At 36.0% G+C, this 57,671-nt stretch carries 49 protein-coding genes, 1 tRNA gene, 2 pseudogenes and 1 riboswitch (2 of these 53 cut by a window edge); of the genes and pseudogenes, 35 read left to right on the plus strand and 17 right to left on the minus strand.

Annotation, left to right across the window (positions count from 1 at the left end; genetic code table 11):
• Both malF and malG read left to right on the plus strand, forming a co-directional pair.
• On the plus strand, positions 1–711 hold the final stretch of the coding sequence (malF, locus tag JP36_RS03525) for a maltose ABC transporter permease MalF (protein ID WP_052119437.1). 846 nt of this gene lie to the left of the window's left edge; the window shows 711 of its 1,557 coding nt (coding positions 847–1,557); the start codon falls outside the window, past its left edge; its stop codon occupies positions 709–711.
• An 8-nt stretch (positions 712–719) separates the two neighbouring features.
• Positions 720–1,610, plus strand: a complete 891-nt coding sequence (gene malG / locus JP36_RS03530) for a maltose ABC transporter permease MalG (RefSeq protein WP_039142625.1) — start codon at positions 720–722, stop codon at positions 1,608–1,610.
• Between the two features lie 190 nt (positions 1,611–1,800).
• On the opposite strand, the gene JP36_RS03535 is transcribed toward malG, so the two are convergent.
• The 3 genes from JP36_RS03535 to malT form a co-directional block, all read right to left on the minus strand.
• Positions 1,801–2,166 carry a type III toxin-antitoxin system ToxN/AbiQ family toxin gene (locus tag JP36_RS03535; protein WP_267881915.1) on the minus strand — a complete coding sequence of 122 codons (366 nt, stop codon included), beginning with the start codon at positions 2,164–2,166 and terminating at the stop codon, positions 1,801–1,803.
• 12 nt (positions 2,167–2,178) lie between these two features.
• Positions 2,179–2,283 carry a type III toxin-antitoxin system ToxN/AbiQ family toxin gene (locus JP36_RS11725; protein ID WP_234702141.1) on the minus strand — a complete coding sequence of 35 codons (105 nt, stop codon included), beginning with the start codon at positions 2,281–2,283 and terminating at the stop codon, positions 2,179–2,181.
• 228 nt (positions 2,284–2,511) lie between these two features.
• Positions 2,512–5,190, minus strand: coding sequence for an HTH-type transcriptional regulator MalT (gene malT, locus JP36_RS03540; protein ID WP_039172001.1), 2,679 nt, complete (start codon positions 5,188–5,190; stop codon positions 2,512–2,514).
• A 175-nt stretch (positions 5,191–5,365) separates the two neighbouring features.
• Between malT and glgP the strand changes: the two genes are divergently transcribed.
• Positions 5,366–7,762, plus strand: coding sequence for a glycogen/starch/alpha-glucan family phosphorylase (gene glgP / locus JP36_RS03545; protein WP_039172004.1), 2,397 nt, complete (start codon positions 5,366–5,368; stop codon positions 7,760–7,762).
• A gap of 22 nt (positions 7,763–7,784) precedes the next feature.
• A complete protein-coding gene (malQ, locus tag JP36_RS03550; RefSeq protein ID WP_039172009.1) occupies positions 7,785–9,857 on the plus strand; it encodes a 4-alpha-glucanotransferase in 2,073 nt (690 codons plus the stop codon).
• 46 nt (positions 9,858–9,903) lie between these two features.
• Here the strand turns inward: malQ and JP36_RS11295 are convergent.
• A pseudogene (locus tag JP36_RS11295) lies at positions 9,904–10,197 on the minus strand (YtfJ family protein).
• Between the two features lie 510 nt (positions 10,198–10,707).
• Between JP36_RS11295 and JP36_RS03565 the strand changes: the two are divergent.
• The gene (locus JP36_RS03565) at positions 10,708–11,796 is read left to right on the plus strand and encodes an ROK family protein (RefSeq protein ID WP_039172018.1); all 1,089 of its coding nucleotides are present in this window, start codon (positions 10,708–10,710) and stop codon (positions 11,794–11,796) included.
• A gap of 139 nt (positions 11,797–11,935) precedes the next feature.
• On the opposite strand, the gene bioB is transcribed toward JP36_RS03565, so the two are convergent.
• Genes bioB through thiB form a run of 4 tightly spaced genes read right to left on the minus strand, consistent with a single transcriptional unit; the run spans position 11,936 to position 16,228 of the window.
• Complete coding sequence (bioB, locus tag JP36_RS03570; RefSeq protein ID WP_039172023.1) at positions 11,936–12,946, minus strand: biotin synthase BioB; 1,011 nt, start codon at positions 12,944–12,946, stop codon at positions 11,936–11,938.
• A gap of 39 nt (positions 12,947–12,985) precedes the next feature.
• Complete coding sequence (gene thiQ, locus JP36_RS03575) at positions 12,986–13,648, minus strand: thiamine ABC transporter ATP-binding protein (protein ID WP_039172026.1); 663 nt, start codon at positions 13,646–13,648, stop codon at positions 12,986–12,988.
• Positions 13,635–15,257, minus strand: a complete 1,623-nt coding sequence (thiP, locus tag JP36_RS03580) for a thiamine/thiamine pyrophosphate ABC transporter permease (protein WP_039172029.1) — start codon at positions 15,255–15,257, stop codon at positions 13,635–13,637. The genes thiQ and thiP overlap by 14 nt, the downstream gene beginning before the upstream one ends.
• Complete coding sequence (gene thiB, locus JP36_RS03585; protein ID WP_039172031.1) at positions 15,233–16,228, minus strand: thiamine ABC transporter substrate binding subunit; 996 nt, start codon at positions 16,226–16,228, stop codon at positions 15,233–15,235. The genes thiP and thiB overlap by 25 nt, the downstream gene beginning before the upstream one ends.
• A gap of 47 nt (positions 16,229–16,275) precedes the next feature.
• A riboswitch (TPP riboswitch) is annotated at positions 16,276–16,375 on the minus strand.
• Between the two features lie 145 nt (positions 16,376–16,520).
• On the opposite strand from thiB, the gene vapB reads away from it, so the two are divergent.
• Positions 16,521–16,760, plus strand: a complete 240-nt coding sequence (gene vapB / locus JP36_RS03590; protein WP_039172034.1) for a type II toxin-antitoxin system VapB family antitoxin — start codon at positions 16,521–16,523, stop codon at positions 16,758–16,760.
• Positions 16,760–17,167 carry a type II toxin-antitoxin system tRNA(fMet)-specific endonuclease VapC gene (vapC, locus tag JP36_RS03595; protein ID WP_039172037.1) on the plus strand — a complete coding sequence of 136 codons (408 nt, stop codon included), beginning with the start codon at positions 16,760–16,762 and terminating at the stop codon, positions 17,165–17,167. The genes vapB and vapC overlap by 1 nt, the downstream gene beginning before the upstream one ends.
• A 99-nt stretch (positions 17,168–17,266) precedes the next feature.
• Here the strand turns inward: vapC and rsmC are convergent, their stop codons facing one another.
• Both rsmC and metG read right to left on the minus strand, forming a co-directional pair.
• A complete protein-coding gene (rsmC, locus tag JP36_RS03600; protein WP_039172039.1) occupies positions 17,267–18,271 on the minus strand; it encodes a 16S rRNA (guanine(1207)-N(2))-methyltransferase RsmC in 1,005 nt (334 codons plus the stop codon).
• An 80-nt stretch (positions 18,272–18,351) separates the two neighbouring features.
• Positions 18,352–20,394, minus strand: coding sequence for a methionine--tRNA ligase (gene metG / locus JP36_RS03605; RefSeq protein ID WP_081964331.1), 2,043 nt, complete (start codon positions 20,392–20,394; stop codon positions 18,352–18,354).
• Positions 20,395–20,595: 201 nt separating this feature from the next.
• Between metG and apbC the strand changes: the two genes are divergently transcribed.
• Positions 20,596–21,714 (plus strand): iron-sulfur cluster carrier protein ApbC, encoded by a 1,119-nt coding sequence (apbC, locus tag JP36_RS03610; RefSeq protein WP_039172045.1) that lies wholly within the window; start codon positions 20,596–20,598, stop codon positions 21,712–21,714.
• A 198-nt stretch (positions 21,715–21,912) separates the two neighbouring features.
• Here apbC and JP36_RS03615 read toward each other — a convergent pair whose 3' ends face one another.
• The 4 genes and pseudogenes from JP36_RS03615 to infA form a co-directional block, all read right to left on the minus strand.
• Positions 21,913–22,728 (minus strand): DUF3037 domain-containing protein, encoded by an 816-nt coding sequence (locus tag JP36_RS03615; protein ID WP_039172047.1) that lies wholly within the window; start codon positions 22,726–22,728, stop codon positions 21,913–21,915.
• Positions 22,725–23,033 (minus strand): annotated as a pseudogene (locus JP36_RS03620) (HipA family kinase); the annotation flags it as partial. The pseudogene JP36_RS03620 and the gene JP36_RS03615, both read right to left, overlap by 4 nt.
• Positions 23,034–23,132: 99 nt before the next feature.
• Positions 23,133–24,419, minus strand: a complete 1,287-nt coding sequence (locus tag JP36_RS03625) for an O-antigen ligase family protein (protein WP_039172050.1) — start codon at positions 24,417–24,419, stop codon at positions 23,133–23,135.
• Positions 24,420–24,508: 89 nt separating this feature from the next.
• Positions 24,509–24,727, minus strand: coding sequence for a translation initiation factor IF-1 (gene infA, locus JP36_RS03630; RefSeq protein WP_013746899.1), 219 nt, complete (start codon positions 24,725–24,727; stop codon positions 24,509–24,511).
• A gap of 427 nt (positions 24,728–25,154) precedes the next feature.
• Between infA and JP36_RS03635 the strand changes: the two genes are divergently transcribed.
• From JP36_RS03635 to JP36_RS03695, 13 genes are read left to right on the plus strand one after another with little or no spacing between them, the layout of a single operon-like run.
• Positions 25,155–26,291, plus strand: a complete 1,137-nt coding sequence (locus tag JP36_RS03635; protein ID WP_039172054.1) for an LPS O-antigen chain length determinant protein WzzB — start codon at positions 25,155–25,157, stop codon at positions 26,289–26,291.
• An 18-nt stretch (positions 26,292–26,309) separates the two neighbouring features.
• Positions 26,310–28,193, plus strand: coding sequence for a polysaccharide biosynthesis protein (locus tag JP36_RS03640; RefSeq protein WP_081964332.1), 1,884 nt, complete (start codon positions 26,310–26,312; stop codon positions 28,191–28,193).
• Between the two features lie 27 nt (positions 28,194–28,220).
• The gene (locus JP36_RS03645; protein ID WP_039172059.1) at positions 28,221–29,417 is read left to right on the plus strand and encodes a DegT/DnrJ/EryC1/StrS family aminotransferase; all 1,197 of its coding nucleotides are present in this window, start codon (positions 28,221–28,223) and stop codon (positions 29,415–29,417) included.
• Between the two features lie 7 nt (positions 29,418–29,424).
• The gene (locus JP36_RS03650) at positions 29,425–30,105 is read left to right on the plus strand and encodes a sugar transferase (protein WP_418904660.1); all 681 of its coding nucleotides are present in this window, start codon (positions 29,425–29,427) and stop codon (positions 30,103–30,105) included.
• Entirely contained in the window at positions 30,102–30,932 is an 831-nt protein-coding gene (locus JP36_RS03655; RefSeq protein ID WP_052119439.1) for a glycosyltransferase, read from the plus strand. The genes JP36_RS03650 and JP36_RS03655 overlap by 4 nt, the downstream gene beginning before the upstream one ends.
• 5 nt (positions 30,933–30,937) lie before the next feature.
• Positions 30,938–31,402, plus strand: coding sequence for an acyltransferase (locus JP36_RS11900; RefSeq protein WP_018346546.1), 465 nt, complete (start codon positions 30,938–30,940; stop codon positions 31,400–31,402).
• Between the two features lie 3 nt (positions 31,403–31,405).
• Positions 31,406–32,491, plus strand: coding sequence for a glycosyltransferase (locus JP36_RS03665; protein WP_018346545.1), 1,086 nt, complete (start codon positions 31,406–31,408; stop codon positions 32,489–32,491).
• Positions 32,488–33,549, plus strand: coding sequence for an EpsG family protein (locus tag JP36_RS03670; RefSeq protein WP_018346544.1), 1,062 nt, complete (start codon positions 32,488–32,490; stop codon positions 33,547–33,549). The genes JP36_RS03665 and JP36_RS03670 overlap by 4 nt, the downstream gene beginning before the upstream one ends.
• Positions 33,550–33,581: 32 nt before the next feature.
• Positions 33,582–34,700 (plus strand): polysaccharide pyruvyl transferase family protein, encoded by a 1,119-nt coding sequence (locus JP36_RS03675; protein ID WP_081964333.1) that lies wholly within the window; start codon positions 33,582–33,584, stop codon positions 34,698–34,700.
• 21 nt (positions 34,701–34,721) lie between these two features.
• Positions 34,722–35,729: a nitroreductase family protein gene (locus JP36_RS03680; protein WP_039172069.1), complete on the plus strand. Its 1,008-nt coding sequence runs from the start codon at positions 34,722–34,724 to the stop codon at positions 35,727–35,729.
• A 2-nt stretch (positions 35,730–35,731) separates the two neighbouring features.
• Positions 35,732–37,174: a lipopolysaccharide biosynthesis protein gene (locus JP36_RS03685; protein WP_081964334.1), complete on the plus strand. Its 1,443-nt coding sequence runs from the start codon at positions 35,732–35,734 to the stop codon at positions 37,172–37,174.
• The gene (locus JP36_RS03690) at positions 37,171–38,337 is read left to right on the plus strand and encodes a nucleotide sugar dehydrogenase (protein ID WP_039172070.1); all 1,167 of its coding nucleotides are present in this window, start codon (positions 37,171–37,173) and stop codon (positions 38,335–38,337) included. Before JP36_RS03685 ends, JP36_RS03690 begins: the two co-directional genes overlap by 4 nt.
• 17 nt (positions 38,338–38,354) lie before the next feature.
• Entirely contained in the window at positions 38,355–39,350 is a 996-nt protein-coding gene (locus JP36_RS03695) for an NAD-dependent epimerase (protein ID WP_039172071.1), read from the plus strand.
• 337 nt (positions 39,351–39,687) lie between these two features.
• On the opposite strand, the gene JP36_RS03700 is transcribed toward JP36_RS03695, so the two are convergent.
• Together JP36_RS03700 and dacB are read right to left on the minus strand one after the other, a co-directional pair.
• Entirely contained in the window at positions 39,688–40,257 is a 570-nt protein-coding gene (locus JP36_RS03700) for a GTP pyrophosphokinase (protein ID WP_039172073.1), read from the minus strand.
• Between the two features lie 70 nt (positions 40,258–40,327).
• A complete protein-coding gene (gene dacB / locus JP36_RS03705) occupies positions 40,328–41,788 on the minus strand; it encodes a serine-type D-Ala-D-Ala carboxypeptidase (RefSeq protein WP_418904661.1) in 1,461 nt (486 codons plus the stop codon).
• Positions 41,789–41,956: 168 nt separating this feature from the next.
• Here dacB and greA point away from each other — a divergent pair, with 168 nt between their 5' ends.
• The 4 genes from greA (at position 41,957) to sstT (ending at position 47,040) form a co-directional block, all read left to right on the plus strand.
• Positions 41,957–42,433: a transcription elongation factor GreA gene (gene greA / locus JP36_RS03710; protein WP_039087163.1), complete on the plus strand. Its 477-nt coding sequence runs from the start codon at positions 41,957–41,959 to the stop codon at positions 42,431–42,433.
• Between the two features lie 212 nt (positions 42,434–42,645).
• Positions 42,646–44,343: a long-chain-fatty-acid--CoA ligase FadD gene (gene fadD, locus JP36_RS03715; protein ID WP_039137303.1), complete on the plus strand. Its 1,698-nt coding sequence runs from the start codon at positions 42,646–42,648 to the stop codon at positions 44,341–44,343.
• A gap of 141 nt (positions 44,344–44,484) precedes the next feature.
• Positions 44,485–45,618, plus strand: coding sequence for a ribonuclease D (gene rnd, locus JP36_RS03720; protein WP_039172074.1), 1,134 nt, complete (start codon positions 44,485–44,487; stop codon positions 45,616–45,618).
• 174 nt (positions 45,619–45,792) lie between these two features.
• On the plus strand, positions 45,793–47,040 hold the full coding sequence (sstT, locus tag JP36_RS03725) for a serine/threonine transporter SstT (protein WP_039136877.1): 1,248 nt from the start codon (positions 45,793–45,795) through the stop codon (positions 47,038–47,040).
• Positions 47,041–47,272: 232 nt separating this feature from the next.
• On the opposite strand, the gene JP36_RS03730 is transcribed toward sstT, so the two are convergent.
• Positions 47,273–47,563, minus strand: coding sequence for a YfcZ/YiiS family protein (locus JP36_RS03730; protein ID WP_039136876.1), 291 nt, complete (start codon positions 47,561–47,563; stop codon positions 47,273–47,275).
• Between the two features lie 234 nt (positions 47,564–47,797).
• On the opposite strand from JP36_RS03730, the gene JP36_RS03735 reads away from it, so the two are divergent.
• The 10 genes from JP36_RS03735 to truB form a co-directional block, all read left to right on the plus strand.
• Positions 47,798–49,144, plus strand: coding sequence for an outer membrane protein transport protein (locus JP36_RS03735; protein WP_039172075.1), 1,347 nt, complete (start codon positions 47,798–47,800; stop codon positions 49,142–49,144).
• Positions 49,145–49,227: 83 nt separating this feature from the next.
• Entirely contained in the window at positions 49,228–50,388 is a 1,161-nt protein-coding gene (locus JP36_RS03740) for an aminotransferase class I/II-fold pyridoxal phosphate-dependent enzyme (protein WP_039136874.1), read from the plus strand.
• Between the two features lie 9 nt (positions 50,389–50,397).
• Positions 50,398–51,042: a DUF452 family protein gene (locus tag JP36_RS03745; protein WP_039136872.1), complete on the plus strand. Its 645-nt coding sequence runs from the start codon at positions 50,398–50,400 to the stop codon at positions 51,040–51,042.
• Positions 51,033–51,809, plus strand: a complete 777-nt coding sequence (gene bioC / locus JP36_RS03750) for a malonyl-ACP O-methyltransferase BioC (RefSeq protein ID WP_039172077.1) — start codon at positions 51,033–51,035, stop codon at positions 51,807–51,809. The genes JP36_RS03745 and bioC overlap by 10 nt, the downstream gene beginning before the upstream one ends.
• Before the next feature lie 179 nt (positions 51,810–51,988).
• Positions 51,989–52,065 (plus strand) — tRNA-Met (locus tag JP36_RS03755).
• Between the two features lie 174 nt (positions 52,066–52,239).
• Positions 52,240–52,701 carry a ribosome maturation factor RimP gene (gene rimP / locus JP36_RS03760; RefSeq protein WP_039136868.1) on the plus strand — a complete coding sequence of 154 codons (462 nt, stop codon included), beginning with the start codon at positions 52,240–52,242 and terminating at the stop codon, positions 52,699–52,701.
• Between the two features lie 32 nt (positions 52,702–52,733).
• On the plus strand, positions 52,734–54,221 hold the full coding sequence (gene nusA, locus JP36_RS03765) for a transcription termination factor NusA (protein ID WP_039136866.1): 1,488 nt from the start codon (positions 52,734–52,736) through the stop codon (positions 54,219–54,221).
• Positions 54,222–54,236: 15 nt separating this feature from the next.
• A complete protein-coding gene (gene infB / locus JP36_RS03770; RefSeq protein ID WP_039172080.1) occupies positions 54,237–56,855 on the plus strand; it encodes a translation initiation factor IF-2 in 2,619 nt (872 codons plus the stop codon).
• Positions 56,856–56,994: 139 nt separating this feature from the next.
• A complete protein-coding gene (gene rbfA, locus JP36_RS03775; RefSeq protein WP_039136323.1) occupies positions 56,995–57,381 on the plus strand; it encodes a 30S ribosome-binding factor RbfA in 387 nt (128 codons plus the stop codon).
• Positions 57,381–57,671: the 5' end (the start) of a tRNA pseudouridine(55) synthase TruB gene (truB, locus tag JP36_RS03780; RefSeq protein ID WP_039172081.1), read on the plus strand. 633 nt of this gene lie beyond the right edge of the window; 291 of the gene's 924 nt are visible here — the first part of the coding sequence; the start codon lies at positions 57,381–57,383; its stop codon lies beyond the right edge, outside the window. The genes rbfA and truB overlap by 1 nt, the downstream gene beginning before the upstream one ends.

Below are 57,671 nucleotides of genomic sequence, written 5' to 3' on the forward strand. Positions count from 1 at the left end.
CAAATTTTTATTTGGACGATTGTATTTTCTGTGCTGACGGTAATTTTTACTGTGATCTTAGGAATGATTTTCGCCAGCCTCGTACAGTGGGAAGCCTTAAAAGGCAAGGCAATTTATCGTCTTTTATTAATTCTGCCTTATGCCGTTCCAGCATTTATTTCCATCTTAATTTTCAAAGGGTTATTTAATCAAAGTTTCGGTGAAATCAATATGATCTTGAACCAGCTTTTCGGCATTCGCCCTGAATGGTTTAATGATCCGTTCTTAGCTAAGGTAATGATTTTAATCGTAAATACTTGGCTGGGCTATCCTTATATGATGATCTTATGTATGGGTTTATTGAAAGCCATTCCGCAAGATTTGTATGAAGCCTCCGCAATGGACGGTGCGTCCACTTGGCAAAATTTTAGCAAAATTACCGTGCCTTTATTGTTGAAACCGCTCACTCCCTTAATGATCGCCTCGTTCGCCTTTAATTTTAACAACTTTGTGCTAATTCAATTATTAACCAATGGGCGACCAGATATGATCGGCACAACAACACCAGCAGGACATACTGATCTTTTAGTCAGCTATACTTACCGAATCGCATTTGAGGGTGGCGGAAGCCAAGATTTTGGGCTAGCCGCTGCCATTGCAACCCTGATTTTCCTATTAGTGGCGGGGCTTGCCTTGCTGAATATCAAAGCCACAAAAATGAAATTTGACTAGGAGGGATTATGGCTATTGTTCAAGCAAAATCATTACGCTATCGCCTATGGGCAACCCATTTATTTTTAATTGCCTTTATCGCCTTAATAATGTTCCCACTATTGATGGTGGTTGGCATTTCTTTACGTCCAGGGAATTTGGCACTTGGAGATATTATTCCACACGAAATCTCTTGGGAACACTGGAAACTCGCCCTCGGGTTTGATGTGGTACATTCCGATGGCACTATCATCCCACCGCCGTTTCCCGTATTACTTTGGCTTTGGAACTCAGTGAAAGTCGCAACGCTGACTTCAGTGGGAATTGTCGCACTTTCCACCACCTGTGCTTACGCTTTCGCCAGAATGAAATTCAAAGGCAAAAAAACGCTATTGCAAGGAATGCTCATTTTCCAAATGTTCCCTGCGGTGTTATCCCTTGTCGCCTTATATGCCTTGTTTGATCGCCTAGGGCAATATATCCCATTTCTGGGGTTAAACACTCACGCTGGCGTGATCTTCGCCTATCTTGGTGGTATTGCATTGCACGTTTGGACGATCAAGGGATATTTTGAAACCATCGATGGCTCATTAGAAGAAGCCGCCGAATTAGACGGTGCAACACCGTGGCAAGCGTTCCGCTTGATTTTGCTTCCGCTTTCTGTGCCGATTTTGGCGGTGGTGTTTATTTTATCTTTCATCGCAGCTATTACAGAAGTGCCAATCGCCTCACTGCTCTTGCGTGATGTGGAAAGCTACACTCTCGCCGTGGGTATGCAACAATATCTTTATCCTCAAAACTATTTATGGGGCGATTTTGCCGCCGCAGCCGTCCTTTCCGCTATCCCTATCACCGCCGTCTTCCTACTTGCCCAACGCTGGCTAGTTGGCGGATTAACCGCAGGCGGTGTAAAAGGTTAATTCCTGAGGGGAAGAAAAAGTAAAAAAATAGCGAAAAATCTGACCGCACTTTGAATGATAAATCACGCTCTCAACACTTGTAGGGCGTGATTTTTAAGCCGGTAAAATATGATTAAAGAGAGTTAAAACCATTTCTGACTTTGCTGATAGTGGTGGAGGGGAAGAAGATTATAATGCACTAAAGTAATTTTTACTGCGTTTCATAATCTCTGTGCTTTTCTTCTAATTTTGCAAAGTTGCAACAAAATTTCTCAAAGCCAAAACGTTTTGTAATTGCATTGGTATATGTTTTGGTTGCGATCTCGTAAATGCGGGCTTTATGTTGATTGATATATAAATCTTCTTTGATGAGTAACGCTGTATATTTTAAATCTATCTCAAATTCTTTGGTATAATCAATCTCAATTAAAGCACTATCAACAATAGGGAACATATAAGCAAAGCGAATACTTGCCTTTTGTTCACCACTGCTTTTTACCTTAAAATCACTTTGACTTTTACAAATTTTAGAAGATAAAGGGGCAATATATTTTATACCGTTAATGGAAAGGACTATACCGACAAAAGGTCACTTTTTTCCATTATCTTTATTGGCTGGAATTTTCGGTTCAATTTCTCTTAAAAAATCAAGATAGTGATCTGTTACACGATATAATTTTAATCTATCACTCATAACCATTTCCCCAATGAAAATACTGTGCAAAAAAAAAGATGCCGATTAGGCATCTTTTTTCAGCACTTGTGGTAGCTTGCACCTAATTAAGTAGCACTTATGGCAGCTTACGCCCGATTAAATAGCACTTATGGCAGCTTACGCCTCAGCACATAATATAGCCATTTTTGAGTGGTATTTCAAGGTTTGTCATTGATTTTCCTTTTCTAGTCGTTTTTCGTTTTTAATTTAACTGTACCCCATCAATTGCAAAAGTTCCCTTGTGTATTGAATGGCTTCGTTACGATTTGCTACGCCTAATTTTTGATATAAATTGCGGATATGGGTTTTAATTGTAGTGGTGGCAACTTGTAATTCATCTGAAATTTGGTCGTTGCTATATCCCGAATAAATTAAGCCTAGCACTTGCCATTCCCGTTGGGTAAGGGGGCTGATTTTTAATAAATCTGGCACTTGCGGATTTTTTAATAATTGTGCGACAAATTCTTCATCAAAATGAGCGAATTTATGTCGATAATATTGGTTGATGTGGCGTAAGATAAATTGAGCTTTATGAGCAACTAATTCATCGAGGCTGTTTTGGGCAAGTAATTGGCGGATTTGCTGTGCCATTATTTCCCCCTCCAACACGAAAACACTGATAAAGTTGGTTTGTTTGGTGAGGGCAAGAGCAAGCTGAAGATCTGCCATCGCCGCTGTTTTGTTATGTGTAAGAAAATGCAGCCGATTGCGTAAAATTAAGGCTCTATTTAAGTCGCTGATAAATTGTAACTTTTCCGCCGTTTGGATCAATTTATCCAAAATCGTTTTGGCAGCCTCATAATCGCCGATCAGCATTTTTGCCCGCGCAATATTACGCCATTGTACTTGGCTGAAATGATTGGTATCCGTGCTTGGTGGTTGGTTTTGAATTAGCCAATTTTGAGCAGCTTGGTTATCGTTCGTCATTTGCCATAACACAATTTTGACCTGATCAGCATTGGCATTCCAATCGTTGTGATAATGATGTGCATTTTGTAGTTGGGTAATTTTTTCTAGCAGTCGGGCGGCGTTGTCTAAATCCCCGCGTACAATGGAAATTTTGCATAAAATCGCCAAACATTGTAGCCTTGCTTCTTCGCTATCCAACACAGAAATACCGGCGGTTGCCATAGCTTCGGCTTTGTCCAAATCATACCAATCCCATAAAATTTGCCCTTTCAAACGGAGCAAAAACTCATACATTGGAATTTGTTGTAAGTGGTTTTCTTTCACAAATAGCGTCGCTTTATTGAGCATATCATACCCCGCTTGTAAAAAACCTTGGGCGATCAAGATTTCCGATTGTTGGAGTAATGTCCACAGCACATTGTGAGAGGTGTGATACTGACGAGCCATTTTTTCCGCTTTTTGCAGCATTGTAATCGCATCAGCGAAATTGCCCTTAACGTGCCAAGCCTCGCCAATAATGGAGGTGGCAACAATTTTAGCATAGTGGGCGTTGTCAGCAAGGCGATTTAATGCGTTGGAGGCAAGTGAAAGTGCGGTGTTTTCATCGCCTGAATTTATGGCGACTTGGGCGAGCAACACGTCAAATTCCGCTTGATTTTCAGGGCTGAGATCGATGTTCTGTTGCTCAAAATGGGCAAAAATGCCAGCCACTTCACTATGTCGATGTTGGCTTTGGGCAAGCCACGCTTTTAATAACACCAGATTAGGGTAGGCGACAAGCCCTGTATCATCAAGATGTTCTAGGCTTTGCTCTAATAATTTGAGTTCCCCTTGGTGGAATAATTGCCAGCCGTTTTGTGATAAAATTTGCAACAATAATTGTTTGTTTTCTAACAAGCTGGCGTGGTAGAGGGCTTCGGTAACATAGCCTTGTGCAAGCCAACCTCGTGCCGCTTGTTGGTGCAAGGCGGGCATTTCATTTGCCAACTCACGTTGGCTGCAATGGGCTAAGAAAGAGGCAAAAAGCGGGTGAAAACGCCACCAATTATCATCGCTTTCCATTCGCTGTAAAAATAGCCCTTGTTTTTCTAACCGTTCCAAAATAAATCGGCTCTCTGTTTCGCCCGTTACTTCAGCTACGAGAGTTTCGTTCATTGAACGCAGAATGGAGCAACGCAAAATAAATTGTCTGGTTGCTTTATCCACAGGGGCAAGTACTTCGTCATTTAAGTAATCATTGATGTGAAAACTATGGTGGGAAAGGCGTTTGGCAATATCTTGTAAAGTACTTTTCTGCTGTTTGGCAGAAAGGCTGATGAGTTGTAACGCCGTCGGCCAGCCCTCCACCTCATCACAAAGTGCGGTAATTTCTTGTTCCGTTAAGGGATTTTCTAAGCGAGATTGGAAAAACGCAATACTTTCTTGATGAGAAAAAGGCAGTTGATGGGCATTAATTTCTAATAATTGTTCTTGCACTCTTAAACTGGCTAAGCTCAATGGCGGCTGAGAACGTGAAATCAAAATGAGCGTCATTGCAGGCGGTTGGTGTTTGATCCAATATTTTAATGCGTCGTGAATTTCTTCGTTTTCAATTAAATGATAATCATCAATCACCAGATAAAATGGCTGTTCGTAGGAAGCAAGATTGACCAACAACTGATTAAACAGTGAAGACAAATTGGAATAGGGCGGATTGTCTTCATTGTGAATGTGGTTGTTGGTAGCTCTCGCTAATGCCGCACAAAAATAGCCTGCGAACCGCTCCGTTTGATTATCGCTTTCATCTAAAGAATACCAGCCTAGATGTGGTTTATCCTTTGCCCATTGGGAAATCAACGTAGTTTTGCCATAACCTGCGGGAGCGGTAATCAGCACTAAAGGATAATCTGAAGCCTGTTCTAGCAAGGATAATAAAGCGGTTCTGGTTACGCTATTTTGTAGGCGGTAAGAACAAATAAGTTTTGATGGAATTAACATTGTTAATAACCCTTTTGTTGATGAAAGATGTCTTTTGGAGTTCTCCTCCCCCAAATAAGAAATTACTTCCTACTCGTCATACTGACAAGATTATAGCAAGGAGGATTTATTTTTTCTCCTGCCGAGCATAATAAAACAAGAAGAATGTTTAATTTATGCCTTAAAAGGAGTTTTTATGTCTATTTCTCATACAAATGAAATGGCGTTATTTGATAATAATGTACAAAAATACTGCCGTTTTTTTGAACTTAGTTCGCCGCAACAATTTACCCTTGAGCAATGGTATCAGGTTATTGCCCATTCCGTTCTCGAGATTGCCTCGCAAAAACCACAAGGAAAAATTGAAGAAACGCGCCATATCAATTATCTTTCTATGGAATTTCTCATTGGCCGCCTCACGGGGAATAACCTGATGAATTTGGGCTATTATGAAGCGATCAAAACCTATTTAGCCCAGTATCAGATTGAGCTAGTCGATGTTCTGGAGCAAGAGCGTGATCCTGCTTTAGGCAATGGCGGACTTGGACGCTTAGCCGCCTGCTTTTTAGATTCAATGGCAACGCTAGGGCAAGCGGCGACAGGCTACGGGCTGCATTATCAATATGGGCTGTTTAAACAGGCTTTCCAAGATGGAAAACAAGTAGAAAGTGGCGATGAATGGGGAAGAAATCAATATCCTTGGCATCGCTATAATCCAAGCAAAACCCAACAAGTGCATTTTGGCGGAAAAGTGGTGGCAATCGAGGGAGATCGCTATGAATGGCAACCCAAATTAACCATTGAAGGCAAAGCTTTTGATCTGCCGATTGTGGGCTATCAAAATGACGTAATCCAACCGCTACGCCTCTGGCAAGCAGACAGCCCACAATCTTTTGATTTAAACCAGTTTAATGAGGGCAAATTTGTCGCAGCGGAAAAAACCTTAATAAAAAGCACCGCACTTACCCAAGTGCTATACCCGAACGATAATCATCGTGCAGGACAACAGTTACGCTTAATGCAGCAATATTTCCATTGTGCTTGCTCCGTGGCGGATATTCTTTCTCGCCACTTGGCACAAGGCTTCACCTTGGAAGAATTTCCGAAACGCCAAGTGATTCAGCTTAATGACACACACCCAACCCTCGCTATCCCTGAATTAATGCGGATTTTACTTGATGAGTATCAACTCACTTGGCAACAAGCGTGGTCTATTTGCCAACAAAGTTTCGCTTACACCAATCACACCTTGTTGCCAGAAGCACTAGAACAATGGGATCAACGCCTATTCAAACAATTATTGCCACGTCACTTTAAAATTGTGGAAAAAATTAATCACCTTTTCCATCAACAAGTGAAAGCACAATTTGGCGATGATGCCAAAGTATGGGAAAAACTGGCGATTTTGTTTGATTACCGAGTGAGAATGGCAAATCTTTGCGTAGTGAGTTGTTTTGCGGTGAATGGTGTTGCTCAAATTCATTCTGATTTGTTGGTTAGTCAGCTTTTCCCAGAATATCACCAACTTTTCCCAACAAAATTCTGCAATGTTACCAATGGTATTACCCCAAGACGTTGGATCCAACAAGCCAACCCTGCATTAAGCCAGTTGCTCGATCAAACCGTCAAAGGCGATTGGAAAAAAGATCTTGAGTTACTTCACCAAGTGGAAAATGTGGTTGATGATGTCAACTTCCGCGAGGCTTATTGGCATATAAAACAGCAAAACAAAGCGGCTCTTGCCAGAGAAATTGAGCAAACGCTTAGCTTATCAGTCAATCCAGATGCGATTTTTGATGTGCAAATTAAGCGTTTCCACGAATACAAACGCCAGCATTTGAATTTATTAAATATTATCGCCACCTATCAATGGTTAAAAGATAATCCGAATAAAGATTACACGCCAAGACTCTTTGTTTTTTCAGGCAAAGCGGCACCGGGCTATTATCTGGCGAAAAATATTATTCACGCCATTAACAATGTCGCAGAGATCATCAATAACGATAAACAGATGAAAGATAAGCTACAAGTGGCGTTTTTACCTGATTATCGTGTATCGCTAGCAGAAAAAATTATCCCAGCGGCGGATATTTCCGAACAAATATCAATGGCAGGGAAAGAAGCCTCAGGGACAGGAAATATGAAGCTCGCATTAAATGGCGCATTAACCTTAGGAACCCTTGATGGAGCCAATGTTGAAATTGCTGAAATGGTAGGACAAGAACACATTTTCCTCTTTGGACATACTGTTGAAAGTATTCAAACACTATTAGCAGAAGGCTATTCGCCGAAAACTTACTATCGCAATGATCCTGTCTTAAAAAATGCGGTGGATTTTTTGGCCAAAGGCAAAGCGAGCAAAGGGGATAAAACGGCGTTCAGCTTAATGTTAGATAGTTTGCTTGAGCGAGATCCATTCCTCGTTTTCGCTGATTTTGAGAGCTATCGAAAAGCTCAGGAACGTATTGGCCAGGCTTATTTAGATCGTGATGCGTGGTTAGAAAGTGCCATTTTAAACACCGCACGGCTTGGCAAATTCAGCTCGGATCGTTCAATCCGTGATTATCAATCACGCATTTGGCTAAAAAAATAGCGTAAAGACAGAGGTTAGCACAATGAACAGATCAACCAAGCGATTTCAGCAAGCAGGCATACTGCCTTATTTTTACGATGAACGAGGGCTAAAAAAAGTTGCCAGCCTGCAAACCCAGCAGCGTTTATTTAAGGCATTTGCGGGAAATACGGGGACATATTCAGCGATGTTGCCACCAGTAAAAATCCTTTATGAAAACACACCGCACTTTTTAAAGCTCCATCGCACGGATCTCAAGCACAATGTGCAGGGCGATTGGCGGCTTCAACTGGAAAATCAGCAAGGGGAAATCAAGGGGAAAGTAAAACGTAATACCCTGCGTTTTCCTCATCATCTGCCGTTGGGTTATCACAATTTAACCTTAAAGGTCGGGACGAAAAACTATGCTTGCCGCTTGATCGTTGCCCCAAAACGCTGTTATCAACCACCAGAAATGGAACAAGGTAAAAAGCTATGGGGATCATTTATTCAATTATATAGCTTGAAATCTGAGCATAATTGGGGCATTGGCGATTTTGGCGATCTCAAACAATTTCTACGCCACATTGCGGCGACAGGGGCGGATTTCGTTGGGTTAAATCCCATTCACGCTCTTTTTCCTGCTAATCCTGAAAGTGCTAGCCCTTACAGTCCTTCATCAAGAAAATGGCTCAATATCCTTTATATTGATCTCAATACATTACCTGAATTTCAGCAAAATCCTGAAGCACAGCAATGGTTTCAGCAGCCACAAATTCAGCAAACCTTAGAAAAATTACGCACGGCAAGCCATATTCATTACACAGAAGTGATGGCATTAAAACTCAAAGGGCTACGACTTGCTTTCTCTTTTTTCCAACAACAGGCAAATTCTACTCGCCAAGCTGATTTTGAGCAATTTCTCCAACAAAAAGGGGAAAGCCTTATTATTCAAGCCACTTTTGATGCACTTCATCAACATCTCAGTGAGCAATTCCCTGAACAATGGGGTTGGAATTATTGGGCTACGCAATATCAGGATTATCATAGCGAAACGGTCGCCCACTTCCAGCAAACCCACCAAGCGAACATTCATTTTTATGCGTGGTTACAATTTATTGCGGAAACTCAGCTCAAAGAATGTAATGAACTCTGCAAAACCTTAAAAATGCCGATTGGGCTTTATCGTGATCTTGCTGTTGGCGTTTCCGATCAAGGCGCAGAAACTTGGTGTGATAAGCAACTTTATTGCTTAAAAGCCAGCATTGGTGCACCGCCTGATATTTTAGCTCCACAAGGGCAAAACTGGGGCTTATCGCCGCTCAATCCACATATTTTGCAGCAACGAGCCTATCAACCCTTTATTGATCTTGTGCGAGCCAATTTGAACCACTGTGGTGCATTACGTATCGATCATATTATGTCACTGCTACGACTGTGGTGGATTCCTAAGAATGGCCAGGCACAAGATGGGGCATATATTCGTTATCCTGTTGATGATTTGATCGCCATTCTTGCCCTAGAAAGTCATCGCCACAAAGCGCTTATTATCGGGGAAGATCTGGGCACAGTTCCGAAAGCCATCGTGAGTAAACTCAAAAACGCGGGGATTTTATCTTATAAAGTGTTTTATTTTGAGTTTGACGAACAAGGAAAAAGCCGAGATTTAGCCGATTATCCTTATCAGGCAATGACAACCTTAAGTACGCACGATCTGCCAACCATTGATGGCTATTGGCGAGGCTATGATTTTGAACTTGGACAGCGTTACGGCATTTACCCAAATGAAAAAATTTTGGCGATATTGCAACAGCAGCGTCAGGAAGCTAAAGCAAAAATTTTAGCACGCCTAACAGAAGCAGGAATTGAGCCTGATCTACCAAAAGATTTATCCTCTCCAATTAGTAAAAAATTTAATCATCAACTGCAAGCCTATGTAGGGAAGGTAGAAAGTGCATTGCTAGGGCTTCAGCCTGAAGATTGGTTAAATATGTCTGAACCCGTCAATATTCCGGGAACAAGCACTCAATATCCTAACTGGCGAAGACGACTAAGCCAGAATATCACAGAGATTTTTAATGATCCTGAAGTTCAGCAACTTTTACAGAAAATAAATACTTGCCGAAAACCGCATTAATTCTATAAAAATAGCCGATTAATCGGCTATTTTTTCAAAATGATTATTAATTTTTCAACAGACTGTTGACTAAACTCAATACTTCATTAATCTGTGCAGAAGAAAGTTTCCACTCGTGAACAAACTTCATTTTGCCGTTTTTATCCAACACCACGATCAAACTTTCTCTCTCTTTTAATTTCCACGCATTTTTCACCGCACTTTGATTATCCAGCACAATTTGGCTATACGCATTTTCTTTTTTCGTCTTTTCGGTTCAGCTTCGCACAAAAGCACTTGTGCCGCAAATGGCGTCATCGGCGTTAATGATGTTGGTGATTTGAATGTAACCTTTTGAAATGTTGAGTTTTAATTGCGTCCATTAACGGCTGATTTTCTCTTTTGCTGCAATGTGTAAAACAACACGGCTTGATACAAAGTATGAGTCGTCGAGGAAATTGTTGGGATAATGTGCCGATGGGGCGTTGGTTTAGAAGTTTTAAATATAAATGGATGTTATATGATCGTATTCAACTTCTTTTTTATGCAAAGAGAAATCGAGCGTTGATTAAAAAGTACCCATTTATCACAATCTACAAACAAAACCTGATTTTCACTAAAGCCGAATATATTAATCAAACAACGGCACAAAACTCTCTTTAACAAATCCGCCAAATCGTATAACCTTACAGCTTGAAGATTGCCAACCAATGCACAGAGCTTATGCAAAATGGACGATTTTTATAACGCGGTAAAAAATGCCTTAAAATAACACCGCACTTTACCCATAGCCGATCACGGCTTCGCTTTTGTATAATGTGAAGCCGTACTCCCGAACCATCGCAAACCGTGAACGAGGCGTGATCAAAAAATGACTGAAAGCAAAAAAGACAATGCTATTTTTAATCTCAAAGCCAGCGAAAAACTGTTACTACGGCTCATTCGCCAATATTCCCCCTCACGCAAGGAATTAAGCGCATTATCGGGTTTAACCCCTGGGGCAGTAACGCAATATTGCCGCAAACTGCTGTTTCTCGGCTTAATTAAAGAAACGGAGAAAATGGTAAAAAAACGGGGAACGCCCTCTTTTCATTTAACTTTAAATCCCAATGCTTGTTGCTCGATTGGTATCACCTTTTCAGATAACTCATTTCAGCTCGCAATCGTGGATTTTATTGGCAATAAAATTGCCAATGAACGCTATGTTTACCACAATAGCGTGCAATTTGATGAATTATGCCAACAAATTCGCACCGCACTTCAGCAACTTTTAGACAAAAAATTTCTCGCTGAAGCAAAAATTCTCGGCATCGGTTTTTCTCTTTCTGGCTACCTATTGGCCGATCAATCCATTTCCTCCCCTTGGTTTCCGTTATTACAAAATATCCCTAACTTAGCCAACGTATTCAGCGAAAAACTGGGCTACCCCTGCCATATTGAGAACAACATTAACACGGTGGCACTGGGCGAATATTATTCGGGATTATGGAATGATATTGAAGATATGGTGGTGATCAGCCTTGATTTCGGTATCGGCGCAGGGATTATTTCACAAGGTAAGCTAATCCGTGGCGGTTTTGGCAATGCGGGCGAAGTGGGCTTATTGTTCCCTTATGATGCCCCTCGCCCAAGCTGGAAATATTTGCAAGACAAACTCGGCGAGTCGCAGTTGCAAGGAAATTTAATGGAAAATCCTCAAGTGCAAAAATGGCTCGCACACAGCCAAGAGCAAATCCATTCCCTTATGCTATCTGCCATCGCGTGGCTCGATCCCCGCGTTATCGTCCTCACAGGAATGTTGCCACCGCCGTTAATCAACCAGTTGATTGACTATGTAAAACACACAAAAACAATGCAAAATTTACACCGCACTTCCGCTCAACTCTGTGCTTCCAAAATGAAGTTTGAAGATATTTCTATCGCCGCCGCCATCGTCCCAATTTATCATTTTTTGCAATGACGGATTTACTCTATTAATGTATCTGAATAAGTATTTATATACTATTTTAACTATGATGCTAAGAAATAAAACAATAAATTAAACCCAATTACCAAATGGTAATTGGGTTCAGAAAAAGAAAGATTGCTTTGAACAGCAATTACTCTTCAGAAGTTAACTTATTCTCTAATGTTTCCGGTACTAAATCCAATTTGGCCATTAACATTTGATCGTGATCTTCTTCGTTATTACCAGTTACCAATAATTTGTCACCATAGAAAATGGAGTTTGCACCAGCCATAAAACAGAGTGCTTGCATTGCTTCCGGCATTTTATGACGACCGGCGGAAAGTCGCACATAGCTGTTCGGCATTGTGATGCGAGCAACGGCAACAGTACGTACAAATTCTGTCCAATCCAATTCTTCCGCTTCCATCATTGGTGTGCCTTCCACTTTAACTAACTGATTTATTGGGACAGATTCTGGTTGTGGATCAAGATTAGCTAAACTAGCAATCAAACCAGCACGTTCTTTACGAGTCTCATTCATTCCAACAATACCGCCACAGCATACTTTCAAGCCAGCTTTGCGTACTTTGCCGAGAGTATTGATGCGATCATCAAAACGGCGAGTGCTAATGACCTCTTTGTAATGTTCCGGAGCAGTATCAATATTATGGTTGTAATAATCTAACCCAGCTTCTTTAAGCTGTTCTGCCATTCCATCTTGTAATAAACCGAATGTGCCACAAGTTTCTAGTCCGAGTTCTTTCACTGCTTTAATAATAGCGGAGACTTTTTCAATATCTTTTGGTTTAGGCCCTCGCCACGCTGCGCCCATACAGAAGCGCCCTGCACCTCGTTCTTTAGCAATTTTGGCTTTTGCCACAATATCTTCAATATCTAAAAGTTCTTCTTTTTGCACACCGGTTTGGTAACGGGCGGATTGAGGACAGTACCCACAATCTTCCGGACAACCGCCAGTTTTAATAGACATCAGTGTTGACAGCTGAATGGTTTGTGGATTGAAATTTTCACGATGAACTTGTGCTGCACGGTAGATTAAATCAAGAAATGGAGTTTCAAAAAGCGCTTCCACTTTGCATACTGACCAATATTCCACACTTGGATGTGGGGTGAGTGAAGATAGCTCAATCGTTGTTGTTGTCATATTCCTGTCCTTATCATTTTTGTAACAAAGTTCTGTATTCTAACGATTATTGTGGTGTTGCACCAAATAATTTTCAGTTATCTTGCCATTATCAATTCGAATAACGCGTTGCATAATGTTAATTACTTCGCTAAGTTGATGTGTCACTAATAATAGACATAGCTGTTTTTGACAGCAGATTTTATCAACCAGTTGCAACATTTCTTGTCGTAATTCAGGGTCAAGCGCAGAAAAAGGTTCGTCTAGCAATAAGATTGGACGATTACGTAATAAGGTTCTAGCAAGGGCAATGCGTTGTCTTTGACCACCGGAAAGTTGTTGCGGCAGTCTTGCTAAATAATGTTCTAGCCCTACTTGCTCGGCAACATCAGTGACTTGTTTTTGCTCTGTTTTATTCAACGAAAGACTTGGTTTTAAACCTAAAGCGATATTTTCGGCAACGGTGAGATGATTAAATAGATTATTATCCTGAAACAACATTGATACTGGGCGTTGATAAGGTTCAGTGAAAGTGTGATTTTCACCGTTAAGCCAGATTTCTCCTGATTCTGCATATTCAAAGCCGGCAATAAGATTGAGTAGGGTAGATTTGCCAGCACCACTGGCACCAATAAGGGCAGCTTTTTCAGTTCGAGTAAGTTGTAAATCAAAATACATTGGCATTGGTGGATAAGTGTAATGCACTTGTTTAAGTGTAATCATTGGGTCGATTCTGTTCCGTAAATAAAAAAATGAAAAAATAAAACAGCAATAATACCATTGCTGTTACAGCGGCAGCATCGTTTTGGTAATGGCCTAATTGTCGATAAAGCAGTAGTGGCAATGAAGTGAAACCATTATTGCCGAAAAGGGCAATGGCAGTAAAATCACCTAACGAAATTGCCATTGCTAAGGCAAATGCCGAGCGTAATGGACGGATTAATGTTGATCGTTCAACAATTTTCCAACGTTGCCAACCACGAAGGTTTAATGATAAACAGAGCCGTTGAAAGTTCAACATATTGCTGTAAAAAGGGGCGGTGAGCAGTTGTAAGGCGAATGGCATTGCCACTAAAGCGTTACAGAGCGCAACTAAAACGAATAACAATATTGTGCTGCTTTCCATCTCGGCGAGAAAAAGAAATAGCCCCGTTGCCAGCACTAAAGTTGGAATAGCTAAAATAATTGTGCCGATATTTAGCATCCATTGACTGCTGCGTTGCTTGCCGAGCCAATAGAGGTGGCGAGTGGTCAAGAGCAATGCAATTGTCAGCAGCAGACAGAGCAGTGCCGCAGTGGGTGCCAACAATAGCGAAAAAACAATGGCTTGCCATAACGCCGGATGTAACAACTGTTGCCATAAATGACGGGCATTTAATCCGGCAAATAGCGTTTCCAGCAGTGGAGCGACAATGAAAAGTGTTGCAGTGATTAAAATAAAATAGTGATAGCAACGTTGATAGCGGTTTAAATTGGGTAAACAGCGCGCTTGAGGTGAAGTTTCGCTTTTTTGATAACGAGCGAAACGATTGTTGATACTGAATAGGGTAAAACAGAACAGAAATTGTAAAATCGCCAATAATGCTGCGGTTTCGATATCAAAATCAAAAGTAATAGACTGATAAATTGCCACTTCCAACGTGGTGTATTTCGGCCCACCGCCCAGCGTTAAAACAATGGTAAAACTGGTAAAACAGAGCAAAAAAATCAGCCCGAATAGATTAAAACAGGTTGGACGCAAAAACGGCATTTCCACCCAACGGAAAAAGCGCCAATGACGTAAATTCAGTTGCGCCGCCAATTTGAATTGTGAAGCAGGCAGCTGTTGCAAGCGTTGATATAACACGTTTGCCGCTAACGGAATATTGAAAAAAAGATGGGCGATTAGAATACCGCTTAAACCGTAAATATCGGGAAGCTGCTGCCCGAATAGACGCAGAAATTGATTAATCCAACCATTAAAACCGTAAATACCGACAATGCCGAAAATCGCCACCAGTGCCGGTAATACATAGGTGAGCGAAAAAATTTTTAATAAAAAGGGCTTAGCAAAAAAATCAAGATAAAACAGTGATCTGGCAACAAGAATACCAAAAAACAGCGAGAAAACGGCAGATAATCCGGCTTGATAAAAACTGAAAAAGATAACTTGTTGCAGGTAATCGTTTTGCAGTAAATTTAGCCATTGTGAGAAGCGACTATGTTGTAGTAATTGTTGTAAGCTGCCGCCATAAATAATGGCGAGCAGTAATAATATGACTAAACCCGGCAACAGAAAAAGTTGCCGTTTTATTTCAATATAACGCATTATTTTGCCAACGCATTTTGCCATACAGCAAGCCATTGCTTGGTCTGTTGATGGCTGATATTTGAAGTATCAATAGTTTTTTCAGATAGTACTCGATGACGCAACTGATCATAATGTGGTTCAATCGCTGCATCGGTAACAGCAAACATCACATTACTTTGGCTGATAATATTTTGTGCTTCCGGTGAGATTAAAAATTGTAAAAATTGATCTGCTAATTTCGTTTGTTTACTTGCTTTTAATTTTGCTGCAATTTCGATTTGTAAAATATTGCCTTCGCTGAATTCTGTTGCTGCATAGTTTTGTTTCTGTTCATTTAATTGGTGATAGAGTGGTGAACTACGGTAGCTCAATACTAAATCGCTTTCTCCTTTCAAAAAGGCACCGTAAGTTTCAGTCCAACCTTTGCCGACAGTGACGGTGTGCTTTGCCAGTTGTTGCCACGCTTGTTCTACTTGATCTTGCGGATAAACCTGATTGACCCAAAGTAATAAGCCACGACCGACAGAACTGGTGCGCGGATCTTGATAGATAATGCGTAAATCCTGACGTTCAATCAATTCTTTTAGGCTTTTTGGAGGATTGCTGAGTTTTGTTTTGTCATAAATAAAGGCGAAACTACCGAAATCATAAGGAATATAGGTTTGATTTTCCCATTTTAGTGGTAAGTGGAGATTGTTTAAACTGATGTCAGTTTTGGCAAATAGCTGTGATTGATCCGCAGCTTCAATCAAGCTTTGATCTAAACCTAACACAACATCGGCTTTGCTTTTTTTACCTTCTAAACGTAACCGATTAAACATTGTGACGCTATCTTCAAATGGGATGAATTTGAGATCACATCCACATTGTTTTTCGAAAATAGGTTCTAATTTTGGTGCAGGCCCCCAATCGGAAGCAAAAGAATCATAAGTATAAACGGTTAAGGTTTCAGCATTGGCGAAAGAAATGGTACTAACGGTCAATGCACTGAGGAAGAGTGTTTTTTTTAACATAGTGAATTCCTATTTCATTATTGATAAATGCAAACAGGATTTTGAATAGCAAGCTGCTTCTCAAATCCCTCCGCTGCGACTAATCAGTTCAGGTTCGACGGGTATTATCTCAGCCTTACTTTTAGTAATGCACCCCGTTGAGAACGGCAGTTACTATACGAAATTGTAGCGATTTAGACAATGAAATTGTGAAAAGTTTATTTTTGTAAGGGCTTAAGACAGTAACTCTTGTGTATTAAAATGATAGTTTGTATAGTATATACCTATTCCATATACAAAAAGGAGGGTAAATATGAGCGTAGTGACCGCAACTGTTTTTATGAATAATAAAAGCCAAGCTATCAGAATTCCGAAAGCTGCAGAATTACCTAATACTACAAAAAGTGTAAATATCATTATTCAAGGGGATATGCGTATTATCACACCTCTTAATAATATTTGGGACAGTTGGTTCAATGATTCAAATTCTGTATCGGACGATTTTATGTTAAGTCGTGAACAACCTCAGATGCAGGAAAGGGAAGAATTATAATGTTGAAATATATGTTGGATACCAATATCGTTATTTTTACGATAAAAAATAAGCCACCACATTTGTTGCCGTTATTTAATGAAAATCAATCTATGCTTTGTATCAGCTCAATTACATTAATGGAGCTGGTTTATGGAGCAGAGAAAAGCAAAAAAACGGCACAGAATCTTGCTGTTATTGAATCTTTCTGTGCAAGATTAGCCATTTTGGAGTATGGTGAAGCGGCAGCATATCATAGTGGGCAGATAAGAGCTGAATTAGCGAAAATTGGACAACCTATTGGACCATATGATGCAATGATTGCTGGGCACGCAAGAAGTCTGGGCTTGACAGTTGTTACTAACAATATGAATGAATTTTCATGGGTAGATGGGGTGAGAGTAATAGATTGGAGTAAGCCGATGTAAAATAGTTGTCTACCGATCCTTTTATTATTGTTTTTCAAAGGTATAACAAAAAACATACACCATGATAAGCGTATGTTTTTTTATGATGGATACTGTGATTTAAGCGTTTTTCACACTATAAACTTTAAATTTTCCTGTTTTCGCAAGAACCTGATGTGTACCGAAACTGCGATCAAGCAGATCCGGATAAGGCAGAAATGCATTAGCTACAATTCTTAATTCGCCGCCACGATTTAAATGTTGCTTGGCTTCAGTGATTAAGGTTTCTACTGCTTGATAAGCAGTATTCAAACCTGAATGGAACGGCGGATTGGAGATAATTAAATCGAATTTGTCATTAATTTGTGAAAAAACATCACTGGCAATAACGGAGCCTTGCAATTGATTTTGTTGCAACGTTTGCGTTGCTGAGGTAATAGCCATTGCGTGAATATCGCTCATTGTCAGATCAATTTGAGGTGAATGGAATTTCAAATAAGCACCGATTACACCTGCGCCGCAACCGACATCCAGCACTTTTCCTTGTATAGGCTGTTGCATAGTTGAAAGCAATAAATCTGTACCTTGATCCAGTTCACTGGAGCTGAATACACCCGGCAGTGCATAGATAGTTAATTGTGGCAATTGTGGAAGTGTATATTGTTTCCACCAGTCGGATAATGTAAATTGCACCGGTTTTTGTAATTCAAAATAGTAAAGGCTACATCGCCGAGCGGAATCAATTTTATAAATATCGCCTAATTTGCCACAAAACTTCTCTGCGGATCGAACGCCTCCACGATTTTCTCCTACTAATAAAATTTTTTGTCCGATAGGTGCTTGCGACAAAATTTGAGTTAATTGGAATAGACACTCTTGTTTGTTTTTTCCCCAGTAAAAAATGATGAGAGATGCTTCTTGATAATCAGCTTCAAGCGTAAATTCAGTAGGATTTTTAGCGTGACATACATAATCAAAGTAATAACTGACTACATTAATCCGTTTGGCTAAGATACGACATTGTGATGGAAAATCATCCTGTATATTACCGAGAAAAAGTAAAGTTTCATTTTCAAACAGATTAAGGTGGCGTTGTAATAATTGGCTTTCGGGTGTGAGTGACATTGTTTTTTCTTAGAAAGTGAATTGATTGAATAAAAAGAAAGATGGAGCTAATAGAAACCCCATCGCTATTTATGATGGTTTTATTTGACACGATAACCAGCTTTAGCACCGCTATCGACATCAAGTAGGAACAGATCTGCACCACCACTACCGGCAGATAAAATCATTCCTTCAGAAAGTCCGAATTTCATTTTACGAGGCGCAAGATTGGCAACCATAATCACCATTCTCCCCTCTAATTCTTCCGGTTTGTTGTAAGCCGATTTGATACCTGAAAAAACCTGACGAGTTTCAACACCTAAATCAAGTGTGAACTTCAATAATTTTTTACTTTCTGGCACGGCTTCACATTTCAATACTTTTGCCACACGTAAATCCAATTTAGCAAAATCATCAATAGTAATAGTTTCTTCAAATGGCTCAATTTCACTGTCTGTTTCACTTATTTTTGCCGGCGCTGTTTGGGTTGCAAATTGAGCATTTTCTGCTTTTGAGGCTTCGATCAAAGCTTCAATCTGTTTCATTTCTAAACGACTAAATAATGCTTTGAACGGTGCAATTTCGTGTGCCAATAATGGAGAAGTTAAGGTTTCCCAACGCAATTCATCGTGCAAAAAGGCTTCTGCACGCTCCGCCAATTTCGGCAATACCGGTTTTAAATAGCCCATTAATATACGAAACATTTGAATACCCATTGAGCAGACCTCGTGCAATTCCTGCTGGCGATTCTCATCTTTTGCAATTATCCAAGGTGCGGTTTCATCCACATATTTATTGGCTTTATCGCATAAAGTCATAATTTCGCGAATTGCTTTGTTGTATTCACGATTTTCGTAATGTTGAGCAATTTGTTCTGCCTGTTGGCTGAATTCTTGCCATAAGGCTTGATCGTGTAGGCGAGCTGCTAATTTGCCATCGAAACGCTTTTGAATAAATCCTGCATTACGGCTAGCAAGATTAACCAATTTATTGACAATATCGCTGTTCACACGTTGTACAAAATCTTCCAAATTTAAATCTAAATCATCAATACGACCACTTAATTTTGCTGCATAGTAATAACGTAAACATTCAGGATCAAGATATTCAAGATAGGTTTTTGCTTGAATAAAAGTACCACGGGATTTAGACATTTTTTCACCGTTTACAGTGACATAACCGTGTACAAAAATATTATTCGGTTTGCGGTAACCTGCACCTTCAAGCATTGCCGGCCAGAATAGACTGTGGAAATAGACAATATCTTTACCAATAAAATGATAAAGTTCGGTGTTGCTGTTTTGTTGCCAGAAATGGTCGAAATCAATATTTTTACGATTACATAAATTTTTGAAAGATGCCATATAACCAATAGGGGCATCTAACCAGACATAGAAATATTTACCAGGTTGGTTTGGAATTTCAAAACCGAAATAAGGCGCATCGCGAGAAATATCCCACTGCTGTAAACCAGATTCAAACCATTCCATCATTTTATTGGAAACTTCGGTCTGCAACGTGCCAGATTTAATCCAATCTTTCAACATAGATTCAAATGACGGTAAATCAAAGAAGAAGTGTTCGGATTCTTTCAGGATCGGAGTTGCGCCGGAAACGACAGAACGAGGATTAATCAACTCTGTTGGGCTGTAAGTAGCGGAACAGACTTCACAGTTATCACCATATTGATCTTCAGCTTTACATTTTGGGCAAGTACCTTTCACAAATCGATCCGGTAGGAACATTCCTTTTTCTGGATCATAAAGTTGAGAAATAGTCTTGCTCTTGATAAAACCGTTTTGTTTCAATTTGTTATAAATTGTGCAGGATAATTCTTGGTTTTCCGGACTATGAGTAGAGTAGTAATTATCATAACTGATATTAAACCCGGAAAATGAAGAAATATGTTGTTGTTGCACATCTGCAATCAATTGTTCTGGCGAGATACCCATTTGATCCGCTTTCAACATAATAGGTGTACCGTGAGCATCGTCTGCACAGACGAAATAAATTTCATTACCGCGCATCCGTTGAAAACGTACCCAAATGTCGGCTTGAATATGTTCAAGCATATGACCTAAATGGATTGGACCGTTTGCATAAGGCAAGGCACAAGTAACTAATATTTGACGGCGACTGGACATAATTTTTCCTTTTGATTAATTCGTTTTTTAATTGTGAAAATAACCGCTAATGTTACTCTATTGACAGGCTATTTTCCAGTTTAACTACTACTACCAAATATGTATTAGCGCTGTTTTCGATTGATTTTACTTAACAGTTGCTTGTGGTCGTGGTTAAATAGACGAGCTAATTTAAACACTACCTAATTTAAGGACAGATAAATGCGTAGTCTTAATTTTACTTATACTCATCTTGATGAAAATGTTGTGCAACAAATTGCCGACAAATTGGAACAATTTCAACATCCTACCTTACAAAAAGATCTGCTGACACTAAAAGCAGTGAAAAAAATTAGTTGTGAAAACAACAAATTGCAAATTGAGTTAACAATGCCATTTGCTTGGAACAGCGGTTTTGCCGATTTGAAAGCATCATTAAGTGAATCGTTGGCACGGTTGGCGAAGGTTGCATCAACCGAATGGAATCTTAATTATCAAATCGCTACTTTAAAAAGAGCTAACAATCAACCGGCAGTAAACGGAGTGAAAAACATTATTGCGGTGAGTTCTGGTAAAGGTGGAGTAGGAAAATCGACAACTGCGGTTAATTTGGCATTAGCATTACAAGCACAAGGTGCGAAAGTAGGTATTTTAGATGCTGATATTTATGGCCCATCCATTCCTTATATGTTGGGGGCTGAAGAGCAACGCCCTACTTCGCCGGATAATCAACATATGACACCGATTGTGGCACACGGTTTGCAATCTAACTCAATCGGCTATTTAATGGATGCGGATAGTGCAACTATCTGGCGCGGGCCAATGGCAAGCAGTGCTTTGAGCCAATTATTGAATGAAACCTGGTGGACGGATTTGGATTATCTTGTGATCGATATGCCACCGGGAACAGGTGATATTCAATTGACATTGTCACAACAAATTCCGGTAACTGGTGCGATTGTAGTTACTACACCGCAGGATATTGCATTATTGGATGCGATTAAAGGTATCACGATGTTTAACCGAGTTTCTGTGCCAGTATTGGGCGTTGTGGAAAATATGAGCGTTCATATTTGTGCAAATTGCGGTCATCACGAAGCGATTTTTGGCACTGGCGGTGCAGAAAAAATTGCTAAACGCTACAACATCAAATTGTTGGGACAATTGCCACTACATATCCGTTTACGCGAGGATTTGGATCAGGGCAAACCGACTGTGATTGCCGCGCCTAATGATGAAATCAGCAAAGACTTTTTAGATTTAGCACAAAATGTTGCTGCTGAACTTTATTGGCAAGGTGAAACCATCCCGGCAGAAATTATGATTCGAGAAGTGAAATAGCATTGCTAAATTGACAAAATTTTTTAGAACAGATTTTAAACAGCTTTATATCTTTGATATAAAGCTGTTTTTTATGCTTTCTATCAGGATATGTTTAAAAAATTGAGAATTTTAAACATATTTCGTTAATATGTAGATTGGATAAACATATTTTGACAGCGAATCGAAAAAGAAAACCTACGAGGAGGTTAGGTTAGATTAGATATTTTTAGCAAAAGCTAATAAAGTATTTTCTTCGGTTCGATTAATATGGTTGATATTGAACTTATCAAAAGTCCGTTTAATAGTGTCAATCACATTGATTTTATTAGCTGTGTCAGCAGTATCCAATGCAAAGAGGATATTTTCTTTTTTCAATAAACCCTCTTCATCTGCTCGATTGATTTTAGATATCCAATTATCACAATGCTCAATCATATTCGGGCTTTCATCCTGGTCAAAAGCTAATGGTTTAACCGCTTTTAAGATTTCTTTCTGATCTTTATTTTTTAAAGCAAGCGGAAGGATGAATTTGGTTAATTCTCCTTTTACTGAATGTTGTTTGTAATTCGACAGAATAGCATCATTTTCAGCTTTAAAAATCGTTTTGAAGTGTTTCACCATAATTGTTTCTTGATTATCGGATTTAATGCCAGATAAATGAATATATTTAGTATATAAATTATTAAAATAGGCTTGTGGATCATCAACTAGACCAACTGCTGCATTGCTGTATTGCACAATACCTTCCTTAACATCAACATAATGATGAAAGAAAGTTGCCATTTCTTGTGGAGTTAAATTGAATACTTGAGAGGTAATATGTTGTAATTCCTCATTTATGGTATCTCTTATGCTATTAAATATATTACTACGATAAAAAAAATCGTTCACACGCTTATCATTTTTAGCAACAAGTTGATAGCTCAGTTTTTGTTTCTCAGGTTCACACATCAGTAAGCCAACATTAACGAATTCACCTGTTTCAAAGTAAGGTCGAAACCTCACAAAACTATATAAAATTGGTTGTTTCATTCGATGTTGCTCCAGTAATCTTTGTTAGTTATGCGGTTTAGTAGTGTATGTATCTTATTAATATAATTATCAATTTTTTTAAATTCTTCTTCATCTACTGGAAACCAGTCATCAGGTATGAGTTTATAAATATGATTAAAGTCCTTTAGAATGTCAATAGCTCTATCTGTAAATAGCTGTTGATCAACAAAATCTAATCTCCACATTCTATTTTTAGGAGCAAAAATATGCTCATCGAATGCAGAAATTTCTTCGTCAAAAGCAAGATTATGATCTATTACGAGTATTTTCTGTTGCTGTTCCTCCATATCAGTTCTTTCTTGAATGAAAGAAATTTTCCTCATTGATATAATCTCTTGTTTAAGAAAATCTAAATTTTGGTTTTACCACTAATTTTAGTGTCATTATTTATTTAAATGCATGGTTTGCTTTTTATATTCTAATAACATCGCATAAAATAAGACAGTTAAAAAGAAATAGAACATATTGCCTGAATTATGTGCAAAAAAGACTTGTGTTAATCCGTAAGACATTACTGAAGTGATATGAATAATACCGAGTGTTGCTAATAATCTAACTTCTAAATTATCTTTATTTTCTCGATAAGCTTTAAAGAATTGCCATAGTGGAAATAAAAATACAGCAAGAAGGGATAATAATCCGATAACACCTCTTTCTAAAGTATCATTGAGAAATTGATTATGGGAGTGTCCATATTGTCCATCGTGCTCACTTATAATACCTTGTTTTGCTTGTTGTGCTCGCTTGGTATCAGCCCCTTTATCTCCCCATCCAAAGAGAGGTTTTTCTTGAATAGCTAATAGTCCAGCCTTCCAAAGTTCTAATCTAGGAGATACAGAACCGTCATTTGGTAAGTTAGATAACTGACGATTTGACAAAATATTGGTTATTTGTTGATAAACAATTTCTATTCGTGATTTTATAGGAGTATTCATTGAAATAATTAAACTAAATGCCACAAGAAAAGTTAGAATACATCCTATAATTGCTTTTTTAGAAAAGATGGTTCTATTTAAGTATAATAAGATTAAAAGAATAAATGGCGAGAGTAGCCAACCTCCACGAGATAGACTGAAAAGGCTTCCTATGACTCCTCCAATTATGCCTGTTACACATAAAATGCTTAAAAAATTTAATTTCTTATTCCAACTATAAAAAAATATAGCAGCACAGAACATACCTAATGACATAGAAATATCACCGAATTGGATAGGCATTTGATATGAAAATTGGAAAGCTCTATTATAATGTAAGATATTAACCTGATAAAAAGAGAATAATCCTGAAATTATTCCGCCTAAAGGAATAACATATAACAATAACTGTAATTTAATCGGATAATTTTTAAACAAATAAAAGACAAATAAAAAAGTTAATGCTCGGCTTGGGCCATCAAGAATTTTAGTGGAATCTTGGTGAATTAACACATCAAGTAAATAGATAAAAAAGTAAAAACAAAAAGCAACAACAAAAGCATAGCAGCTTGAATCAAGGAAGCATTTTTCTCTGGCTCTAAAAGCATAAAAAATAAAAAGTAATAAACCTACAGTAGCCAGAACAACACCTGTACCATATGCTTTAGGAATAATAACAAGAGCAATAAAAAAGTAAGCAACAGATAAATTTAAAAAAAATGAAATAGAACGGTGAAAAGTAGGGGGATTAAACATAATAATATCTTCAAAAATATATAAAATTTAATTAAGAGTAGTTATCTTCCCCCCCCCCCTTGCCATTTAAAACAAGGGGAGTATGGAGATCAACGACTACGGAAAACGATACGACCTTTGCTTAAGTCATAAGGTGTCATTTCAACAGTTACTTTATCACCGGTAAGGATACGAATATAGTTTTTACGCATTTTACCGGAGATATGAGCAGTTACCACATGCCCATTTTCCAATTCAACACGAAACATTGTGTTTGGTAAGGTTTCCAAAATGGTACCTTGCATTTCAATACTATCTTCTTTTGCCATGTTTCCTCTAATAGTTAACAACTTTATTGATAATTAAACAAAAAGCTACCGAAGTAGCGCTTTAAACGGCGTAATTATACACATATTTTTAATATATATGCATTAAAAATTGGAGAGAGTTATTGAAAAATGCAATTAAACCTGTGACTAGAAGTCGCTGATATCCATTTCTTTTGTACAAAAAATAATCTCAAATAATCGATTTTTAACTAAATAACTTGAAAATAATCAATTTGTTGCCAGTAAAATCGCTATTTTTCCAAAGTAGGATATTACGACACGATACAATTTGATAACTTTTATAAATTGTTGATTTACAATTATATTTACCCCCCCCCTAGACACTTTTTAAGTAATTTGAATATATTGAAATGGCGTCATACTTCTTTTACAATATGCAAAAATTTTTTATCAAGAATAGTTCAAAATGGAAAATCAACGACAACTAAGCTCATCAGATGAAATAGATCTTATTGAATTCATTATACTTTTATGGAAAAAGAAAGTTATCATTATTGCAACAACTTTCATCTGTGTGGTGATAGTAGCAATTTATGCTTTTACCGCTAAAGAACAGTGGACATCAAAAGCAGAAGTAATCGCACCTAATGCTGTTTCATTAAATAACTATCTAACTATCAGACGTGAATATGCTCGTATTTTAGGTAGTGATTTTGATGTAAACAGTTTATCTAATAGCCTTTTTTCAAAATTCAATCAATTACTTTATTCATTGGATGAGAGAGAAAATTTCTTATCTCAAACGGAAGTGTACAAATTAGAAAGTGTCGGTAAGGATAAAGAGCAGCAGCGAGTCATTTTAAATAAATTAGTGCGAGAAAATATCACTATTACTAAACCAGATGAGAAAAAAGATTCAAAAGCATTATGGGGGGGGGTACAAGTGAGTTTTTCCGCAGAAACACCAGCATTAGCTCAAGATACATTAAAAGCCTTCATAAAGCAGATTAGTCAAGAGTCATTAGATTACAATTTTAAGTCTTTTCTAATTACTTATAATGAAAAATTAACTGATCTTCGTTTTGAGCTTAACCAAATTAAACAAAATGTCGATATTCAACGCAATGTACAGTTAGAAAATTTACATCGAGCTTTGGATACAGCAAAGCGGGCAGATATTAAAGATTATTCAAAAATATCTGGTGAAGTAGAGAATAATTTATTAAATATAATTAGAGCAGATACCTCTATTCCTTTATCTGAATCTCCACTATCAGATAATCCATACCTCTTCATTTTAGGAGAAAAATATATTAGTGCGCAGATTAGTGCTATAAAACAAAACGATATCATTTACCCACCAAAATATTATCAGATTCAAGAACAGATAACGAAATTGGAAGCATTAGCTCAAAAATTTAAAGAAGGGAAATTGGAAACAAATGCTTATACTTATCTTTCTTCACCGGATTATCCTGTGGTTAAAGATAAGCCGAAAAGATTGTTAATTGTAGTAGCTGGTATGTTAATTGGTCTTATTTTATCAATTATTTATGTGTTAGTAACAAGTGCGTTTATTTCAAGAAAAAAAGAAATAAATTAGTAATGTTGAGAACAGATTATGCTGAATAATATTTTAAGTCTACACCGTAGTGTAAAAAGAGTTATTTCAATAATCATTGATATTCTTTTTATTGTTAGCTCCTATTTTTTAGCATTAGGAATTAGGCTTAATTTTCATGAAGAAGTGATAAAAACAGATAACTGGTATATTGTTTTATGTGTCAGTGTAATCTCTATTTTGACATTTATTCGTTTAGGTTTATATCGTGCAGTTCTTCGTTTTATTACCATTAAATTTACGCAAGTTGCTATTGTTGGTACGGGGGTATCAACAGCAGCATTGTTATTAGTAACATTTGCGTTTCAATTTAATTTACCAAGAACAGTTCTATTCTTATACTTTGTTTTCTTGTCTATTTTTGTTGTTTGTACTCGTTTTTTATGGCGTGCAATGTTGAGTTATGATCGTCATGATAAGACAAGAGTAATTATTTATGGGGCAGGAAGTTCAGGAAGACAGTTGCTGACAGCATTAAATCAAGCATCAAATTATTTAGTGGTTGGTTTTGTTGATGATAATAAAAATTTACATAGAACAGTAATGCACGGTATTACCGTATATAATCCAAAATCATTAGACAAATTAATTGAGAGCAGAAATGTAAAAAAAATATTATTAGCAATGCCAAGTGCAAGCCAGACACAACGTAAAAAGATTATTAATCGGATTAGTAAATATAAATGCGAAATTCTAACAGTTCCGGGAATGGAAGATATTGTTAGTGGTAAGGCACATTTAACTAGCTTAAATCAAATTTCGATTTCCGACTTATTAGGAAGAGATATTGTTAAACCAATAGACACTTTATTGAATCAAGATATTAAAAATAAAGTTGTTATGGTAACTGGTGCAGGTGGATCAATTGGTTCTGAATTATGCCGTCAAATTGTTAAGCAACAACCTAGAAAATTAGTTTTGTTTGAGTTGAGTGAATTTTCATTATATCAAATTCATCAAGAATTATTACAAAATGATAATGTTAGAACAGAAAAAATTGAATTAGTTCCGTTATTAGGTTCGGTACAAAGGAAACATCGCTTAGATATTATTATGCGTTCATTCCAAGTGGAAACAGTATATCATGCTGCAGCTTATAAACACGTTCCATTAGTGGAGTATAATGTTGTTGAAGGTATTCGTAATAATATTTTTGGTACTTTATCTTGTGCTCAAGCAGCTATTGAAGCAAAAGTTTCTACATTTGTTTTAATTTCTACAGATAAGGCTGTGCGCCCAACTAACATTATGGGAACAACTAAACGAATGGCTGAATTAGTGTTGCAGGCTCTTGCTAGTAAACAGAATACAACTCGTTTTTGTATGGTTCGTTTTGGTAATGTGCTTGGTTCATCAGGTTCAGTAGTGCCATTATTCAATAAACAGATTCGTGAAGGTGGTCCAATCACATTAACGCACCGAAGGATTACTCGTTTCTTTATGACCATTCCTGAAGCAGCTTCGCTAGTGATTCAAGCAGGTGCTATGGGAAAAGGTGGTGATGTGTTTGTGTTGGATATGGGAGAACCAGTCAAAATTTATGATCTAGCGGTAAAAATGGTGAATTTAAGTGGGTTGACTGTTAAAAATGAAAAAAATCCCGATGGGGATATTGAAATTCAAATAACAGGATTAAGACCGGGTGAAAAATTATATGAAGAGTTATTGATTGGTGAAAATGTTCACGGCACTACACATCCAAGAATAATGTCAGCAACAGAAATTATGATTGAATGGGATAAGTTATCAGTTATTTTAGAACAATTGGATAAACTATGTGCAGAATATAAGATTGATGAGATTAGAGAATTATTAATGAAATCATCAACAGGGTTTAATCCGACAACGGAGATTTGTGATATGGTATATCGCAAATTGCATTAATAGATAATAAAAATAAAGGATAAAGTAATGAAAATCAGTTTTTCTCCTCCGGATATTACAGATTTAGAAATCAATGAGGTTATTGAAGCATTAAAAAGTGGTTGGATTACAACTGGTCCTCGTACTAAAACATTAGAGCAAAGACTTGCGTCATATATGGGAATAAAAAGGGGTGTTTGTTTAAATTCGGCAACAGCTGCCCTAGAATTGATTCTTAGAGTTTTGGATATTAAAGAAGATGATGAGATTATCACTTGTGCATATACTTATACAGCAAGTGCAAGTCCAGTTGTTCACATAGGAGCTAAACTGGTTCTCGTGGATACAGCACCTAATTCGTATCAAATGGATTATGAGGCTTTAGAAAAAGCGATTACTGAAAAAACTAAAGTCATTATTCCTATTGATATAGCTGGTGTACCTTGTGATTACGATAAGATTTTTGATATTGTTGAACGTAAAAAATCGCTTTTTAAATCATCAAATGATTTACAAGCGAAAATTGGACGTATAGCCGTAGTGGCTGATTGTGCCCATTCTCTTGGTTCTATATGGAGAGATCAAATGACAGGAGCTATTGCAGATTTTAGCAGTTTTTCTTTCCATGCAGTAAAAAACCTTACAACAGCAGAGGGAGGATATGCTACTTGGCGAAGTATTGATGGTGTTGATGATGAAGCTATTTATCATCAATTTCAACTTTTATCTCTACATGGACAAAATAAAGACGCATTAGCTAAAACAAAATTGGGTGCTTGGGAATATGATATTCAAGGTTGCTATTATAAATGTAATATGACGGACATTTGTGCTGCGATTGGCTTAGCTCAATTTGAACGTTATCCATTATTATTAGCTAGACGTAAAGAAATTATTGGCAGATATATAGAAGGACTAAAAGGATGTAATGTGGAGATTCTCCCTCATTTTACAAAAGATTATACGAGCTGTGGTCATTTGTTTTTAGTTCGCCTAATTGGGAAAGACGAACATTATCGCAATCGATTTATTGAAAAAATGGCAGAAGCAGGCATCGCTACGAATGTACACTATAAACCACTTCCAATGCATACAGCTTATAAAAATATGGGATTTTCGATAAATGATTATCCTAATTCATATAATCAATATTGTAATGAAATAACATTACCATTGCATACTCAGCTAACAAATGAGGAAGTTGATTATATTATTGAAAAATTTAAGAAAATTTTGAGTGATTAGTATGATTTTGCGAGATTGGGAAAATTTTCCTTTACGAATGAAAACAGAGTCCGTGAAGACATATTATGATTACTTAAAAACGAAGCGATTCAGTTTATTGTGCAAGGTGATATTTGATCGATGTTTGGCTGCAATTTTACTGATTTTACTATCTCCTTTGTTTTTATATATTGCTTATAAGATTCATAAAGATAGCCCTGGAGATGTGTTTTTTAAGCAAACACGAGTTACTCAATACGGAAGAGAATTTAAAATCTATAAATTTCGTACAATGGTGGCTAATGCTGAGGCATTGGGGTCTCAAGTAACTACAGATAATGATAAAAGAATTACAGCTATAGGTGAGAAGCTAAGAAAAACGCGCTTAGATGAAATTCCGCAACTTATCAATATTTTAAAAGGCGAAATGAGCTTTGTAGGAACTCGACCAGAAGTTCCCCAATATGTTGACGCATATACGGATGAGATGATGGCAACATTGTTATTGCCAGCTGGCGTAACAAGTGAGGCAAGTATTGAATATAAAGATGAGGACAGACTCTTATCTAATGCAGAAAATGCAGATAAAGAATATATTGAAAAAGTACTTCCTGAAAAAATGAAATGGAATTTAGAAAGTATACGAAATTATTCATTTAGTAGGGATCTAGTTACAATGATTAAAACAGTATTGGCGGTGATTAAGTGATAAAAGAATATCCTAAATATAGTGTTTTAATGACAGTGTATAAAAAAGATAAGCCACAGGATTTTTTGTTGAGCTTAGAAAGTATGTGCCGTCAAACAATATCACCCTCTGAAATTGTGATTGTTAAAGATGGACCTATCCCTCAGTCGTTGCAAGATATAATAGATCAGTGTAAGGAAAAATATTCTATAATTTTTAATGAAATTCAGCTGCCAATTAATAAAGGCTTAGGGTTGGCATTAAATGAAGGAATAGAACACTGTCATAATGAGCTAATAGCAAGAATGGATGCTGATGATTACTCTATGCCACAACGTTGTGAAAAACAATTAGATGCTTTTATGAGAAATCAAAGGTTGGATATTGTAGGGTGTTCTGTTAGTGAATTTATTGATGATATTAATAATATTATTGGAAAAAGAAGTGTTCCTTTAACAAATAATGAAATTTATCAATTTGCGAGAAGAAGAGATCCTTTTAATCATCCAACTGTAATGTATAGAAAATCATTTCTTAAAAAAATAGGTGGATATTCTGATTATAGGAAAAATCAAGATACTGATTTATGGATTAGAATGTTACAAAATCATGCTGAATGTTTAAATTTAGATGGTGATTTATTTAGATTCCGTTTTGATAAGGGAACATATCAAAAAAGGAAATCTTGGATTAATACAAAAATTTTAATTGAAATCAGATATAAAGCATGGAAATCAGGATTTAATTCTTTTGGGGATTTTTTTCTGATAGCTTGTTCTCAAACGACTATTTATTTGTTACCTAAGTTTATTCAGAAAATACTGTATCAATATATTTTGCGTAGATAAGGCTTATGATAGATAGAATAATTTTGAAAATTAGAGTTCTAGTACACTTTATGCTACATTTTTTTATATATAAAAAAGCTAAAGTTATTTTAAGAGGTGTTCCTAGAATATTGTATGGGCATCGGATAAAATTTGGAAACTTAATTAGATTAAATGATAATGTATTTATTCATGCAGTTAATGGTGTTGAAATTGGTGATAATACAACTCTTTCTTATGGTGTAGTTTTGTTAACAGAAAGTTATGATATTTCAAGTAAAAATAAGTATTTATTAAGAGAGCATAAAGGCGCTCCTATTAAAATTGGAAAAAATGTTTGGATTTGTGCAAACTCTACAATCCTTCCTGGGGTTTCTATTGCAGATAATATTATTGTAGGTGCTGGCTCTGTAGTGACTAAAGATTTAGATCGTGCAAATAGTTTGTATGCAGGTAATCCAGCTCGATTTATAAAAGAATTGGATTTTTGACTAATGAACTTATTACATATTACAGCAACGCATTTACGTTTAGAAGGGGGAATTCCCGTTGTATTAAATAAATTAGTATCTGCACAGAATAGAATACAAGGAGTTCAATCAAAGGTTTTATCTCTTACATCTGATATTAAGGATATAGACTCACCGTATTTTATACATATAAAAAAAGAACAACTTGAAGAGTATTTAACTCAAAATCGTCCAGATGCTGTAATTATACATAGCTTTTATTACATTCAATATAATTGGGTTTCTAAAGTTCTAAATAAAAAAAACATCCCTTATTTTATAGAACCTCATGGTTCTTTTGGTAGAGAAGCTTTAAAAAAATCACAGTTTAAGAAATGGATTGCTAATCATTTTATATTTAAACGATTAATAAAAAGAGCAAAAGGATTTGTCTTTTTGAACGATCAAGAAAAAAAACAATCTATTTTTATAACGAAGAACGATATAATTATTCCAAATGGGATTGATATCAGTACAATTAAAAGCCCCCTTGAGACAACTAAAGAAATTAAAAATAAAATCTATTTTATTGGACGCTATGATATAAATCATAAAGGTTTGGATTATTTTTTAGAGGCATTAAAAATTTTAGATAAAGAAAAGTATAATTTAGAAGTTAGTTTATTTGGTAAAGGGACAGATGAGGCTATTCGTTATATTGAAGATGCTATTAAAAAATTTTCTTATATTAAAGTATATTTGAATAGTTCAATTTCAGGACAAGAAAAAGATAATTTGTTGGAGCAAAATGCCCCTATGATCTTAACTTCAAGATATGAAGGTTTTCCAATGACAATTCTTGAAGCTTGGTCTTATGGGAATCCTTGTATAGTAACTTATGGAACAAATGTTTCATTAGAAGTCAGTGAAAATAATCTTGGTTGGGTTACCGATTTAAATTCATTTAACATTGCAAATTGTATAAAAAAAGCACTAATTGATTATAATAAAGATAGAGAAGGATATATTAAAAGATGTAAGAGATATGTGGAGCAGCATTATAATTGGGAAGAGATAGCATATGAATCATATGAGAAAATTAAATATAGTTTGGAACTATTTAAAAAATGATGATTGAACATTATATTTTGTTATTTTTATCAAGTTTGACTTTATATAGGTCAAGGTATCCGGAATTAAAACTAATTCTTTTATTATTTAAAAAGATTTTCTTAATTTCTGCTTTCTTTTTTATCTCTTTAAGAAGTTTTAATGTTGGAAATGATACATTAAATTATTTAGAACTATTTCAGTCAGTAGCTTATAATACATTTATTGATTATTTAAGTTCTACTAGATTTGAAGTGGGGTTTATGTTTTGGAATTATTTTTCTTATAAATATTTGACAGAAAATTTTACTATATATCTTTTTTGTGTGAATCTTTTTTATTTTATTACATCTATTTATTTCTATAATAAATATTCAAAAAGATCATACTGGGTATTCTTATGGTTTGTATTTGGGCTTTATTATGCTATGTTTACAACTATGAGAGCTTGTTTGGCTTTATCTTTTATTTATTTAGTTATTGATGCCTTATTTGAAAATAAAAGACTAAGATTTGTTCTTTTTTCCTTTTTAGCTATATTATTTCACTCTTCTTCAGCTTTAATTATTCTTATACTTTTAGGTGTGAATAGAAAAACTTATTTTATTTTTAAACACAAAGTGTTTCTTCTAGTAGTAGCAGGTATAAGTGCGTATTTCTTAAATATATTTGTTTCCTTTTTTTCATACTATTCTCATTATTTGGATACGAAATATGTGGGACTAAGACTGGCTAGTATTTTTAATTTTATGATTCTGCTAGGACTTTATGTGTTAAGTTATAGTAAGAAAATTAATGAAGATACTTTTCTTTTTAAGATTAATAGTTTTTTTTATTGTCAAGTATTAATATCTTTTGCAGCAATACAATTTAATTTGTTAGATAGATTTTCTCTATTTCTTTATCCTTTTGTTATTGTTTATTTATGTTTAATTTATTCTAAATTGAAATTAGATAAAAGGATGTTAATTATTTTATTGATAAGTGTTTTAATTGTATATCAAATATTTATATTTGTATATCGTCCAGATTGGAAAGGTATTTATCCTTATCACTTTGTTTTAGATAGTTTTTGTTAATTTTATTTAAAAATATTGAAGAGGGTTTTTAAATGATACGTAGGATTTTAAGAAATTATCCTGTTATTTATTCCATGGCAAGAAATATTCATATTTACTTTAATACGATAATTAATTTTTATAAAAATAAAAGAATAGGAGTTAGATACAAAAAATTATTACAGAATTATCCTTTAACTCAAAAAAAAATATGGTATTTTTGTGTTCCAACTCATAATAATTTAGGTGATTATGCTCAATACTATTGTATTTTAAAATTGTTGAAAGAGAACTACTCTGATATTCCTATTGTAGAAATTCCATCATCGCCAATAAGATATGATTATTGTGGATTTTTTCAGGAACTTAAAAATCATATTGGTAATTCTGATTTGATTATATTTCAAAGTGGTTACACATCTTCAGATCTGCATGATGATGAAATAGTTCATAGAAAAATAGTATCATATTTTAAGAAAAATAAGATTGTTTTTTTTCCTCAGACCGTTAGATATTCTAATGATTCTGAAATACTAAAAACAGCAAATATTTATAATGAACATGGTAATATTATTTTTTTAGCGAGAGATAGAGTGAGTTATAATGTAGCGAGTAAATGGTTTAAAAATATAAGAGTTATTTTATATCCAGATGTGGTTACTTCTTTAATCGGTACATATGTTCCTAAATATAATGTTACCACTAATATAAAAAAAGGTATTTTATTATGTATTAGATCAGATAGTGAGAAATTATTTTCTAATACAGAAATAAAAGAAATGTTATTGAGTATAGAAAATTCAAATAATATAGAATGGTTGGATACCACTTTAAATAAAGGAGAAGTTTGTGGAGAAAATATATTGGAGAAATATATTCAATTATTTTCAAGTAAAGAACTCATTATTACTGATAGATTTCACGGAACTATATTTTCACTAATAGCGAAAACCCCAGTTATAGTATTAAAAAGTATTGATCATAAAGTTACTGAAGGAGCAAAATGGTTTATTGATAAATATCCAGATTACATTAAATCTTTTGATAATTTATCAGAATGTAGAAAATTTATTGAAAATCATGATATTAAGCATGAATGTTTAGAAAAAATAACTCCTTACTTTAAAAAAGAATATTATGATAAACTTTTTTATTTGATAGATGAAGATTAGAATTATTAGGGTATTAAATATATGAAACATTTCATTAAACAAAAACTAAGAGCTATCTTATACATTTTGTTATCTTTAAAACCATTTTTATATGAATTTTGGTGTGTAATTTACGATAAAAGTTCTAAAATGGAAAGATTAGAAGCTCAAATTTTGATTTCTGTACATTCATTAGAAAAAGGTATGGGAATTAGAAATACAAGATTAGGATATGGAAGACAGAAAGCAGAAAATGTATTGAATTATCTGAATGAATATCTGTCATTAGGTTACTCTACAGAGTCCTATGCTTTCTGTGAGGCAATTGCAATACTAGAATCGTATATAGAATTTAATAGTAAAAATGAATTTCAGATTGATTCAATAAATTTTGGGTTAAAGAATATATTGGATAATTTGGATGAAAAGACTCTTTTAAAAATAAAGAACTATAAAGCAGGTGCTTATTTTATAGCAAAGCAAAAGTTCCTTGATGCTACTTACTTTGATTTTCAAGAATTTATCTTATCTCGTCATAGTATCAGAGATTATAGTGAAGAAATTGTACCTAAAGATACCATCATAAAAGCCATTGAAATTGCAAATTTAGCTCCTTCAGCATGTAATAGACAACCAATAAAAGTATATTGCACAACTGATGAAGAACAATCAAAGTATGTTGATTCATTAATAACAGGTAGTAATGGATTTAAAAATCAAATACATAATTTTATGATTATTACAAGTAATAGAAGGGCTTTTTTTGGAGGCGAGCAATTCCAATGGTATCTTAATGGAGGAATATATTTATCTTTTCTTACATTAGCATTGCATTCATTAGGAATTGGTAGCTGTATTATGCAATGGTTTCCATTCTATAAAACAGAAAAAGCATTAAAGAGATTTTTTGGTATAAAAAGAGCAGAAGCTATAGTTGCAATTATTGCTTTTGGATATTATAAATCTGAAAATAAGTGTATTTATGCACAGAGAAAAAATGCAGACGAAACCATATCTTTTTTAAATTCTAATTATAAAACTAAAATATAACTATGTCTTACAATTATAAATATGTTTCATTGATATCTAATATAGCTATATTTATGTTTGGTAGTTTTTTATCAAAATTATTAGCATTTCTTTTAATACCTTTATATACATCAGTATTAACTGCGGAGCAATATGGTATTGCTGAATTATATAATTCTATTCTTGAAATAGTATTTCCATTTACAACTTTATGCATTATAGAAGCTCTTTATAGGTTTTCTATTGATGAGCATAATCTGAATATACTGTTTTCTAATTCTATTGCTGTAATTTTCATTGGAAGTATTGTTTTTATTACTATATCTTTGGTTATTTATTATTTTATTTATCCGTATAAATATGTAAAGGAGTTTATTTTATTGTATTTAAGTATATCATTTTATATGCTGGCTATACAATTTTCTCGTGGATTGGGACATTCAAAGCGATATGCAATATACGGTATACTTAATACGTTGATATTAGTATTATCTAGTTATTATTTTTTAAAAATATTGAATTTAGGCATATCAGGATATTTATTGTCATTTTCTTTAGGGTATGCTATTACAGCTATTATAGCTTTCTTTCTATCACAAGAGTATAAGTACTTATTTCCTGTTAAATTTAATATGTTTTTAATGATTAAAATGTTTAAGTATAGTGTGCCTAATATACCTAATATGGTCTCTTGGTGGATGAATAATATTTTAGACAGATACATTATTTTATTTTTCTTAGGTATTGAATCAACAGGTCTTTATATAGCTGCAAGTAAACTTCCCTCTATTATAAATTTATTAAGTTCAGTTTTTCAAAAAGCATGGCAATATTCGACAGCAAAAGAATCAAAAGAAATAAACTCAAAAGATAATGTTTTATTTTTTTCCAATGTGTTTAATGTATATCAATTCATATGTTTCTTATTATCTTTCTTTATTATATCAATAATTGAACCAATTTCTTATTTCATTCTTAATGAAAAATTTTTTGCTGCTTGGAAATTCGTTCCTATATTATTAATAGCGGCTACTTTTGGATGTTTGTCAACATATTTTGGTGTTTTCTATAATGCTATAAAAGATAATAAAAATTTAATGATTTCCACAATATATGGAGCTTTTGTTAATTTTTTATTAAATATTGTTCTTATTCCTATATTGGGAATTTTTGGTGCTGTAATATCAACAGCAACGTCTTATGGTATTATAGCATATCTTCGTTATAGAGATTTGAACAATAGAATAGGTTTGATTCTTAATAAAAAAGTTATTTTTAGTGAAACCGTTTTGTTAATAATTTATTCAATATATATTATTTTTTCTAGTGAATGCCGCTTATATTTGATAGATTTATTCTTTTTGACTTTTATTGTTCTTTTGAATAAGGATACATTTGTTCTTATATATTCGGAATTAAAATCTAGAACTAGAATAAAAATTTTTAAAGTAAGGAATACTAAGTGAAAATCGCAATCGCTGGAACAGGCTATGTAGGGCTATCAAATGGAATTTTATTGGCACAACATAATCAAGTGGTTATGTTAGATATTGTGCCTGAAAAAGTTGCAATGTTAAATGATAGGAAATCCCCTATTGTGGATAAAGAAATTGAGGAGTATCTTGCTTCCAAGTCACTTAACTTTAAAGCAACACTAGATCCTCAAGAGGCATTTAGTGGAGCTGAATATATTATTATTTCTACTCCCACTAATTATGATCCTGATAAAAATTATTTTGATACCTCTTCAGTTGAAAACGTTATTGAGGAAGTTTTAGCTATTAACCCATCTGCAACAATGATTATTAAATCTACTATTCCTGTAGGTTATACGGAAAAAGTACGTGAGAGATATAATACGAACAATATTATTTTTTCACCTGAGTTTTTACGAGAAGGAAAGGCTCTTTATGATAATTTGTATCCTTCTCGTATCGTAGTGGGAGAGGAGTCTGAACGTGCACATAAGTTTGCTTCTTTATTGGCACAAGGTGCAATTAAACAAGATATTCCGATGTTGTTTACCGGTTCAACAGAAGCTGAGGCTATTAAATTATTTGCCAATACTTATCTGGCATTACGTGTAGCTTATTTTAATGAGTTGGATTCCTATGCTGAAATTAGAGGATTGAATACAGCAGAGATTATCAAAGGGGTTTGTTTAGATCCTAGAATTGGAGATTTCTATAATAATCCATCTTTTGGTTATGGTGGATACTGTTTACCAAAAGATACTAAACAGCTATTGGCTAATTATTCAAATGTCCCTCAAAATTTAATTACTGCTATTGTAGATGCTAATCGTACCCGTAAAGATCATATTGCTGATATGATCATTGCTCGTAAGCCTAAGATAGTTGGTGTTTATCGTTTAACAATGAAAACCTCTTCTGATAATTTTAGAGCTTCAGCGATTCAAGGTGTAATGAAAAGGGTTAAAGCAAAAGGAATAGAGGTTATTGTTTATGAGCCTACTCTTGATGTTGATGAGTTTTTCCATTCGCGTGTAGAAAAGGATTTAGCAACTTTCAAACAACAAGCGGATGTTATTGTTGCTAATCGTTTATCAGAAGATTTAAGGGATGTGAAGGATAAGGTTTATACTCGGGATTTATTTGTGCGTGATTAAAAATAAGTGAGCAAAAAATGAATATATTTGATAACAAGAAAAAGGTTTTGATTACTGGTGCCGCTGGCTTTATTGGGTTTCATTTAGCGAAACGTTTGTTGGAATTGGGAGCCAAGGTTTGTGGCTTTGATAGTGTTAATGATTATTATGATGTGCAATTAAAAGAAGATCGCTTAAAAATTCTTTCACAATTTAATAGTTTTTCTTTTGTTCGAGCAAATTTAGCAGATGCACAAGCGGTAAACCATTGTTTTGAGGAATTTGATCCAGATATTGTTGTCAATTTAGCAGCACAAGCAGGGGTTCGTTATAGTATTGATAATCCATATGCTTATGTTGAATCAAATTTAATAGGCTTTTTTAATATTTTAGAGGCTTGTCGTCATTATCCCGTAGAGCATCTTTTGTTTGCTTCAAGCTCTTCTGTTTATGGCAACCAACAAAAAACACCGTTTAGTACTTCGGATAATGTTGATCAGCCAATTAGTTTTTATGCTGCTACAAAAAAATCGAATGAATTAATGGCATATACTTATAGTCATTTATATGGTATTCCATCAACTGGATTACGTTTTTTTACAGTATATGGTCCTTTTGGACGTCCTGATATGGCTTATTTTAAATTTACGAATATGATTTATGCCGGTCAAGCAATTAAGATATATAACCAAGGTGATATGTATCGTGATTTTACATATATTGATGATATCGTAAAAGGGATTGAAAATATGCTTTGTAATCCTCCGCAAGCTAATAGCCAAGGTGATCATTACAAGGTGTATAACATCGGTAATAACCAGCCAGAAAAATTAATGTATTTTATAGAGACATTAGAAAAATCTCTAGGTATGCAGGCAGAAAAAGAATATCTTCCTATGCAAGATGGGGATGTTTATCAAACTTATGCTGATGTGAGCGAGTTAGAGAGAGATTTTGGATTTAAGCCTAGTACTTCCATAGAGGATGGACTTGGGCGATTCGCAAAATGGTATAAGGAGTATTATTCTAAGTAAATAGCTTAACTTAATACTACTGATAGTTGTGATTTCAGGATAGTAGAGTATGTTGTCCTGTGTTCAACATTTAATTTCCTTCTTTCCCAATAAACAGCCCCTTCAAAAAATGGTAAATAAACTCAAAATTTAAATTTTGAGTTTATTTACCATTTTCATCTATGTAACAATCTGGTTTTTTGTAGAAATTCTTGTAGGTTGAAATATTATTGCTCGATCTTTCCTTAATCTAGATGTTTTTATACCAAATAGAGGGGGAATCAATATTCATTGATGCTTATGGATAAAAATAGCTTTTATTAAGGGTAGAAGCATTATTATCTAATAAATAATAAATTTATCTAAAACGCTCTACAAACCCTCTTTTATATTTGATATGACTTTGAATATTTTTCTCAGCATCTTTTTTATCCCAAATCTGTAATTCCCAGGGGTAATAAAAGTTATTGGAATTTTTGAAATAGATGTGGATACCGATATATTCTTCCTTATCTCTAAGATACCAGTTTTTTAAACCATATTTTTCTTTCCAATTGTCAAGCTGTTCCATAATTTGTGAAATATCTTCACTAGATACTATAATGCGAGCACCAAAAATATCATTCAAAATACTATTAACCGGATAACCTTCGCTCCTTTGTTGGAAACGTTTAATTTTTTCTAAAATAGATTCTGATGTTTTAACACGATAAAAATAGGAAATATCATATAAATCGGCACGGTAGAGATAATCATTAATTGATTCGTGTAGATTTAAGCGATATGCAAGAATATGTTGAACAGGTACTTTCGATAGCGTATGTTTTAAATTTACTTTTTCAATCTTACCTGTTTCAAAATAATCTTTTGAAAAAGCAAGGTGCACTTTATTTATTTCATCAATAAGTCTTTCTACTTTTTCCAACATTTTTTAATCCTTCAATAAAAAATATTATTCAAAACGTTTTCTTTTTTAATTTTAAGAAGATAAATAAAAATTAATCCCCATAAATCTCACGATAAAGTTGTGATTCAAAACGGACTAGCGGCGCACGTTTGGTTTTATCTTCCAAATCACCGGTGGAATAGCCGTTGATAAATTGAACGAATGCGACTTTTTCACCACGGGTGTTATTGAGGAAACCGGCGAGGTTGTAAACGCCTTTAAGGGAGCCGGTTTTAGCAATGACATTTTTCACCAACGGTGAGCCGATCAATGAACCACGACCGCTGATGGTGCCGTCAACACCGGCGATTGGGAAAGTTTGCATTAATTTGAGCGTGTTGTCGTTGCGAGCAATGTATTCCAATGCTTGCAACATCGTATTAGCGCTGATCAGATTTTGGCGTGAAAGCCCTGAACCATCGGCAATCACACTGTTACCAAAGCGGATATTGGTGTTTTTCTCTAGAATTCTTCTCACCGCCATTCCACCTAATTGGAATGTCGCTGGGCGTTTATAGTAGTAATAAGCAATTGTTCTGAATAATGCATCTGCAATTTGGTTATCAGAATGTTTCATCATTTTTTTCAACAATTCCGGCAAGGCTTTAGACTGATGAGTAGCTAAAACATTACCTTGCTGTGGTTGGAATGGTATTTGAACTCGCCCACTGAATGAAATGCCGAGATTTTTTAACATTCTTTGTGAAATCGCTACAGCATAGCTATCGGTATCTTGCACCGCAAAACTTAAACCGAATTTTTTCGGTTGACGGCGGATACAGCCTTTGAGTTGATAACGGTTATTGTCGTTACTGACCACATCAAATTGACAATAGCCCGCTTCATTGTCATTAACGATATAAACTTGGCTAAACATCTGAATTGGGTATTGAGAAGGAACATCAATACGAACTAAACTGCCAACAGAACCACTGGCATCAATGTTTACAGAAAAACAGTTACCGTCAATATTCACCGCTGCTGGTGGCGCATTAAAACACATTGTTAAATCGTTCCAAATCCAGCCCAAGCCACGGTCGTGGGAAGCAAAAATGGAGGTATCTAAAATTAAATCACCATTGATTTGGCGAATTCCTTGTTTTTTTAAAGTGGCGAGTAGGTTGTAAAGCTGTCCGCTAGTTAAGTCTGGATCTCCACTAAATTTGATAATTAAATCACCTTTTAAATGCCCATTTTCAATTTTTCCGTTGGTTAATAAGCTGGTTTGAAATTTAAATTGATCAGTTAATAGCAGCTTTGCGGCAATGGCGGTAAATACCTTTTGTGTACTTGCAGGCAACATAAACATATCGCTTTGATAGCTAGCAACGGTTTGGTTAGTGGCAAGATTTTTGGCAGCGATCGTAACATTTGTGCCTTTAGGTAATTCATTGATTAGTGGAGGCACATCAACAGTAGCATTTACGAATTGGCTAAATGTTAAACAACTTAATATAGGAAGCAGATATTTTAAAGATTTACGAATGTACGTATTGATTGAAATAGAGAAGATCATAACAACGGTTTTTAATATTGATATTTTTTGCAATGCGGTAAATAATAATAGCTCTCGTTGATTTCGTAAATCACAATTTATTATTTTTGCCACATAAGTACAATGTTTATTGCTTATGTGGTTTTGTTTTGACTGTTAATTAATACGTTAAAAGGGATCAAAATAATGCAACAAATTCCGATGACAGTACGCGGTGCTAATCTTTTACGTGAAGAACTTGATTATTTAAAGAATGTGCGTCGTCCAGAAATTATTAAAGCAATTGCCGAAGCGCGAGAGCATGGTGATTTAAAGGAAAATGCAGAATATCACGCTGCTCGTGAGCAACAGGGATTTTGTGAAGGACGTATTCAAGAAATTGAAGGCAAATTGTCTAATGCACAAATTATTGATATAACGAAAATTGCGAATAATGGACGTGTAATTTTTGGTGCAACAGTCGTGTTAGTGAATGTGGAAACTGATGATGAAGTAACTTATCAAATCGTTGGTGATGATGAAGCCGATATTAAGCAAGGGCTAATTTCGGTCAATTCACCGATTGCACGTGGTTTAATCGGTAAAGAAGTGGATGATAATGTCACGATTACAACCCCAGGCGGTAAAGTTGAGTTTGATATTATCAATGTGGAATATCGTTAATACCTCTTTTAAGCTTTAGGATTGCCCGCTTTCTTTTGAAGCGGGCGTATTTTTTGGAAAAAGCTCATTCTCATTAATTCAATCTGTATAACCAATAACCCTCTTATTGATGTTGATTGCTGATCAGTGAACGCATTCGTGATAAAAATTTTGTAAATTCTGTGATAAGATAACGACCGAATTTTAACTAGAACGATGATATAGATAAGAAAATGGATAGATTGTGGGTAAAAAATTATCCGGCTGAATCAAGAATGGATCCGAATACGTTGGCATTATCTTCTTTAGTAGAAATGTTGGAAAAAGCGGTAAGAGAACATCCGGATAGACCGGCTTATGTCAATATGGGGCAAGTTTTAACTTATCGTAAATTAGAAGAGCGTAGCCGAGCATTTGCAGCTTATTTACAGAATGAGTTGAAGTTGGAACGAGGTGATCGCGTTGCATTGATGATGCCGAATTTGTTGCAATATCCAATTGCACTGTTTGGTATTTTGCGAGCTGGTATGGTGGTGGTGAATGTTAATCCGCTTTATACTCCGAGAGAATTAGAGCATCAGCTCAAAGATAGCGGTGCAACCGCGATAGTGGTGGTTTCCAACTTTGCTTCGACATTAGAAAAAGTTGTTTTTAATACTGATGTGAAGCACGTGATTTTAACTAGAATGGGCGATCAACTTTCATTCGGTAAGCGGACGTTAGTCAATTTTGTGGTTAAATATATCAAAAAGCTAGTGCCGAAATATAAATTACCGCACGCCGTAACTTTCCGTGAAGTGTTAAGGGTTGGTAAATATCGTCAATATATTCGTCCGGAAATTGGTAAAAAAGATCTTGCATTTCTGCAATATACTGGCGGTACAACCGGTGTGGCGAAAGGAGCAATGCTCACTCACGGCAATATGATTTACAACATTGCACAGGCAAAATGGTTGGCTGAGCCTTTTGTTAAAGCTGGTAATAATCGTTATGCCACTATTATTTTGCCGATGTATCACGTTTTCTCTTTAACCGTGAATGCATTATTGTTTATTGATTTTGGACTTACTGGTATTTTAATCACTAACCCTCGTGATTTGCCTAATTTGATCAAAGAGTTAAAGCGTTATCGTCCGATAGCGATCACAGGTGTAAATACTTTATTTAATTCGTTATTACAGCAAGAAGAGTTAAAAAATGTTGATTTCTCTCAGCTAAAATTAACTGTTGGTGGTGGAGTATCTGTGCAAAAAGCGATTGCACAACGTTGGTATGATTTAACTGGTTGTCATATTTTAGAAGGTTACGGAATGACAGAGTGTTCACCGTTGATTGCTTGTAATCCAGCGAATTTCGCCGGACACGCTGGTAAAATCGGCGTGCCAGTGCCGGATACCGATATTAAAATTATGGATGATAATGGCAATGAACTTGGGCTTAATCAACCGGGTGAGCTTTGGGTGAAAGGCGCACAGGTGATGCAAGGTTATTGGAATAAACCGGAAGAAACCGCAGCAGTGTTAAAAGATGGTTGGATGGCGACCGGTGATATAGTTGAAATGGATGATGACTATCAGTTGCGTATTGTTGATCGTAAGAAGGATATGATCATTGTTTCTGGTTTTAATGTCTATCCGAATGAAGTAGAAGACGTTATTATGTTGAATCCGAAAGTGGCTGAAGCCGCTGTAATTGGTGTGCCTCATCCGGTTTCAGGAGAGATTATCAAAGCTTTTGTGGTAAAAAAAGATGAAAGTTTAACTCGGGAAGAGTTGCGTAAACATTGTCGTAGTGGTCTAACAGGTTATAAGATTCCACGAGAAATTGAGTTTCGTGAAGAGTTGCCAAAAAGTAATGTCGGAAAAATTTTACGCCGTGTTGTGCGTGATGAAGAGCTGGCAAAACGAGCAAAAATAGCAGCACAAAATTAATCTGAATTTCATCATTGGCTCAAACGCTGAAGATGACGATAATGCGTTACATATTAAGATAGTTTTCGCAAACAGTAATGTACAGTAAGGTAAATAAGGCATGGATTTCATGCCTTTCTTTTTGAAAGATAGACACGCAGAATGATTCCTTATCAATTTATTCAACAAGATTCACAATTAAAGCAGCTATGCGAACAAGCACGGCATTATTCAGTAGTGGCATTGGACACTGAGTTTGAGAGAATACGCAGTTATTATGCCAAATTAGGGTTGATTCAGCTTTATTTCGGTAAAGATGTTGCATTGATCGATCCTCTAAACATAACTGATTGGCAGCCCTTTGTTGAGTTGCTTAGTGATAAAAATGTATTGAAAATTTTGCACGCTAGTGGGGAAGATATAGAGATTTTTCATCAACAATTTCAGCAAATTCCGATGCCAATGTTAGATACTCAAATTATGGCAAATTTTTTAGGATTTCAGCAATCTGTTGGTTTTGCACTATTAGTACAACATTATTTACAGATAGAGTTGGATAAAAAAGCATCAAGAACAGATTGGTTGAAACGACCGTTAAGCGAAAGACAGCTTAATTATGCGGCGGCGGATGTTTATTATTTATTGCCGATTTACCAAAAAATGGCGATTGCAATGGAAAGTTCGGAGTGGAAAAATGCGATTCAGCAGGAGTGTAATGCTTTTGCACAAAAACGTTGTCGCCAAATTTCACCGGAAAAAGCTTATCTAGATATTGGCAATACGTGGCGTTTAACTCGAGCAGAATTGAATAATTTGAAATTCTTAGCAAAATGGCGTTTTCAGGAAGGAGTAAAACGTAACATTGCGCTGAATTTTATTGTCAGTAGTGAAGGTTTAATTCAAGTGGCTATTCACGCTCCAGTTCATACCTCGCAACTAGTGGAATTAGGTTTATACCCTAAAGAAATTAAACGGTATGGCAAAAAATTATTGCTGTTGTTGGAGCAGGCAAAACGTGTGCCTGAAGAACAATACCCTGAATTAATTGAAAATATTTCAGAACGTCCACACTATAAAAAATATTTGAATTTGTTACATAAAGAGCTAAAAGTGATGGTGCAAAACAAAGTGCCATTACAAGTTGTTGCAAGCAAGAAATCACTGCACCAATTTTTAAAATGGTATTGGATGGGACAATCCCAACAAAAATTACCTGATTTGCTGTGTGGTTGGCGTGCGATTTATGGCAAAAAATTATTGAATAGCCTTAAAACAGCTGTAGAAAATGAGAGTTGAATTATGTTTTTTATAAAAAATGACATTTTTTTTTGTAAAAAATATAATTAAAAAGAAAAAAGATTATTTTTAGATTATTTTATTTGCATAATTTATATTTTCCGCTATCTTAAAGTGCGGCGGAGATCAAAGATCTCTTAATTTTCAACACAACAGTATAGAAAATTATAAATTATGGTTACTTCATCTCGTTTTATAACATTACTATTTCAAGGTTCGTTAGTGAAAAGAATTGCTATCGGTCTTGTATTAGGGATATTTTTAGCACTGATTTCTCCTTATTTAGAACCAATATTAGGTACTAATTTGGCAGAAAATGTTAGTATTCTTGGTCAAATTTTTGTCCGTTCTTTACGTTCTATTGCACCGATTTTGATTTTTGTATTGGTGATGTCTGCGATTGCTAATCGTAAAGTCGGTGAGAAAAGCAACTTAAAAAGCATTATCTATTTATATTTATTAGGTACGTTTCTATCCGCATTGGTGGCGGTGGTTGCCAGTTTCTTATTCCCGACCGAGTTAGCGTTGGGGGATGCGGAAAAATCTATCGCACCGCCGGAAAGCGTGACTCAAGTGTTGAGCACTTTAATTTTTAACGTGGTGGATAACCCGTTCAATGCGCTTTTCAACGCTAACTTTATTGGCATTTTGGCGTGGGCAATCGGTTTAGGAGCGGCATTGCGTCACGCTTCAGATACTACTAAAAATTTATTGTTAGATATTTCTGAAGCGGTTTCTATGGTCGTGAAGGTTGTGATTGCCTTTGCGCCAATCGGAGTGTTCGGTTTAGTGGCAAGTACCTTGGCAGATAAAGGTTTATCCGCATTAGGTGGTTATATCCAAGTATTGGCGGTATTAATTGGTTCAATGCTGTTTGTTGCTTTTGTTATCAATCCTATTTTGGTGTTCTGGAAAACCAGAGAAAATCCATATCCGTTAGTTTGGACCTGTATTCGTGTTAGTGGCTTAACTGCATTTTTCACTCGTAGTTCAGCGGCAAATATTCCGGTTAATATGGAGTTGGCACAACGCTTGGGCTTGAAAGAAGAAACTTATTCAGTTTCTATTCCATTAGGTGCAAGCATTAATATGGGCGGTGCTGCCATTACTATTACCATCTTAACTTTAGCGGCAGTACATACTTTAGGCATTGAAGTTACATTACCGACCGCATTATTGTTAAGCCTTGTTGCTAGTATCTGTGCCTGTGGTGCATCCGGTGTTGCTGGAGGTTCATTGTTACTCATTCCTTTAGCGTGTAGTTTATTTGGAATTTCAAACGATATTGCAGCGCAGGTTATTGGGGTTGGCTTTATTATCGGTGTGTTACAAGATTCAACAGAAACCGCTTTAAACTCTTCTACAGATGTTATTTTCACTGCAGCAGCGTGTAAAGAGGAAGAACGTAAAAGCCGAGCTTAATTATTTGTGATTATTTTGGCAGAAATAAATGGAGTGGAATAATTTCCACTCCATTTTTCTTTGCGAAATTTGGGATTATGAGATATTCCTTTAGGTATTTTTTCTCTAATTATTTAAAAAGTTGAGAGCAAAAGTTGGTACGGATGCGATAAAAAGCCCGAACTTTCGATCGGGCAATATTAGATAAGTTAAATAACAATAAGAAGTAGATTGCTATTTGAGTGGTTAAAAATTAACGAGTGGAAAGCTGGAAAATCATCGCTTCGGCTTGGCAACAAAACTCAAATGCTGCTTTTAATTGATAACCGCCGTCAACTTGAGAAATTTCACTTGTGATTTTGCAAGGTTCGCTTTCGGCTGCTTTTGCTTTTTCAGTTAAATAGTCAAGTGCTTGTTGGGCTTGTTCTTCAGAGGCATAAACTTGAGCAAAATTAACGCTACAGTCTTCATTATCGATAACCGTGCCAACATCAACACAACAACAAACTTTTGCTTCTTCAGGTTTACATTTCATTTGACTCATAAATAACTCCAATTCAAAAAAAGTGATAAAAAAACAAATTTATTTTAACACGATGTTGCAAGAAAACCGCTGAGAGTTTATTTAATTTGATCTATATCAAGCTGATTTCGAGGTTGACTGGTCTAATCACTTCGCTTTAAATCCTTATTGTGTTGAGTTATGCCGTGATATTACATAAGATTCAGGCTCTTAAATTGGCACTAGTAATTAATTAAATAATAAGGAAACTAATTAATGCGTTTACTTTCAAAAACTTTACTTGCAAGTTTGGTTGCAGTTGCATCTCAAGGAGCATTTGCCTCTGCTTTCCAATTACATGAAACCTCAACTTCCGGTTTAGGCCGTGCTTATGCGGGGGATGCGGCAGTGGCGGAAAATGCTTCTGTAGTGGCAACCAACCCAGCATTAATGACTTTCTTTAAACAGCCTGAAATTTCCATTGGTGGTATTTATGTTCGTCCGAATATTGATTTAAAAGGCGAAACATTTGGAAACAATGCAGATGCTGATAACATCGCTACGAAAGAAGTGCTGCCATATGTTTATGCGGTTTATCCAATCAATGATCGTTTTGCTGTCGGCGGCGGAGTAAACGTAAATTATGGCTTGGCGACAGAATTTAATAACAGCTATAATGCCGGCTTTTTTGGCGGTAAAACGGATTTAACCACGATTAATTTTAATTTAAGTGGTGCCTATCGTGTCAGTAATAATTTCAGTGTTGGCGTTGGTGTAAATGCAGTGTATGCCGATGCAGTAGTTGAGCGTCGTGTGGGGATTTTAAACTTAGCTGTAGCGTCTTCATTGGCTCAAAAAGCTCAAGATGCCGCTGTTCAATCTAACAATGCTGAAGCTCAGCAATATGCACAAATGGCACAACAAGCTAAAACATTGGATAAATCTGCAATTTTACACAAGTTAGAAGGTGATACTTGGGGTTATGGTTGGAATGTCGGTGCAGTTTATGAGTTTAATGAAAATAACCGTATCGGTTTATCCTATCACTCTCATATCAGTTTAGATTTTGATGGTAATTATACAACTGATATTCCATCAACATTACGTTCGGCTTTTGGTGTAACAAGTGGTAATGGTACGGGATCATTAAAACTTCCTCTGCCTGCTTATTGGGAAGTTGCTGGCTATCACCGTTTAGTACCTAAATTTGCAGTAACTTATAGTATTAAGCGGACTGAGTGGAGTCGTTTCAAAGAGCTATATGCACATAATGGTGGAAATAAATTATTCCAGAAAGATGAAAATTTCAGTGATACTACGCGTATAGCAGTAGGTTTTATCTATGATATGACAGAATCATTGACATTGCGTGCTGGAATCGCTCATGATGAAACTGCGGTAAGTCAAAATTATCACTCTATTTCAATCCCTGATACTGACCGTATGTGGTACAGTTTTGGTACAACTTATCGTTTTACACCAAATTTATCTGTTGATGCAGGTTATGCTTTTGTGAAAGGTAAAAACTTATCTTTTGATGAGAAGCAAGGTTCATTAAAAGGGACGTTCCACTCAAAATCTACCGCACATTTATTCGGTCTAGGATTAAACTACCGTTTCTAAATTTTCAATAAATTTCAAAGCAAAGGCTGACATTGTTCAGCCTTTTTTGTTATATATTAGAGAAAAATTGTTAAGGATTACGAATGACCTCTTTTTTCAGTGAAAAACTACAACAATTAGCGCAAATCGGGCAAAGACGAGCATTTCCACAAATTGAACATCAAGGTAAGTGGATTGTGCGACAAGGAGATAAGTTATTAAATCTTTCTTCTAATGATTATTTAGGTATTGCAGCAGAACCACAAATTTTAACGCAATTTTTGGCGGGAATCTCACAACAGTTATTGCCTTTAACCAGTTCTTCCTCAAGATTATTAACTGGAAATTTCCCGATTTATGAAGACTTGGAACAATGCATTGCACAAGATTATCAACGCCAAGCCTGTCTATTATTTAATAGCGGTTACCACGCCAATATCGGTATTTTGCCAGCAGTAACTGATCGACATACATTGATCGTGGCGGATAAATTTGTTCACGCCAGTATTATTGATGGTATTCGTCTGGCTGAATGCAAATGGATGCGTTATCGTCATAATGATTACCAACATTTGTCGAATATTTTGCAAAAAGTGGCGGCAGATTATCAATGTATTATTATTGTGACAGAAAGTGTGTTCAGTATGGATGGCGATGTTGCTGATTTATCGGCATTAACAGCGCTGAAACAGCAATATGATAATGTTTTATTGTATGTTGATGAAGCTCACGCTGTTGGAGTTTTCGGTGAAAAGGGGCTTGGTATTGCTGAACAGCAGGGGTACATCAATCAGATTGATTTTTTAGTCGGCACGTTTGGCAAGGCACTCGCTTCAACAGGAGCATTTGTTGTATGTGAGCAAGAGGTAAAAGATTATTTGATTAACACGATGCGACCGCTGATTTTTTCCACCGCTTTGCCTCCATTTAATGTAGCTTGGAGCTATTTTGTTTGGCAAAAACTTGCTAGTTTTCACGACCGTCGCCAACATTTAGTTAAAATAAGTCAACAGTTACGAAATTTTATTCAAGATGAGCTGAACTTGCCGATGCCGAGCGAAACGAATGTTGTGCCTTATATTGTTGGTGAAAATCAGCGAGCATTGGAGATTGCTCATCGTTTACAGCAATATCATTTTTATGCATTGCCTATTCGTCCACCGACAGTACCAAAAGGAACGGCGCGCATTCGTTTTTCATTAACAGCTGCAATTAATGAAGAGGAAATTGTTGAATTAATGAAAACATTGAAAGAATTACAATAAGGATTTTAGATGAAAACAGAGTTTATTGAACAACAAGGTTCGAATTTAATTCTCTATTTTGCAGGTTGGGGAACGCCACCTAGTGCGGTAGCGCATCTACAAATACCACAAAATTTTGATTTATTAATCTGTTACGACTATCAGGATTTACAGTTGCAATTTGATTTTTCCGCTTATAACGACATCTATTTAGTAGCGTGGTCAATGGGTGTTTGGGTGGCAGAACAAGTATTGCAGAATGTCGCCATTCATAAAGCGGTTGCTATTAATGGCACATCTAAACCGAATGATGATCTATTTGGTATTCCGACGGATATCTTTCAGGGAACATTAGATAATTTAAATACTACTACAAGAAATAAATTTGAACGTAGAATGTGTCAAAGTCGAGAGCTGTTGGCTCAATATCAACAATTGCCGGATTATCGCTCATTAGAAAATATACAACGGGAGTTGTCATTTCTTGCTCAACAAATCAAGCAGCGACCAGCGGTAATATTTCAATGGCATCAGGCGTGGATTGCAACACAGGATTATATTTTCCCAGTGATTAATCAACAAACTTATTGGCAACCTCGTTGTGTAATTAAAAGAATTGAAGCCGGACATTATGCTTTTCCTTATTTTCAGCAATGGCAACAATTATGGCACTGATTGATAAAGAACAGGTGGCGAAACGTTTCCAAACAGCGCAGTTCAGTTATGGGCAACAGGCGATAGCGCAGCAGAAAATTAATCAACATTTGATAGAGTTATTACAGACAACAGGAAAACATCAGTTTTATCGTGTGTTAGAAATTGGCTGTGGCACGGGTGATTTAAGTGAACGATTAATAAAAGCAGTAAAAATAACTGAATTGGATCTGAACGATCTTTACCTTAGCGATAATATTCACCAAAATTTACAGCAAAAACGATGTGCTAATGTAGATCAGGTACGTTTTATTGGTGGTGATATTGAACAATTAAAGTTAACACAGCATTATGATTTGATTATCTCAGCATCAACAGTACAGTGGCTACATCATAAAGAAGCTTTTTTAGCAAAATGTGCAAAGCATCTTAATGCTAATGGGATGCTGTTATTTAACACTTTTGCGCCAAATAACTTAACGGAAATCAGCACATTAACCGGAGTCGGTTTAACTTATCCAACAACTCAAGAATGGCAATACTGGCTTAAACCACATTTTTTATTGGAGCATTTAGACACGGAAACGATTCGCCTAAGATTTGATTCACCACTGACAGTATTACGTCATTTAAAAGCAACTGGCGTAACGGCTGTTCAAAAAACGGTATGGACAAAAGGAAAACTTCAACAATTTTGTCAAGCATATCAACAGCAATATGCGTTGGCGGATGGTTCGGTTTATTTGAGTTATGTGCCATTATATTTTGTTGCGAGGAAATTATCATAGTGTGAGGTTGTTTTTAACCAAGAGATGGTTTTATTTTGTTGTGATTAGGTCTTGAATGAATGGGGAGCTTTTAGGGCGAAATTTAAACTAAAGAATTAAAGTTGAAAATTACAATAAAAAATTCAATAAAATCCTTGCCCAAGCAAAAAATATATGTATAATACGCCACGTATTTCAGACGCGGGGTGGAGCAGCTTGGTAGCTCGTCGGGCTCATAACCCGAAGGTCGTTGGTTCAAATCCAGCCCCCGCAACCAATTTTAAAAATTAAAATTGGTTTAGTTTTAAGAGTGATAAGCCCCGTTAGGGGTTTTTTTGTGGAATAAATTTAAGTAGATAAATTTATTTGTTCAGTTTGGTTAACACGAAGAAACGGGGCTATAAGCCCTTTTTTTGTACCTTAATTTTGACAATTAACAAGGAGATTATCTTTGGCAACGCTAGAGCAAAAATTACAAGATTTATTACAACCTACTGTTGAAGATATGGGGTTTGAACTGCTCGGGGTTGAATGTACTCGAGCTGGTCGTTATTCAACAGTCCGTTTATATATAGATAAAGAAAATGGCGTAACTATTGATGATTGTAGTGATGTGAGTCGTGAAGTCGGTGCAATTTTAGATGTTGAAGATCCGATTAGCGATAAATATAACCTTGAAGTGTCATCACCAGGCTTGGATCGCCCTTTATTTACTTTAGCGCATTATCAACGTTTTGTTGGTGAAGAGGTTGTAATTCATTTACGTATCGCAATGTCAGGTCGCCGAAAATGGCAAGGTGATTTAGTTAAAGTTGATGGCGATATGATTACTTTAAACGTAGAGGGACAGGAACAGGTATTTGCTTTTAGTAACATTCAAAAAGCTAATATTGTGCCGAAAATTTCCTTCTAAATTAGAATTTAAGAGATGATAGAGAGACAAAGATGAGTAAAGAAATTTTATTAGCGGCTGAAGCCGTATCAAACGAAAAGTTATTACCTCGAGAGAAAATTTTTGAAGCGTTGGAAAGTGCCCTCGCTATTTCAACCAAGAAAAAATATGAACAAGATATTGATGTACGTGTTTCAATTGATCAAAAAAACGGTGATTTTGTTACTTTTCGTCGTTGGTTAGTGGTAGAACATGTGACCCACCCAACCAAAGAAATTACGTTGGAAGCGGCACAAATAGAAGAACCGGAAATTCAATTAGGTGAATATATTGAAGATGAAATTGAATCTATTCCTTTTGATCGTATTACAATGCAAACTGTGCGTCAGGTTATCAGTGCTAAAATTCGCGATGCTGAACGTAATAAAGTGGTTGAACAATTCAAAGAACGTGAAGGTGAAATCATCACTGGTATTGTAAAAAAAGTAAATCGTGAAAATGTTATCCTTGATCTAGGAAACCAAGCTGAAGCAATTATTCTGCGTGAAGATTTGTTACCACGTGAAAATTTCCGTGCAGGAGATCGTGTGCGTGGTGTGTTATATAAAGTCAATGCTGATACGAAAGGGCCTCAACTTTTCGTAACCCGTTCTAAACCGGAAATGTTGATTGAATTATTCAAAATTGAAGTACCAGAAATTGGTGAGGGCGTGATTGAAATTAAAGCGGCAACGCGTGATGCTGGGGTACGAGCAAAAATTGCAGTGAAGAGCCACGATAAGCGAATTGATCCAGTTGGTGCTTGTGTTGGTATGCGTGGTGCGCGCGTTCAAGCTATTACCAATGAACTGGATGGCGAACGTGTGGATATCGTGCTTTGGGATGACAATCCGGCACAATTTGTGATTAATGCGATGGCTCCGGCAGATGTAGTTTCCATTGTGGTGGATGAAGACAAAAAATCAATGGATATTGCAGTTGAAGCCGCTAATTTGGCACAAGCTATTGGGCGTAATGGGCAGAATGTGAATTTAGCTTCTCGTCTTACTGGTTGGAAATTAAATGTAATGAGCAGTGATGATTTAGAAAACCAACATCAGGCTGAGAATCAAAAAACAATGAACTTATTTATGGAAGCGCTTGATATTGATGAAGATTTTGCCAATCTTCTGACTGAAGAAGGTTTCAGAAATTTAGAAGAGATTGCGTATGTACCGATTGAAGAGTTGCTAGAAATTGACGGTTTTGATGAAGATCTTGCTGAAGAGTTACGCAATAGAGCGAAAGAAGCATTGACAAAAATTGCATTGGCAGAAGAAGAAGCATTGGCAAATATTGATGTGGAAGAGGCTTTACTTAAATTGGATGGAATGAACCGTCATTTGGCTGTGAAGTTAGCTGAAAAGAAAATTACCACATTGGAAGAACTTGCCGAACAGGGAGTTGATGATTTAGCGGATATCGAAGGATTATCGGCAGAACAGGCGGCTCAATTGATTATGGCAGCACGTAATATTTGCTGGTTCGGAAATGAAGAATAATAAGGTGGCGTACAGATGAGTGATAAAAAAACTGATACCCAATTAACAGAGAAAAAGCCAACCAAGTTGAAATTAAAACGTTCAACACACAGCACCTTAACAGTGCAACAAAATGGTAGTGGCAAAAGCAAAGAAGTAAAAATTGAGACACGTAAAACACGTGTGATCGATACTCACGCTAAAGAAGAAGCGGAAGCTAAAGCGAAAAAAGAAGCGGAAGCCAAAGCACAAAAAGAGGCGGAAGCCAAAGCGCAAAAAGAGGCGGAAGCTAAAGCGCAAAAAGAGGCGGAAGCCAAAGCACAAAAAGAGGCGGAAGCTAAAGCGCAAAAAGAGGCGGAAGCCAAAGCGAAAAAAGAGGCAGAAGCCAAAGCGCAAAAAGAGGCGCAAGAGCAGGCGAAAAAAGAAGCTGAACAGGTGAAAGTGGCAGATGCTACAAAAGCTGAGACAACCAAGAAAACCGCTGTAAAAGACGAAAATAAACAGAAACGCAAAGCGGAAGAAGAGGAATTTCGTCGTAGAGCAGAAGAAGCCGCACGCCAAAAAGCGGAAGAGCAAGCTCGCAAAGCGGCAGAAGATGCCAAACGCTATGCTGATTTTGAAGATGACAATTTTAGCGATGATGATGTGGATGACTATTCCGATTATCACTTAACCTCTTCTTATGCTCGTGAGGCTGAAAATGAAGAAGAGCGTCGCAATGAAAATCGTGGTCGTGGTAAGAAAGTAGCGAAAGCGAAGAAAAACAATCGTGACGAGGAGTCTTCTAAAAACGAACGTGAAGCGAATCGCCGTAATAATCAGCAACAAAATGCGAAAGGTAAGAAATCTAATCGTAAGAGTGCATTGCAACAAGGTTTTACTAAACCGGCACAACCTGTTACTCGTGATGTCGTGATTGGTGAAACCATTACTGTCGGTGAATTAGCGAATAAAATGGCAGTGAAGGCGACTGAAGTAATCAAAACGATGATGAAAATGGGAGCAATGGCAACCATTAACCAAGTTATCGACCAAGAAACAGCACAATTAGTTGCTGAAGAAATGGGACATAAAGTGGTGTTACGCCGTGAAAACGAATTGGAAGAAGCGATATTAAGTGACCGTGATATGAATGCGGAAGCAGAACCACGTGCGCCAGTAGTAACCATAATGGGACACGTTGACCACGGTAAAACTTCATTGCTTGACTATATTCGTAAAGCGAAAGTGGCTGCAGGCGAGGCAGGAGGAATTACCCAACATATCGGTGCTTATCACGTGCATACACCAAACGGAGATATTACCTTCTTAGATACTCCAGGACACGCTGCATTTACTTCTATGCGAGCTCGTGGTGCGCAAGCTACTGATATTGTTGTGTTAGTTGTAGCAGCGGATGATGGTGTAATGCCACAAACTATTGAAGCAATTCAACACGCTAAAGCGGCAAATGTGCCATTAGTAGTGGCAGTAAACAAAATTGATAAGCCTGAAGCTGATCCAGATCGAGTGAAAACTGAACTTTCACAATATGGTGTTATTTCAGAAGATTGGGGTGGCGATACTCAATTTGTTAATGTTTCAGCAAAGAAAGGCATTGGAATTGATGAGCTATTAGATGCTATTTTGTTACAAGCTGAAGTGCTTGAGTTGAAAGCGGTCAAAGATGGTATGGCAACAGGAGTTGTTATTGAGTCTTACCTTGATAAAGGTCGAGGTCCAGTGGCAACAGTATTGGTGCAATCTGGCACATTAAACCGTGGCGATACTGTACTGTGCGGATTAGAGTACGGTCGTGTGCGTGCAATGCGTAATGAAATCGGTAAAGAAGTAAAAAGTGCCGGTCCATCTATTCCGGTAGAGATTTTAGGGCTTTCCGGCGTGCCTTCAGCTGGGGATGAAATGACGGTTGTTCGTGATGAGAAAAAAGCTCGTGAAGTCGCATTATATCGTCAAGGTAAATTCCGTGAAGTGAAATTGGCTCGTCAACAAAAAGCGAAACTTGAAAATATGTTCAGCAGTATGACTGAGGGCGATGTTTCAGAATTGAATATTATCGTTAAAGCGGACGTTCAAGGTTCGGTAGAGGCTATCTGTCAAGCATTGTTAGAGCTTTCAACTGATGAAGTGAAAGTAAAAATTGTTGGTTCAGGTGTAGGTGGAATTACCGAAACCGATGCGACTTTAGCCGCGGCTTCTAATGCTATCATTGTTGGTTTCAATGTACGTGCCGATGCTTCAGCACGTAAAGTGGTTGAAGCGGAGAATCTTGATCTTCGTTATTACTCCGTTATTTATGATTTGATCAATGAAATCAAAGCGGCATTAAGCGGTATGCTTCAACCTGAATTTAAACAGGAAATTATCGGTCTCGCAGAAGTACGTGATGTGTTCCGTTCACCGAAATTTGGTGCAATTGCTGGTTGTATGGTAATTGAAGGGGTAGTTAAACGTCATAATCCAATCCGTGTGTTACGTGATAATGTGGTGATTTATGAGGGAGAACTTGAATCGTTGCGACGCTTTAAAGATGATGTGAATGAAGTGCGTAATGGTATGGAATGTGGTATCGGCGTGAAGAACTATAACGATGTTCGTGTCGGAGACCAAATAGAAGTATTTGAAACTGTTGAAGTAAAACGCTCAATTGAATAATAGCTGAGCATTATCAATAATAGGAAAGTGAGTGGCGGTAAATGTCGGCATTTACTTTTAAAAAATAAACTCAGAATCACTTAATGGAATAAATTTTTAAGGCGGTAATTATTGCCGCTTTTTTATTAAGGAGGCAATTATGGCAAGAGAATTCAGCCGTGCACAACGAGTTGCACAAGAAATTAAAAAAGAGATTGCAGTTATTTTGCAACGTGAAGTCAAAGATCCTCGAATTGGTATGGTAACTGTTTCTGATGTAGAAGTATCGAAAGATTTAGCTTATGCTAAAATTTTTGTTACTTTTCTTTTTGATGAGGATGAACAACAGATAGAACAGGGAATGGAGGGATTACATAATGCCTCACCTTATATCCGTTCGTTATTGGGTAAAGCAATGCGTTTACGTATTGTGCCGGAATTACGTTTTGTTTACGATAATTCGCTGGTTGAAGGAATGAAAATGTCTAATCTAGTGACAGAAGTGATTAATCGGGATAAAGCAAAACATCACGAAGATCAGGAGTAATGGTGGTAAAGAAAAAAGGACGAGATTTACACGGTATTATTCTGTTGGATAAACCGCAAGGCAACAGTTCAAATGGAGTAATGCAACAAGTAAAGCGTTATTTTCAAGCAAATAAAGCTGGTCATACAGGGGCATTGGATCCGTTGGCGACAGGAATGTTACCTATTTGTTTTGGCGAAGCGACCAAGTTTTCGCAACATTTGCTTGATTCCGATAAATGTTATTTGGTTACAGCAAAACTAGGTGAACGCACAGATACTTCCGATGCAGAAGGCACTGTGGTGGAACGC

Source organism: Gallibacterium genomosp. 1 (assembly GCF_000771875.1).
Taxonomy (GTDB): Bacteria; Pseudomonadota; Gammaproteobacteria; order Enterobacterales; family Pasteurellaceae; genus Gallibacterium.

Bases quoted from the DNA above. Each gene is read 5' to 3' on its own strand.
- malG (WP_039142625.1), top strand. From the start codon at position 720: ATGGCTATTGTTCAAGCAAAATCATTACGCTATCGCCTATGGGCAACC.
- JP36_RS11725 (WP_234702141.1), bottom strand. From the start codon at position 2,283: ATGAGTGATAGATTAAAATTATATCGTGTAACAGATCACTATCTTGAT.
- malT (WP_039172001.1), bottom strand. From the start codon at position 5,190: ATGTTAATTCCATCAAAACTTATTTGTTCTTACCGCCTACAAAATAGC.
- glgP (WP_039172004.1), top strand. From the start codon at position 5,366: ATGTCTATTTCTCATACAAATGAAATGGCGTTATTTGATAATAATGTA.
- malQ (WP_039172009.1), top strand. From the start codon at position 7,785: ATGAACAGATCAACCAAGCGATTTCAGCAAGCAGGCATACTGCCTTAT.
- JP36_RS03565 (WP_039172018.1), top strand. From the start codon at position 10,708: ATGACTGAAAGCAAAAAAGACAATGCTATTTTTAATCTCAAAGCCAGC.
- bioB (WP_039172023.1), bottom strand. From the start codon at position 12,946: ATGACAACAACAACGATTGAGCTATCTTCACTCACCCCACATCCAAGT.
- thiQ (WP_039172026.1), bottom strand. From the start codon at position 13,648: ATGATTACACTTAAACAAGTGCATTACACTTATCCACCAATGCCAATG.
- thiP (WP_039172029.1), bottom strand. From the start codon at position 15,257: ATGGCAAAATGCGTTGGCAAAATAATGCGTTATATTGAAATAAAACGG.
- thiB (WP_039172031.1), bottom strand. From the start codon at position 16,228: ATGTTAAAAAAAACACTCTTCCTCAGTGCATTGACCGTTAGTACCATT.
- vapB (WP_039172034.1), top strand. From the start codon at position 16,521: ATGAGCGTAGTGACCGCAACTGTTTTTATGAATAATAAAAGCCAAGCT.
- vapC (WP_039172037.1), top strand. From the start codon at position 16,760: ATGTTGAAATATATGTTGGATACCAATATCGTTATTTTTACGATAAAA.
- rsmC (WP_039172039.1), bottom strand. From the start codon at position 18,271: ATGTCACTCACACCCGAAAGCCAATTATTACAACGCCACCTTAATCTG.
- metG (WP_081964331.1), bottom strand. From the start codon at position 20,394: ATGTCCAGTCGCCGTCAAATATTAGTTACTTGTGCCTTGCCTTATGCA.
- apbC (WP_039172045.1), top strand. From the start codon at position 20,596: ATGCGTAGTCTTAATTTTACTTATACTCATCTTGATGAAAATGTTGTG.
- JP36_RS03615 (WP_039172047.1), bottom strand. From the start codon at position 22,728: ATGAAACAACCAATTTTATATAGTTTTGTGAGGTTTCGACCTTACTTT.
- JP36_RS03625 (WP_039172050.1), bottom strand. From the start codon at position 24,419: ATGTTTAATCCCCCTACTTTTCACCGTTCTATTTCATTTTTTTTAAAT.
- infA (WP_013746899.1), bottom strand. From the start codon at position 24,727: ATGGCAAAAGAAGATAGTATTGAAATGCAAGGTACCATTTTGGAAACC.
- JP36_RS03635 (WP_039172054.1), top strand. From the start codon at position 25,155: ATGGAAAATCAACGACAACTAAGCTCATCAGATGAAATAGATCTTATT.
- JP36_RS03640 (WP_081964332.1), top strand. From the start codon at position 26,310: ATGCTGAATAATATTTTAAGTCTACACCGTAGTGTAAAAAGAGTTATT.
- JP36_RS03645 (WP_039172059.1), top strand. From the start codon at position 28,221: ATGAAAATCAGTTTTTCTCCTCCGGATATTACAGATTTAGAAATCAAT.
- JP36_RS11900 (WP_018346546.1), top strand. From the start codon at position 30,938: ATGATAGATAGAATAATTTTGAAAATTAGAGTTCTAGTACACTTTATG.
- JP36_RS03665 (WP_018346545.1), top strand. From the start codon at position 31,406: ATGAACTTATTACATATTACAGCAACGCATTTACGTTTAGAAGGGGGA.
- JP36_RS03670 (WP_018346544.1), top strand. From the start codon at position 32,488: ATGATGATTGAACATTATATTTTGTTATTTTTATCAAGTTTGACTTTA.
- JP36_RS03675 (WP_081964333.1), top strand. From the start codon at position 33,582: ATGATACGTAGGATTTTAAGAAATTATCCTGTTATTTATTCCATGGCA.
- JP36_RS03680 (WP_039172069.1), top strand. From the start codon at position 34,722: ATGAAACATTTCATTAAACAAAAACTAAGAGCTATCTTATACATTTTG.
- JP36_RS03685 (WP_081964334.1), top strand. From the start codon at position 35,732: ATGTCTTACAATTATAAATATGTTTCATTGATATCTAATATAGCTATA.
- JP36_RS03695 (WP_039172071.1), top strand. From the start codon at position 38,355: ATGAATATATTTGATAACAAGAAAAAGGTTTTGATTACTGGTGCCGCT.
- JP36_RS03700 (WP_039172073.1), bottom strand. From the start codon at position 40,257: ATGTTGGAAAAAGTAGAAAGACTTATTGATGAAATAAATAAAGTGCAC.
- greA (WP_039087163.1), top strand. From the start codon at position 41,957: ATGCAACAAATTCCGATGACAGTACGCGGTGCTAATCTTTTACGTGAA.
- fadD (WP_039137303.1), top strand. From the start codon at position 42,646: ATGGATAGATTGTGGGTAAAAAATTATCCGGCTGAATCAAGAATGGAT.
- rnd (WP_039172074.1), top strand. From the start codon at position 44,485: ATGATTCCTTATCAATTTATTCAACAAGATTCACAATTAAAGCAGCTA.
- sstT (WP_039136877.1), top strand. From the start codon at position 45,793: ATGGTTACTTCATCTCGTTTTATAACATTACTATTTCAAGGTTCGTTA.
- JP36_RS03730 (WP_039136876.1), bottom strand. From the start codon at position 47,563: ATGAGTCAAATGAAATGTAAACCTGAAGAAGCAAAAGTTTGTTGTTGT.
- JP36_RS03735 (WP_039172075.1), top strand. From the start codon at position 47,798: ATGCGTTTACTTTCAAAAACTTTACTTGCAAGTTTGGTTGCAGTTGCA.
- JP36_RS03740 (WP_039136874.1), top strand. From the start codon at position 49,228: ATGACCTCTTTTTTCAGTGAAAAACTACAACAATTAGCGCAAATCGGG.
- JP36_RS03745 (WP_039136872.1), top strand. From the start codon at position 50,398: ATGAAAACAGAGTTTATTGAACAACAAGGTTCGAATTTAATTCTCTAT.
- bioC (WP_039172077.1), top strand. From the start codon at position 51,033: ATGGCACTGATTGATAAAGAACAGGTGGCGAAACGTTTCCAAACAGCG.
- nusA (WP_039136866.1), top strand. From the start codon at position 52,734: ATGAGTAAAGAAATTTTATTAGCGGCTGAAGCCGTATCAAACGAAAAG.
- infB (WP_039172080.1), top strand. From the start codon at position 54,237: ATGAGTGATAAAAAAACTGATACCCAATTAACAGAGAAAAAGCCAACC.
- rbfA (WP_039136323.1), top strand. From the start codon at position 56,995: ATGGCAAGAGAATTCAGCCGTGCACAACGAGTTGCACAAGAAATTAAA.